The sequence below is a fragment of the Pseudomonas sp. NPDC089530 genome (assembly GCF_050280705.1).
In the GTDB taxonomy this organism is placed as follows: Bacteria; Pseudomonadota; Gammaproteobacteria; order Pseudomonadales; family Pseudomonadaceae; genus Aquipseudomonas.
Genome location: NZ_JBNNVU010000011.1, coordinates 1 through 55118, shown reverse-complemented (window position 1 = coordinate 55118; position 55118 = coordinate 1). Strand labels below are relative to the sequence as shown.

Annotated in this window: 51 protein-coding genes, 1 other RNA gene and 4 pseudogenes (1 of these 56 running past the window's edge); 26 read left to right on the top strand and 30 right to left on the bottom strand. The window is 64.3% G+C overall.

Features of this window, described 5'->3' with window-relative positions:
• A protein-coding gene (locus ACQKQA_RS06860; RefSeq protein ID WP_427554820.1) for an AraC family transcriptional regulator crosses the window boundary here: on the bottom strand, positions 1-551 show its 5' portion. 478 nt of this gene lie to the left of the window's left edge; 551 of the gene's 1029 nt are visible here — the first part of the coding sequence; the start codon lies at positions 549-551; the stop codon falls past the left edge of the window.
• A 250-nt stretch (positions 552-801) separates the two neighbouring features.
• Between ACQKQA_RS06860 and ACQKQA_RS06855 the strand changes: the two genes are divergently transcribed.
• The 4 genes from ACQKQA_RS06855 to ACQKQA_RS06840 all read left to right on the top strand — a co-directional run bounded on the left by ACQKQA_RS06855 (position 802) and on the right by ACQKQA_RS06840 (position 7034).
• Positions 802-2397, top strand: a complete 1596-nt coding sequence (locus ACQKQA_RS06855; protein ID WP_427554818.1) for an FAD-binding oxidoreductase — start codon at positions 802-804, stop codon at positions 2395-2397.
• A gap of 4 nt (positions 2398-2401) precedes the next feature.
• On the top strand, positions 2402-3991 hold the full coding sequence (locus tag ACQKQA_RS06850; protein WP_427554816.1) for an FAD-dependent oxidoreductase: 1590 nt from the start codon (positions 2402-2404) through the stop codon (positions 3989-3991).
• A gap of 20 nt (positions 3992-4011) precedes the next feature.
• Complete coding sequence (locus ACQKQA_RS06845; protein ID WP_427554814.1) at positions 4012-5574, top strand: FGGY-family carbohydrate kinase; 1563 nt, start codon at positions 4012-4014, stop codon at positions 5572-5574.
• A gap of 1055 nt (positions 5575-6629) precedes the next feature.
• Positions 6630-7034, top strand: a complete 405-nt coding sequence (locus ACQKQA_RS06840) for a DUF3077 domain-containing protein (protein ID WP_427554812.1) — start codon at positions 6630-6632, stop codon at positions 7032-7034.
• Between the two features lie 67 nt (positions 7035-7101).
• Here the strand turns inward: ACQKQA_RS06840 and ACQKQA_RS06835 are convergent, their stop codons facing one another.
• Both ACQKQA_RS06835 and ACQKQA_RS06830 read right to left on the bottom strand, forming a co-directional pair.
• Positions 7102-7806: a methyl-accepting chemotaxis protein gene (locus ACQKQA_RS06835; protein ID WP_427554905.1), complete on the bottom strand. Its 705-nt coding sequence runs from the start codon at positions 7804-7806 to the stop codon at positions 7102-7104.
• A gap of 201 nt (positions 7807-8007) precedes the next feature.
• Positions 8008-8886, bottom strand: a pseudogene (locus tag ACQKQA_RS06830) (methyl-accepting chemotaxis protein); the annotation flags it as partial.
• Between the two features lie 518 nt (positions 8887-9404).
• Between ACQKQA_RS06830 and ACQKQA_RS06825 the strand changes: the two are divergent.
• From ACQKQA_RS06825 to ACQKQA_RS06815, 3 genes are all read left to right on the top strand, one after another.
• On the top strand, positions 9405-10061 hold the full coding sequence (locus ACQKQA_RS06825; protein ID WP_427554810.1) for a histidine phosphatase family protein: 657 nt from the start codon (positions 9405-9407) through the stop codon (positions 10059-10061).
• Between the two features lie 25 nt (positions 10062-10086).
• Complete coding sequence (locus ACQKQA_RS06820; RefSeq protein WP_427554903.1) at positions 10087-10944, top strand: phosphatase PAP2 family protein; 858 nt, start codon at positions 10087-10089, stop codon at positions 10942-10944.
• Between the two features lie 162 nt (positions 10945-11106).
• Positions 11107-11442: a hypothetical protein gene (locus ACQKQA_RS06815; protein WP_427554808.1), complete on the top strand. Its 336-nt coding sequence runs from the start codon at positions 11107-11109 to the stop codon at positions 11440-11442.
• A gap of 89 nt (positions 11443-11531) precedes the next feature.
• On the opposite strand, the gene ACQKQA_RS06810 is transcribed toward ACQKQA_RS06815, so the two are convergent.
• Complete coding sequence (locus ACQKQA_RS06810) at positions 11532-12986, bottom strand: ArnT family glycosyltransferase (protein WP_427554806.1); 1455 nt, start codon at positions 12984-12986, stop codon at positions 11532-11534.
• 168 nt (positions 12987-13154) lie between these two features.
• Between ACQKQA_RS06810 and ACQKQA_RS06805 the strand changes: the two genes are divergently transcribed.
• The gene (locus ACQKQA_RS06805) at positions 13155-14180 is read left to right on the top strand and encodes a metallophosphoesterase (RefSeq protein ID WP_427554804.1); all 1026 of its coding nucleotides are present in this window, start codon (positions 13155-13157) and stop codon (positions 14178-14180) included.
• Between the two features lie 27 nt (positions 14181-14207).
• Here the strand turns inward: ACQKQA_RS06805 and ACQKQA_RS06800 are convergent, their stop codons facing one another.
• The 5 genes from ACQKQA_RS06800 to ACQKQA_RS06780 form a co-directional block, all read right to left on the bottom strand.
• A complete protein-coding gene (locus ACQKQA_RS06800; protein ID WP_427554802.1) occupies positions 14208-14975 on the bottom strand; it encodes an ABC transporter ATP-binding protein in 768 nt (255 codons plus the stop codon).
• Positions 14976-14996: 21 nt separating this feature from the next.
• A complete protein-coding gene (locus tag ACQKQA_RS06795) occupies positions 14997-15710 on the bottom strand; it encodes an ABC transporter permease (protein WP_427554799.1) in 714 nt (237 codons plus the stop codon).
• On the bottom strand, positions 15707-16396 hold the full coding sequence (locus tag ACQKQA_RS06790) for an ABC transporter permease (protein WP_427554797.1): 690 nt from the start codon (positions 16394-16396) through the stop codon (positions 15707-15709). Before ACQKQA_RS06790 ends, ACQKQA_RS06795 begins: the two co-directional genes overlap by 4 nt.
• A gap of 92 nt (positions 16397-16488) precedes the next feature.
• On the bottom strand, positions 16489-17277 hold the full coding sequence (locus tag ACQKQA_RS06785; protein WP_427554795.1) for an ABC transporter substrate-binding protein: 789 nt from the start codon (positions 17275-17277) through the stop codon (positions 16489-16491).
• Between the two features lie 62 nt (positions 17278-17339).
• Positions 17340-18509 carry a M20 aminoacylase family protein gene (locus ACQKQA_RS06780; protein ID WP_427554793.1) on the bottom strand — a complete coding sequence of 390 codons (1170 nt, stop codon included), beginning with the start codon at positions 18507-18509 and terminating at the stop codon, positions 17340-17342.
• Between the two features lie 114 nt (positions 18510-18623).
• Here ACQKQA_RS06780 and ACQKQA_RS06775 point away from each other — a divergent pair, with 114 nt between their 5' ends.
• The 3 genes from ACQKQA_RS06775 to ACQKQA_RS06765 all read left to right on the top strand — a co-directional run bounded on the left by ACQKQA_RS06775 (position 18624) and on the right by ACQKQA_RS06765 (position 20692).
• A complete protein-coding gene (locus ACQKQA_RS06775; RefSeq protein WP_427554791.1) occupies positions 18624-19613 on the top strand; it encodes a LysR substrate-binding domain-containing protein in 990 nt (329 codons plus the stop codon).
• A gap of 118 nt (positions 19614-19731) precedes the next feature.
• Positions 19732-20076: a hypothetical protein gene (locus ACQKQA_RS06770; protein ID WP_427554789.1), complete on the top strand. Its 345-nt coding sequence runs from the start codon at positions 19732-19734 to the stop codon at positions 20074-20076.
• Positions 20077-20374: 298 nt separating this feature from the next.
• Positions 20375-20692 carry a hypothetical protein gene (locus tag ACQKQA_RS06765; protein ID WP_025809993.1) on the top strand — a complete coding sequence of 106 codons (318 nt, stop codon included), beginning with the start codon at positions 20375-20377 and terminating at the stop codon, positions 20690-20692.
• A 78-nt stretch (positions 20693-20770) separates the two neighbouring features.
• Here ACQKQA_RS06765 and ACQKQA_RS06760 read toward each other — a convergent pair whose 3' ends face one another.
• Positions 20771-21376, bottom strand: coding sequence for a TetR/AcrR family transcriptional regulator (locus ACQKQA_RS06760; RefSeq protein ID WP_427554787.1), 606 nt, complete (start codon positions 21374-21376; stop codon positions 20771-20773).
• 131 nt (positions 21377-21507) lie between these two features.
• Between ACQKQA_RS06760 and ACQKQA_RS06755 the strand changes: the two genes are divergently transcribed.
• The 3 genes from ACQKQA_RS06755 (at position 21508) to ACQKQA_RS06745 (ending at position 25219) form a co-directional block, all read left to right on the top strand.
• Positions 21508-22584, top strand: coding sequence for a sugar phosphate isomerase/epimerase family protein (locus ACQKQA_RS06755; RefSeq protein ID WP_427554785.1), 1077 nt, complete (start codon positions 21508-21510; stop codon positions 22582-22584).
• A gap of 2 nt (positions 22585-22586) precedes the next feature.
• Entirely contained in the window at positions 22587-23465 is an 879-nt protein-coding gene (locus ACQKQA_RS06750) for an alpha/beta fold hydrolase (RefSeq protein ID WP_427554783.1), read from the top strand.
• Positions 23466-23581: 116 nt separating this feature from the next.
• Positions 23582-25219, top strand: coding sequence for a hypothetical protein (locus ACQKQA_RS06745; RefSeq protein ID WP_427554781.1), 1638 nt, complete (start codon positions 23582-23584; stop codon positions 25217-25219).
• A 40-nt stretch (positions 25220-25259) separates the two neighbouring features.
• Here the strand turns inward: ACQKQA_RS06745 and ACQKQA_RS06740 are convergent, their stop codons facing one another.
• The gene (locus ACQKQA_RS06740) at positions 25260-26360 is read right to left on the bottom strand and encodes a polyamine ABC transporter substrate-binding protein (protein WP_427554780.1); all 1101 of its coding nucleotides are present in this window, start codon (positions 26358-26360) and stop codon (positions 25260-25262) included.
• A 226-nt stretch (positions 26361-26586) separates the two neighbouring features.
• On the bottom strand, positions 26587-27492 hold the full coding sequence (locus ACQKQA_RS06735; RefSeq protein WP_427554778.1) for a LysR substrate-binding domain-containing protein: 906 nt from the start codon (positions 27490-27492) through the stop codon (positions 26587-26589).
• Positions 27493-27601: 109 nt separating this feature from the next.
• Here ACQKQA_RS06735 and ACQKQA_RS06730 point away from each other — a divergent pair, with 109 nt between their 5' ends.
• Positions 27602-28828 carry an SGNH/GDSL hydrolase family protein gene (locus ACQKQA_RS06730; RefSeq protein ID WP_427554776.1) on the top strand — a complete coding sequence of 409 codons (1227 nt, stop codon included), beginning with the start codon at positions 27602-27604 and terminating at the stop codon, positions 28826-28828.
• Between the two features lie 56 nt (positions 28829-28884).
• On the opposite strand, the gene ACQKQA_RS06725 is transcribed toward ACQKQA_RS06730, so the two are convergent.
• The gene (locus ACQKQA_RS06725; RefSeq protein WP_427554774.1) at positions 28885-29271 is read right to left on the bottom strand and encodes a DUF6124 family protein; all 387 of its coding nucleotides are present in this window, start codon (positions 29269-29271) and stop codon (positions 28885-28887) included.
• Positions 29272-29884: 613 nt separating this feature from the next.
• Here ACQKQA_RS06725 and ACQKQA_RS06720 point away from each other — a divergent pair.
• Together ACQKQA_RS06720 and ACQKQA_RS06715 are read left to right on the top strand one after the other, a co-directional pair.
• Positions 29885-30295 (top strand): hypothetical protein, encoded by a 411-nt coding sequence (locus ACQKQA_RS06720; RefSeq protein WP_427554900.1) that lies wholly within the window; start codon positions 29885-29887, stop codon positions 30293-30295.
• A complete protein-coding gene (locus ACQKQA_RS06715; protein ID WP_427554772.1) occupies positions 30292-30579 on the top strand; it encodes a hypothetical protein in 288 nt (95 codons plus the stop codon). The genes ACQKQA_RS06720 and ACQKQA_RS06715 overlap by 4 nt, the downstream gene beginning before the upstream one ends.
• A gap of 148 nt (positions 30580-30727) precedes the next feature.
• Here the strand turns inward: ACQKQA_RS06715 and ACQKQA_RS06710 are convergent, their stop codons facing one another.
• From ACQKQA_RS06710 to ACQKQA_RS06685, 6 genes and pseudogenes are all read right to left on the bottom strand, one after another.
• Positions 30728-30904: a DUF3606 domain-containing protein gene (locus ACQKQA_RS06710; protein WP_427554770.1), complete on the bottom strand. Its 177-nt coding sequence runs from the start codon at positions 30902-30904 to the stop codon at positions 30728-30730.
• 298 nt (positions 30905-31202) lie between these two features.
• Positions 31203-31594, bottom strand: a transfer-messenger RNA (tmRNA) gene (gene ssrA / locus ACQKQA_RS06705).
• Positions 31595-31679: 85 nt separating this feature from the next.
• Entirely contained in the window at positions 31680-31961 is a 282-nt protein-coding gene (locus tag ACQKQA_RS06700; RefSeq protein ID WP_427554768.1) for a hypothetical protein, read from the bottom strand.
• A gap of 168 nt (positions 31962-32129) precedes the next feature.
• Complete coding sequence (locus tag ACQKQA_RS06695) at positions 32130-34940, bottom strand: FAD-binding and (Fe-S)-binding domain-containing protein (protein ID WP_427554766.1); 2811 nt, start codon at positions 34938-34940, stop codon at positions 32130-32132.
• On the bottom strand, positions 34937-35608 hold the full coding sequence (locus ACQKQA_RS06690) for a LutC/YkgG family protein (protein ID WP_427554764.1): 672 nt from the start codon (positions 35606-35608) through the stop codon (positions 34937-34939). The genes ACQKQA_RS06695 and ACQKQA_RS06690 overlap by 4 nt, the downstream gene beginning before the upstream one ends.
• A pseudogene (locus ACQKQA_RS06685) lies at positions 35605-36222 on the bottom strand (lactate utilisation protein LutB domain-containing protein); the annotation flags it as partial. The pseudogene ACQKQA_RS06685 and the gene ACQKQA_RS06690, both read right to left, overlap by 4 nt.
• Here ACQKQA_RS06685 and ACQKQA_RS06680 point away from each other — a divergent pair.
• Positions 36213-36635, top strand: a pseudogene (locus ACQKQA_RS06680) (DNA-3-methyladenine glycosylase I); the annotation flags it as partial. The pseudogenes ACQKQA_RS06685 and ACQKQA_RS06680 sit on opposite strands and share 10 nt — an antisense overlap.
• A gap of 113 nt (positions 36636-36748) precedes the next feature.
• Here ACQKQA_RS06680 and ACQKQA_RS06675 read toward each other — a convergent pair.
• Genes ACQKQA_RS06675 through arsC form a run of 3 tightly spaced genes read right to left on the bottom strand, consistent with a single transcriptional unit; the run spans position 36749 to position 38122 of the window.
• Positions 36749-37174 (bottom strand): DUF2069 domain-containing protein, encoded by a 426-nt coding sequence (locus ACQKQA_RS06675; RefSeq protein WP_427554762.1) that lies wholly within the window; start codon positions 37172-37174, stop codon positions 36749-36751.
• Complete coding sequence (gene wrbA / locus ACQKQA_RS06670; RefSeq protein WP_427554760.1) at positions 37167-37772, bottom strand: NAD(P)H:quinone oxidoreductase; 606 nt, start codon at positions 37770-37772, stop codon at positions 37167-37169. The genes ACQKQA_RS06675 and wrbA overlap by 8 nt, the downstream gene beginning before the upstream one ends.
• Positions 37769-38122: an arsenate reductase (glutaredoxin) gene (arsC, locus tag ACQKQA_RS06665; protein WP_427554758.1), complete on the bottom strand. Its 354-nt coding sequence runs from the start codon at positions 38120-38122 to the stop codon at positions 37769-37771. Before arsC ends, wrbA begins: the two co-directional genes overlap by 4 nt.
• Positions 38123-38249: 127 nt before the next feature.
• Between arsC and ACQKQA_RS06660 the strand changes: the two genes are divergently transcribed.
• On the top strand, positions 38250-38714 hold the full coding sequence (locus ACQKQA_RS06660) for a redoxin domain-containing protein (protein ID WP_427554756.1): 465 nt from the start codon (positions 38250-38252) through the stop codon (positions 38712-38714).
• Positions 38715-38823: 109 nt separating this feature from the next.
• On the opposite strand, the gene ACQKQA_RS06655 is transcribed toward ACQKQA_RS06660, so the two are convergent.
• The 4 genes from ACQKQA_RS06655 to ACQKQA_RS06640 all read right to left on the bottom strand — a co-directional run bounded on the left by ACQKQA_RS06655 (position 38824) and on the right by ACQKQA_RS06640 (position 43562).
• Positions 38824-39228, bottom strand: coding sequence for an META domain-containing protein (locus tag ACQKQA_RS06655; protein WP_427554754.1), 405 nt, complete (start codon positions 39226-39228; stop codon positions 38824-38826).
• Positions 39225-39662: a hypothetical protein gene (locus ACQKQA_RS06650; protein ID WP_427554752.1), complete on the bottom strand. Its 438-nt coding sequence runs from the start codon at positions 39660-39662 to the stop codon at positions 39225-39227. The genes ACQKQA_RS06655 and ACQKQA_RS06650 overlap by 4 nt, the downstream gene beginning before the upstream one ends.
• An 89-nt stretch (positions 39663-39751) precedes the next feature.
• Positions 39752-40741, bottom strand: a complete 990-nt coding sequence (locus ACQKQA_RS06645; protein ID WP_427554750.1) for a 2-hydroxyacid dehydrogenase — start codon at positions 40739-40741, stop codon at positions 39752-39754.
• Positions 40742-40808: 67 nt separating this feature from the next.
• Complete coding sequence (locus ACQKQA_RS06640) at positions 40809-43562, bottom strand: response regulator (protein ID WP_427554748.1); 2754 nt, start codon at positions 43560-43562, stop codon at positions 40809-40811.
• Positions 43563-43775: 213 nt separating this feature from the next.
• Here ACQKQA_RS06640 and ACQKQA_RS06635 point away from each other — a divergent pair, with 213 nt between their 5' ends.
• From ACQKQA_RS06635 to ACQKQA_RS06605, 7 genes are all read left to right on the top strand, one after another.
• Positions 43776-44498, top strand: a complete 723-nt coding sequence (locus ACQKQA_RS06635; RefSeq protein ID WP_427554746.1) for a response regulator transcription factor — start codon at positions 43776-43778, stop codon at positions 44496-44498.
• Positions 44485-45864, top strand: coding sequence for a histidine kinase sensor domain-containing protein (locus ACQKQA_RS06630; protein ID WP_427554744.1), 1380 nt, complete (start codon positions 44485-44487; stop codon positions 45862-45864). The genes ACQKQA_RS06635 and ACQKQA_RS06630 overlap by 14 nt, the downstream gene beginning before the upstream one ends.
• 116 nt (positions 45865-45980) lie before the next feature.
• Positions 45981-46883, top strand: a complete 903-nt coding sequence (cysM, locus tag ACQKQA_RS06625) for a cysteine synthase CysM (RefSeq protein WP_427554742.1) — start codon at positions 45981-45983, stop codon at positions 46881-46883.
• On the top strand, positions 46883-48235 hold the full coding sequence (gene rlmD, locus ACQKQA_RS06620) for a 23S rRNA (uracil(1939)-C(5))-methyltransferase RlmD (protein WP_427554740.1): 1353 nt from the start codon (positions 46883-46885) through the stop codon (positions 48233-48235). Before cysM ends, rlmD begins: the two co-directional genes overlap by 1 nt.
• Positions 48236-48355: 120 nt before the next feature.
• The gene (gene relA, locus ACQKQA_RS06615; RefSeq protein ID WP_427554738.1) at positions 48356-50599 is read left to right on the top strand and encodes a GTP diphosphokinase; all 2244 of its coding nucleotides are present in this window, start codon (positions 48356-48358) and stop codon (positions 50597-50599) included.
• A 130-nt stretch (positions 50600-50729) separates the two neighbouring features.
• Positions 50730-51563 (top strand): nucleoside triphosphate pyrophosphohydrolase, encoded by an 834-nt coding sequence (gene mazG, locus ACQKQA_RS06610; protein WP_427554736.1) that lies wholly within the window; start codon positions 50730-50732, stop codon positions 51561-51563.
• Positions 51564-51590: 27 nt separating this feature from the next.
• A complete protein-coding gene (locus tag ACQKQA_RS06605; RefSeq protein ID WP_007927770.1) occupies positions 51591-52130 on the top strand; it encodes a DUF2058 domain-containing protein in 540 nt (179 codons plus the stop codon).
• 96 nt (positions 52131-52226) lie between these two features.
• On the opposite strand, the gene ACQKQA_RS06600 is transcribed toward ACQKQA_RS06605, so the two are convergent.
• The 4 genes and pseudogenes from ACQKQA_RS06600 to purM all read right to left on the bottom strand — a co-directional run.
• On the bottom strand, positions 52227-52415 hold the full coding sequence (locus tag ACQKQA_RS06600) for a hypothetical protein (protein ID WP_427554734.1): 189 nt from the start codon (positions 52413-52415) through the stop codon (positions 52227-52229).
• A 297-nt stretch (positions 52416-52712) separates the two neighbouring features.
• Positions 52713-53426: a DUF3108 domain-containing protein gene (locus ACQKQA_RS06595; RefSeq protein WP_427554732.1), complete on the bottom strand. Its 714-nt coding sequence runs from the start codon at positions 53424-53426 to the stop codon at positions 52713-52715.
• An 8-nt stretch (positions 53427-53434) separates the two neighbouring features.
• A complete protein-coding gene (gene purN, locus ACQKQA_RS06590; protein ID WP_427554730.1) occupies positions 53435-54085 on the bottom strand; it encodes a phosphoribosylglycinamide formyltransferase in 651 nt (216 codons plus the stop codon).
• Between the two features lie 11 nt (positions 54086-54096).
• Positions 54097-55023: pseudogene (gene purM, locus ACQKQA_RS06585) on the bottom strand (phosphoribosylformylglycinamidine cyclo-ligase); the annotation flags it as partial.
• Positions 55024-55118 lie beyond the last annotated feature (95 nt).

Below are 55118 nucleotides of genomic sequence, written 5' to 3'. Positions count from 1 at the left end.
AAAAACGCTTGGTATTGGGCCAGTTCGGCCCCGGCCGGCAGCGGGTGTTCGAACCACACCGCAATCGGGCACAGCTGGGTATCGGCGATCCACTGCGCGTACAGCAGCCAGGACGCCAGCACGTTTTCCACCATGTGCCGGCGGGTGCCGGGGCGCTGGTGGCGGCAGTTCCAGATCAGGTGCACCTGGCCGTCCACCACCTCGGCGCGGCTGGTCCCCATGTCCCCCACCAGCTTTTCGAACGGCATGATGCGGTCCATCGCGTCGCCCAGGGTCGCGCAGTTCATGGTGATGTAGCCCAGCACGCTCCACGAGTTGGGCAGCACGAAACGCGCCGCATTGAGCCCGAACAACGGGTCCCCCGAGTGCGCGCAGAAATACTCCAGCAAACGCTCGTGGGCCTCGCCGGGCAGGCGCAGGCTGTTGTCGCTCAACTGCTCGGCCTGCAAGCCCGCCGCCGCCAGCGCGGGTTCGGTGGCGATGCCCAGGTGCTCGGCATGGCGCAGGTATTTGAGCAGCGGGGGGACCGAGGTGTAGCCGAGGCTCTGCATGGCGGTTTCCTGGCGGCGGAACGGGGATGGACGCGGCCTGGAAAACCGAGGGGGAGGGGGCTCCAGCGGGCGTCTGCGCCCTGCAAGGTAATTTGAAAGCGGGGCTAAAGTAAATGGCGCGGGAGCCGCTCCCCGGCTGACTCAATTGGCTACTCGAACTGGCCCGATGCGACCGTGACAGCGGTGCGCCGCGCACTAGTATGGGGGCCTGGCAGACAACACCTTCAGGCACGGTACAAGGGGCACACGCATGCGACGCTGGAACGGTTGGGGCGAACAAGGCACGGTGGTCGAGTTGCCCGCCCAAAGCAGGGAATTTCTCAGCGCCCGGGTCGGCGCCGGGCAGGTCCTGGCGGACGCCTCGCTGGAAACCGCGCTGGCCCGGGTGCCGCCGTCGCGCCTGGCGCCCAATGGCCGCTACAGCATCGAGGCCCACGACCGGCTGCTGCATGCCCGCGGCCAGAGCCTGCCGGACTGGCTGGCCCTGCGCGAAGGCTCGCTGGAGCGTTATCCGGACGCCGTGGCCTTTCCCGAAAGCGCCGAACAGGTCCGCGAACTGCTGGCCCTGGCCGAGCGCCAGGACCTGTGCCTGATCCCCTACGGCGGCGGCACCTCGGTGGCCGGGCATATCAACCCGCCGGTTTCGGCGCGGCCGGTGCTGACTGTGTCCATGGCGCGGATGAACCGCCTGCTGGAGCTGGACGAAAGCAGCCTGATCGCCACCTTCGGCCCCGGCGCCAGCGGACCGCAGGTGGAAAGCCAGCTGCGCGCCCGGGGTTATACCCTGGGGCACTTCCCGCAATCCTGGGAGCTGTCGACCCTGGGCGGCTGGGTCGCCAGCCGCTCCAGCGGCCAGCAGTCCCTGCGCTACGGGCGCATCGAGCAGCTGTTCGCCGGCGGCACCCTGGAAACCTTCGCCGGGCCGTTGCAGATCCCGGCGTTCCCGGCGTCGGCCGCCGGCCCCGACCTGCGCGAAGTGGTGCTGGGCTGCGAGGGCCGTTTCGGGATCATTTCCACGGTCAAGGTGCGGGTCAGCCCGTTGGCCGACGACGAGCGTTTCTATGGCGTGTTCCTGCCCGACTGGCCACGGGCGCTGCAGGCCATCCGCCAACTGACCCAGGCCCGGGTGCCGCTGTCCATGCTGCGCCTGTCGAACGCGGTGGAAACCGAAACCCAGCTGGCCCTGGCCGGCCATCCCCGGCAGATCGCCTGGCTGGAAAAGTACCTGAAGCTGCGCGGCGCCGGGCCGGGCAAGTGCCTGCTGACCTTCGGCGTGACCGGCAACCGCCAGCAGAATGCCCTGTCCCTGCGCCAGGCCCGGCAGCACCTGAAGGCCTTCGGCGGGGTGTTCACCGGCACCTTGCTGGGCAAGAAATGGGCGCACAACCGCTTTCGTTTTCCCTACCTGCGGGAGAACCTGTGGCACGCCGGCTATGTGGTCGACACCCTGGAAACCGCCACCGACTGGAGCAACGTCGACAACCTGCTGCAGCGTATCGAGGCCAGCCTGCGGGACTGCCTGGCGGCCGAAGGCGAGCGGGTGCACGTGTTCACCCACCTGTCCCACGTCTACGGCGAGGGTTCGAGCATCTACACCAGCTACGTGTTTCGCCCGGCGGCGGACTACCCGGCGACCCTGGCCCGCTGGAAGGCGCTCAAGCACGCCGCCAGCCAGACCATCGTCGAGCACCACGGCACCATCAGCCACCAGCACGGCGTCGGCAAGGACCACGCGCCCTACCTGCCACGGGAAAAGGGCGAGCTGGCGATCGCCGCCCTGCGCAGCCTGGGCCGGCACTTCGACCCGGCCGGGCGGCTGAACCCCGGCACCCTGCTCGAGGAGTAAGGCCATGAGCGCGGACTGGAACGCCCAATGGCGCCAGGCACGGCTGCCGACCCTGGCGCAGCAGGACTGGGACCTGATCGTGGTCGGCGGCGGCATCAGCGGCGCCGGCATTCTGCGCGAGGCCGCGCGGCGCGGCTGGCGCTGCCTGTTGCTGGAGCAGCGCGACTTCGCCTGGGGCACCTCCAGCCGCTCCTCGAAAATGGTCCACGGCGGCTTGCGCTACATCGCCAAGGGCCAATGGCGCCTGACCCGGGATTCGGTGCACGAACGCCAGCGCCTGCTGGACGAAGCCCCCGGGCTGGTGGAGCCCATGGGTTTTCTGATGCCGCACTACCGCGGGATGTTTCCGGGGCCACGGGTGTTCGGCGGCCTGCTGACGGTGTACGACGCCCTGGCCGGCCGGCGCAGCCATCACTTCCACAACCCTGAGCAGATGGCTTACCTGGCGCCCGGGATCGAGGCGCGGGGCTTGCTGGGCGGCTCGTGTTTTCTCGACGCCCTGACCGACGACGCGCGGCTGGTGATGCGGGTGCTGGCCGAGGCCCGGGCCGACGGCGCGGAGGCGTTCAATGGCTTGCGCGTGCAGCAGTTGCTGCGCGAGCAAGGGCGGGTCTGCGGGGTACAGGTCGAGGATGTGGAAAGCGGTCAGCCGCTGACCCTGCGCTGCGCGGTGCTGGCGGTGGCGAGCGGCGCCTGGGCCGAGCGCTTCGCGCCACAGGGCGAGAGCCGTCACCTGCGGCCCCTGCGCGGCAGCCATCTGCTGCTGCCGGGCTGGCGCCTGCCAGTGGCTCAGGCGTTCAGCTTCCTGCATGGCCAGGACCGGCGCCCGGTGTTCGTCTTTCCCTGGGAGGGCGCCACGGTGGTGGGCACCACCGACCTCGATCACCACGAAGACCTCGACCAGAGCGCACGCATCAGCACCGAGGAACTGGACTACCTGCTGGCGGCCTGCACACAGCAATTTCCCGAGGCGCGGATCCAGGCCGCCGATGTGCTGTCGACCTGGTCGGGGGTGCGCCCGGTGGTCGGCGGCGCCAATGCCGCCGGCAAACCCTCGAACGAAACCCGCGAGCACGCGCTGTGGTGCGAACCGGGCTGCGTGACCCTGGCCGGCGGCAAACTGACCACCTTTCGCCCCCAGGCGATCGAGGTGTTGCAGGCCTGCGCGGCGATGCTCGGGCGCAGCCTGGAGGATACCGGCGCGGCGGTGTTCGCGCCGGTGCCGTCGCTTGCGATCGACGGCTTGAGCGCCGGCCAGTGGCGCCGCCTGGCCGGGCGCCATGGGCGCGACCTGCCGCGCCTGGCGCAGTGGCTGGAGCGCCTGGGGTGTGACCGTGTGGGCGCCACCGACACCTTGTGGGCCGAACTGGCGTTCGCCGCCCACAGCGAGATGGTCCTGCACCTGGACGACCTGCTGCTGCGGCGCACCCGGCTTGGCCTGCTGCTGGCCAACGGCGCGGCGGCCGAGCTGCCGGCGATCCGAGCGCTGTGCCAGCCCCTGCTGGGCTGGGACGACACCCGTTGGGAGCAGGAACAGCAGCGTTATTGCGACCTGTGGCAGCGTTATCACAGCCTGCCCGAGGCCGTCCTTTGAAGCCTTTTCAAGAGCCCTCCATGAACCACGACAAGCCCTATCTGCTGGCAATCGACAATGGCACCCAGAGCGTGCGGGCCCTGTTGTTCGACCTGCAGGGCAACCTGCTGGGCAAGGGCAAGGTCGAGTTGCAGGCCTACTATTCCAGCCAGCCCGGCTGGGCCGAACAGGACCCGGACTACTACTGGCGCAAGCTTGGCGAGGCCTGCCAGCTACTGTGGGAGCAGACCGGTATCGACCGCCGGCAGATCCGCGGCGTGTCCCTGACCACCCAGCGCGGCACCCTGATCAACGTCGATGCCCAGGGCCAGCCGCTGCGCCCGGCGATCCTCTGGCTCGACCAGCGCCAGACCGAGGTCGAGGGCGGCATCAAGGGCCCCTGGGGCTGGCTGTTCAAGCTGATCGGCGCCCAGGCCACGGTGGACTATTTCCGCGCCCAGGCCGAGGTCAACTGGATCGCCCGGCACCAGCCGCAGGTGTGGGCGGCCACCGACAAGCTGTTGTTGCTGTCGGGATTCCTCACCCATCGGCTGACCGGGCGCTTCGTCGACTCGGTAGGCTGTTGCGTGGCCTTCCTGCCGTTCGACTACAAGCGCCTGCGCTGGGCCGCGCCTCGGGACTGGAAGTGGCAGGCCCTGGCGGTGCGCCCCGAACAGTTGCCGACCCTGCACAAGCCCGGCGAGGTGCTGGGCCATATCAGCGCTGCCGCCAGCCAGGCCACCGGGATTCCCGAGGGTCTGCCGCTGATCGCCGCCGGGGCCGACAAGGCCTGTGAAGTGCTGGGCTCCGGGGTGCTGGACGGTTCCACCGCCTGCCTGTCCTACGGCACCACGGCGACCATCACCACCACGCGCTCGGGCTACCGGGAAATCATTCCGCTGATCCCGCCTTATCCCTCGGCGCTGCCGGACCATTACAACTGCGAAGTGATGATCTATCGCGGCTTCTGGATGGTCAGCTGGTTCAAGCAGGAGTTCGGCCTGCGGGAAATGCAGCAGGCCCGGGAGCAGGGGCTGGAGCCGGAGGTGCTGTTCGACGCTCTGGTCAATGCGGTGCCGCCCGGTTCCATGGGGCTGATGCTGCAGCCCTACTGGTCGCCGGGCATCCGCGAGCCGGGGGTCGAGGCCAAGGGGGCGATGATCGGTTTTGGCGACGTGCACACCCGGGCACATATCTACCGGGCGATTCTCGAAGGCCTGGCCTATGCCTTGCGCCAGGGCAAGGAGCGCATCGAGCGGCGTACTCGTCAGCCGATCACGCGCTTGCGGGTGGCGGGGGGGGGATCGCAGAGCGATGCGGCGATGCAACTGACCGCGGATATTTTTGGCCTGCCGGCGGAGCGGCCCCATGTGTATGAGGCCTCGGGGCTGGGGGCGGCGATTGCTTGTGCGGTGGGGTTGGGGCTGTATCCGGATTTTCCGGCGGCCATCGCCGGCATGACCCGTGTTGCCGACGTCTTCGAACCGCAGCCTGAGGCGCAGCAGGTTTATCAGCGGTTGTATCGGGAGGTGTATGTGCGGATGTATCGCCAGCTCAAGCCGTTGTATCGCAGTATTCGGGAGATTACGGGGTATCCGGCTTGAGGTTGGGGAGGCATGTTTTGCAGGCTTCTGTAGGAGCGAGCGGGCGGGGATCCGACTTGCCCGCGGTGGCGCCCTCACTGCGGATCACTTGTATCTGATGCAGTTCACCCACATGGGTAACAGAACGGTTCAAGCACATGGGTGACAGTTGACTGGTTCTACCTCTGTAGGAGCGGCCGGCCGACGCTCGATTGCCCGCGATGGGGTCCGTTCTGGCGCTGCATTTTTTGGATGGTGTACATATCCATTCCTGCGGTAACGGCCACTTAGGGTTCCGCCCTTACGGCGGGTCACTTTTTTTCAAACGCCAAAAAAAGTAACCAAAAAACGCTTGCCCCTAGCGTACGGCCTTCGCTGCGCTCAGGTTCCCTCGCTCCGGTGTCCATCAGGGGGCATCGCCTCCGGTCGGCTTCGCTTCGACCTCCTCTCGATGTGTACGGCTTCGCCGTACGGCGCTGCGCGCCTTCCCCCTGATGAACACCTCCACTCGGCCTGCCGATGGGGCGGGTAGATCAAAAGCAAGATCAAAAGCCAAGCGCGACCTACCGGTCGGCGCTAAACCCTGTAGCCGCTGCCGAGCCCTGGCGAGGCTGCGATCGACCCCGCAGGGGGCGCAGGGATCTCGAAAGCGCTGGAGGACCTTCGGTCCTATCGCAGCCTCGCCGTGGCTCGGCAGCGGCTACAGGGGGAAGGTTTTTGGCGATTGTTGCGTGGCGTTTGTGCGGTTTTTCTCTTTGATTTGTAGGGTGTTTCCGAGAGAACCGCGGGGTTACATTTCTGCGGTTTTGGCGTCTTGTGCCTGCTGAATGTTCGGGGCTAGGCTGCCCCGGTCGCTGCGAATCAGCAGACCGGGTCTGCAAGCCCGAACAGGCAAGAAGCGCCAAGCACCCACTCAAGATCACTGAGTTTTCAGTTCGATTTATGGTGGCTGCGTGCGGGAGACTTTCGGGTCTGCCGGGTTTGCTTCTTCTCCCCGGTCTTGCAGACCTGCACGTAGCCGCCACCCATCATCTGCAAGTGATGCCGGCGGTCTTCATCAAAGAAGGAGCAGCGGCATGAAAAAAATCGTCCCCGATCCCCCCATGCTCTCGCCCAGCCGCGAGCGGATCGTCCAGCTGGAAATCCCCAATCAAACTCTCCGTCAGGCGCTGGAAAGCAGCGATGGCGGTGAGCCTTTGCACCGCACTTTGCAGGAAACCGGCAGCGCCGCTTTCGGTTGCCGCGATGGCAACGGTCGGCCGCTGTTCGCGGTACGCGCCGGGGTCAGTGCCGAGGAGGCGTTGTTGCATGTGTCGTTGTTGCTCAAGTGCGCTGAGGAAACGGCGGATGAGATCACCAGTGCCAGCGGCATCGAGCGCGGCCTGATCTGGTCGATGATTCATTCGGTGGAGATGGCGCGGGCGGTGGTGGATGCGTTGCTGGATGGGGCGGGGAGGCAGGGGGTGTCGCGGGAGGGGTGAGCGGAGGATTGCGAGGTGGCCCACTTCCTTGTGGGCGCCTCGTTTTCCCGTGGCGGGAAGGCGAGGGTCAGACGCGGAAGTGGCTGACCATCATTTGCAGCTGGTTGCCCAGACGGGCCAGTTCGACGCTGGAGGCGGCGGTTTCATCGCTGGCGGCGGCGGTCTGTTCCGAGACGTCGCGTACGTTGATGATGCTGCGGCTGATTTCCTCGGCTACGGCGCTCTGCTCTTCGGCAGCGGCGGCGATCTGCTGGTTCATCGACTGGATGTTCGACACCGTGCGGGTGATGTTCTCCAGGGATGCACCGGCCTTGCGGGTCAGGTCGACGCTGCTGTCGGTCAGGCTGCGGCTGTTGTTCATCACATGGGCCACTTGCTGGGTGCCGTTCTGCAGGCCGGCCACCAGGCCTTCGATTTCCTCGGTGGACTTCTGGGTGCGTTGCGCCAGGGCGCGGACCTCGTCGGCGACCACGGCAAAACCGCGGCCGGCTTCACCGGCGCGGGCGGCTTCGATGGCGGCGTTGAGCGCCAGCAGGTTGGTCTGCTCGGCCACGGCCTTGATCACGTCCATGACGCTGCCGATCTTCTGGCTTTCCTGCTGCAGCACGGTCATGGCGTCGGTGGAGCGCACCACTTCGTTGGCCAGGCGTTCGATCTGGGCGATGGCTTCGGCCACCACCTTGTCGCCGTCCCGGGCTTCGCCGTCGGCGGCGGCCGCGGCTTGCGAGGCTTCTTCGGCGTTGCGTGCGACTTCCTGCACGGTGGCGGTCATCTCGTGCATGGCGGTGGCCACCTGGTCGGTCTCGACCTTCTGGCTGTTCACCCCGGCGCTGGTTTCTTCGGTCACCGCCGACAGCTCTTCGGCGGCGCTGGCGATCTGGGTCACGCCGTCGCGGATGCCGGTGATCAGTTCGCGCAGGGTCACGCCCATGCGGCCGATGCCTTGTTGCAGTACGCCGAGTTCGTCGCGGCGGGTGACGCGCACGTCCTGGGTCAGGTCGCCGGAGGCGATGCGTTCGACCACGGTCATGGTTTCACGCAGCGGACGGGTGATCTGGCGGGTGATGATCACCGCGGCCAGGACGCCCACCAGCAGCGCCAGCAGGGTGCTGATGGTTTGCAGGCTGCGGGCCTGGACGCTTTCTTCGTCGCGGCGGTCAAGCTGGAACTGGTACAGCTCTTCGCTCTGGTCGACGATCTTCGCGCCCTGATCGGTCATTTCCTTGCGTGCCTGGGCGGCGTCGCTGACGGCGGCCTTGAAGGTCAGCAGCGAACTGCGATAGTCGCTCAGGGCTGCCTTGAGCTGGCGCAGGGCATCGCCCTGGGTGCTGGCGAAGTAGCGGTCCAGGTCGCCCGTCGCGGCAATGGCCGCGTCCAGTTGGGCGATCGCGGTGCGCTCGGTGTCGGCATTGCTGTTGTAGATGTATTCGCGGACTTCGAAGCGCGCCAGCAGGAAGGCCTCGCGGGCCTTGGTGATGGCCTGGAACTGCTCGAAACGCTGGTCGCTCAGGGCCATTTGCTGGACGTGGGCGCTGATGGTGGTGATCAGGTTGCGCGCGGTTTCCGAGTTGCCGTTCATGGTTTGGCGGGCGGCATTGGCGCTGACGTAGGCGCCGCGCATCTTGTTCAGGGACGCCTGGTAGGCGCTGATGGTGGCGCCCTGTTCCTTGAGCAGCTTGATGTTGGCCGGGTTCTTGAAGCTGTGCTGCAGCTTCTGCTGCTGGGCCGAGAAGCCATCCAGGGCGGTCTGCACGTTCTGCGCGGCGGTTTCGTCGCCGTTGGTCAGCATGTACTGCAGGCGGGTCACGCGCAGCTTGGCCAGCCCGGCGTTCAATTGGGTGATGTCGCTCATCCAGTTGCTGCGGTCGATCAGACCGCCCAGGCTGGTCCAGCCCGTGATCGCCAGGATGGTGGTGAGGACCAGGACCAGGCCGAAACCTAGCCCCAGCTTGAGGTTGACGCTGATGTTGCCGAACCAGCTATTCATGCAATTCCTCCAGGAACGTTTGTGCTTCTTGATCGTTAGCGCTGGAAGATTGTTGTTATTGGTGGCCAGCAAGGATTTGTTCGCAGGCCTGTATCGGCGGCAAGGGCAATAGCTGAAACGATTTCGTCGGATTAGTTTTTTGCACCATTTTGGGGCTCTTTCGGGGCCTGGTTTCGCCCCTTGCAACCGCCCGGCCGATTGAGCTTTTTTTCACATTCGTTTCACTTGAGGCCCACGCCGGCCTGCCTAAAGTCCGCCCAGCGAACGGGTGCCGCGCACTCGATTTGTCATGCGTAGCGATTAGCTTGTGCTGCGCAGCTCAACTCAATGTCTGGTAGTCATATAGGGGCGGCTCGCACGTGGCGTCAGGACTCAGTCTTCCGGTGGCAAAACCCGCGCTTGGCGCGCGCCGTCTTGCCCGTTATCGCAATACCCTGGTGATCGCTCTGGTGGCCCTGCTGGTGCTGCCGCTGACGTTCTTTCTGCTTCGGCCCGCGGCGGTGCCGGACCTGGCCCACGGCAACCTGGCCGGCGCCAGGGCGCTGAGCGCGGGCTGGGCCAAGGGCCAGATGATCGTGCTGATCCGCCATGTGGAGCGTTGCGACCATTCCCGGGCCGCCTGCCTGAACGCGCCCGACGGCATCACCGACCGGGCTCGCGACGTGGCGGTGGGGGTGGGCGCGCAGTTCGAACACCTGGGGCTGGACAAGGCCGACATCTATCACAGCCCGCTGACCCGTGCGGTGCAGACTTCCGGCTACATGTTCAGCAAGGCCGGCAGCGGCGAAGACTGGCTGATCAACTGCAAACGCAACATGTTGCGCGATGCCCTGGCACACAAGGTGGCTGGGCGCAACCTGGTGCTGGTCACCCACAGCGAATGCATGGCCGAGCTGGAGAAGGAGATGAAACTGCCGTCTTCGACCCTGGGCTACGGCGCGTCCCTGTTCGTTTCCACCGACGCCCAGGGCGGGAGTCCGCACCTGCTCGGCGTCATCGAAGCCAGCGACTGGCGTTCCGTTGCCTTCAATCGTCCCTGACCATCCCTTGCCCGAGACCCTGACTATGCCGGCGCTTTCCCGTTCGCGCTTTTACCTGCGCAGCTTTTATCTATGGAACCTGGGCCTGCCGCTGCTGCTGGCGGGGCTGGTGTTCCTGATGTTCGACATGACCAAGATCGACATCGCCTTCAGCAACCTGTTCTTCGACCCGGTGAGCCAGACCTTCCCCCTGGATCAGTCCCATCTGTTCGAGAAGATCACCCACAAATGGGCGCGGATCATCCCTAACTGGACCGCCGAACTGGCGCTGATCGGGCTGCTGCTGTCCTGTGTCTGGCCGCTGTTCAAGGGGCAGAGATTCCCCCGCGGCAAGGCCCTGCTGGAGAAGATCCGCCTGGCGCCGCTGCTGCGGTTTACTGCGCGCCATCGCCGGGACCTGCTGTTCGTGGTGGTGGCTTTTGCCCTGTGCACCGGGGCGATTCATTACCTCAAGAGCCACACCAGCGTGTACTGCCCGGTGGAAACCACCCAGTACGCCGGCAAGATCGAGCACAAGGAGTGGTACCAGAACTTCGAACTGCTCAAGACCGCCGGTGAAGGCCGCTGCTGGCCGGGCGGCCATGCCTCGGGCGGTTTCACCATGCTCGCGCTGTACTTCGTGGCCCGGCGTTATCGCTGGCGTTATTCCAAGGCGGTGCTGCATGGCTCGCTGCTGCTGGGCTTCGTCTATGGCACCACCCGGGTGCTGCAGGGTTGGCACTATATGTCCCACACCTTCTGGGCGGGCATCGTGGTGTGGCTGACCTGCCTGCTGACAGCGCTGCTGTTTTACGGCCGCGCCCGCCTGGAACAGCCGGTGCTGGCGCGCACCGAACCGGGGCCCGACCAGTCCGCAGCGCTGACCGCAGTGGCGGACCGATAACCTTGCCTCAGTCGCTGACGAAATCGTCGGCGTGATGCGCCTGGCGGGAGAGGGCCAAGGGGCAATTTTTGCTGCTTGCCGATGTTTTTTTGCTGACCAGAACTGTTAGGGTGCGCGCCCCGGAGAAAAGAGTTCCCGGGTCCCTGGTATATGGAGTGATGCATGAAACATTTGAGCAAAGTCGCCGCCTCTGCGCTGGTTGTCCTGGCCCTGGCTGGCTGCACCGGCACTGCGATGAAAACTCAGCAACTTGATAGCAGCCAATACACCGTGATCGGTCACAGCGAAGCATCGGCTACCGGCATCATGCTGTTCGGGTTCATCCCAATCCAGCAGAACAGCCGCTTCGTCCGCGCCCAGACCGCGGCCATCCAGGCCAAGGGCGGTGACGCCATGATCAACACCCAGGTCCAGGAAAACTGGTTCTGGGCCTGGGTACTGAACGGTTACACCACCAAGGTCTCCGGCGACGTGGTCAAGCTGAAGAAAGCTCAGTGAGCCATGACGGCGCCGGCGCGAAAGCCTGGCGGCGAGAGTGAAAAAGGCACCCATGAGGGTGCCTTTTTTATGGGCGCTCACTGTGCCGGTCATTGGCCGACAAAGTAGTAGTCCTGGCGGCTGATCGTGACCTTCTTCAGGACCTTGAGCGGTGGCTTGGGGGCTTCCTGCAGGGCCATAACCGCAACGTTGTGCGGCGAGGTGCCGAGAAACTCATGCAGTTGGGCTTCGGTCTGCACGTCCTTGAGCAGGCTCTGGGTGTAGAACACGCTGGCGCCGCCGGTGCGCTCGTTGGCCTGGTACAGCGCCACCTGCTGGCCGGCGGCCTGCCGCGTCTGGATCTCGGTGATCAGCGGCACGAAGGACAGCTTGCGATCGGCCCGGGGCAAGGCCCATTGCGCGGCGGCGAGATAACTGCACACCACCAGCGCCAGCATGCCCATGGCCAGGCCCCGGCGCTGGCGCCCCACGGCCCCCCAGAAACCATCCCCCGCGGCCCGCAGGCGCAGACGCTCGTACAGCACCGCGCCGTACTCGGCCGCCAGCACCGCGGCGGCCGGGGTCAGCGACATCAGGTACACCGTGCGCTTGCTCGATGCCAGGCACAGCAGGGTGAATTGCGCCAGCAGCCACAGGCTGAAAAACAGCAGGTAGCGGTTCTGCACCAGGCGTTTGCGGAAGTGCCACAGGCCCAGGTAGACCAGGATGTTCCACGGCAGGAAGGCTTGGGGCAGTTTGGCCAGGTAGTAATAGAAGGGCTCGTAGTGCCCGGCTTCTTCGAAGGAGCCGTCGAAGCGCCCGACGCTGTTGGTCCACAGCACTTCACCCAGGGCCTGCAGGCCGCCGCGCTGGTACAGCAGGTAGAGCCAGATCAGCAGCGGCACCAGGCCGAGGGCGGTGAACAGGGCGGGCTTGAGCCAGTGGCCGAGGGCCAGGCGTTTTTCGATCAGGCTGTCGGCCAGCAGGTAGGCGAAGATCACCACGCCGGGCATCGCCAGGCCCAGCACGCCCTTGCTCAGGGTGGCGATGCCGATGCCGAGGGCGAACAGCAGCCAGCTCGGGCCGGCCGGCTGGCGTTCGGCATGGCGCCGGTGCGCCTGGTAGAAGGCCAGCAGCGCCAGGGTCACGCCGAGGCTGAGCAGGGCGTCTTCGCCGACCCCGCGCACGTTGCTCCAGTAACTGGCCATGGTCGCCAACATGGCGCCGGCGACCCAGGCCACGGTCGTCGGCCGGCCGAAGCGGCGCAGCATGGCGTACAGCAACAGCACGCTGAACAGACCGGCGAAGGCCGAGGCCAGGCGCACCGCCCAGGGCGTGCCACCGAATACACGAATGGCACTGGCGTCGAGCCACAGGCTCAGCGGCGGTTTTTCCAGGAAGGGCTGGCCGAACAGGCGCGGTGTCACCCAGTCATTGTCCAGGTGCATCTGCATGGCGATCCCGGCCACCCGGGCTTCGGTGGAACCCTGTAACTGGTGGTTACCCAGGGCGAAGAAGAACAGTAGAGCGGCAAGCAGGAGCAACAACGGGGCGGGTCGCGACATGAGCTGAGAACTACCGGGTGAGGGAAAGGGGCCGAAACGGCATGGGCCTGGAAAAAAAGTATACGGGGCGATTTCTTAACAAATCGTGAACAAGCGCTGTGCTCTAGTGGTGGTGTCGTCCGACGCCGCTGTTCGGCGTCCTGCCCGCCGTTCGCCGAGTATCCGTTCTTGAACCGTATCCTAGACGTAAAACGAAACCTGCGCCGGATCGGCGCGACCCTGGCCTTGCTGTCGTTGCTGGCGCTGGCCGCCGGGTACTGGCTGCTGACACCGCCTGAGCCCTATGTGCCGCTGACCGGCCTGGACCCTTCCAACCTGTCGCTGATCGCCCTGGGCGACCAGGGCAGCGGCCGCCTGCAACAATGGCGGGTGGCCCAGTCCATGGAGCAGGTGGCCGACCGGGACGGGCGCCTGGACCTGGTGGTGCTGCTGGGGGACAACTTCTACGGCAAGTCCCTGACCGGCACCGCGGACCGCAACTGGGAGATGAAATTCGAGCGGGTCTACTGGGGGCGCTGGCTCAGCCACGTGCCGTTCTACGCGGTGCTGGGCAACCACGATTACCCGGTGTCCCAGGCGGTGGAACTCGACTACAGCCGGCAGCATGCCGGTTCGGGGCGCTGGCAGATGCCGGCGCACGACTATGTGAAGGACTTCGGCTGGGTCGATGGCCGTCCGCTGCTGCGGATGGTGTTCCTCGACACCGCGGCGCCACGGGATGGTCTGGCGCAACAGGCTGCGTTGATCGAGCAAGCCTTCCAGCAGCCGGGGCCGGAACCGGTCTGGCGTGTGGTTGCGGCCCACCATCCACTGCGCAACGAGGGGCTGCACGGCGACGATGAGGTGCTGCTGGGGGCGTTGTTGCCGGCCTTGCAGCGCAGCAAGGTCGATCTGTTCCTGGCCGGGCATGACCACAACCAGCAACTGATCCTGCGCCCCGGCGAGCCGGCCTGGGTGATCTCCGGTGCGGGCGGGCAGAAGCTCTATACGCTGGGAGCGCCCCGGGAGGACACGCGTTTCTCCGCCTCGCGGGCCGGGTTCGCCAAGCTCGATTTCAGCGCCGCCCGCTTGCGCCTGAGCTACTACGACGAGAGCAGCCACCTGGAGCAGCGTTACCAGTGGGCGCGCAGTTGCCAGTGGCTGGCCAACGGCTGCCTGCTGCCCGAGGCGCAGGCTGCCGTGGCTCGGCCGTGAGCCGCTGCCGGGCATGCAGGTCTCCGGTTACTTGAGGCTGCCGGCCAGAAACTGTTTCAGGCGTTCGCTGCCGGGTTGTTCGAACACCCGGGCGGGCGGCCCTTCCTCTTCCACCCGGCCTTGGTGCAGGAACATGACGTGGTTGGAGACTTCCCGGGCGAAGGCCATTTCGTGGGTGACCACCACCATGGTCCGGCCTTCTTCGGCCAGCTGCTGCATGACCCGCAGCACCTCCGACACCAGCTCCGGGTCCAGTGCCGAGGTCGGCTCGTCGAACAGCATCACCTGCGGCTCCATGGCCAGCGCCCGGGCGATGGCCACGCGCTGCTGTTGGCCGCCGGACAGGTAGGAGGGGTACTGGCTTTCGACCTTGGCCGGCAGGCCGACCTTGTCCAGGTACTTGCGGGCCCGTTCGATGGCTTGGTCGCGCGGGATGCCCAGCACGTTCATCGGGCATTCGATGAGGTTGTCCAGCACGGTCATGTGGCTCCACAGGTTGAAGTGCTGGAACACCATCGCCAGTTTGCTGCGCATCGCCTGCAACTGTTTCGGGTCGGCCGCGCACAGCTCGCCCAGGCGGTTCTTGCGGGTGCGCAGCTCCTCGGCGTTGACCGTGATGCGGCCGCTGCTGGGTTGTTCCAGGTAATTGATGCAGCGCAGGAAGGTGCTTTTGCCGGAGCCGGAGGAACCGATGATGCTGATCACATCGCCGGCCCTGGCCTTGAGCGAGATGCCCTTGAGCACCTGGTGGCTACCGTAGTTCTTGTGCAGGTCTTCGACGATCAACTTGTACATGCGAGCCTCGCCCGTAAGGGGTCAGTGAGTCTGTGGCTTGAGGTAGGCCAGCCAGCGCAGTTCGGCGCGGCGAAACAGCCAGATCAGGAAAAAAGCGCTGCAGGCGTAGAGCGCGCCGGCAATGCCGAAGGCGCTGAAGGACGCGTAGGTGGCCGAGTTGACGTCACGGGCGATCTTCAGCAAATCCGGCACCGTGGCGGTGAAGGCCACCGAGGTGGAGTGCAGCATCAGGATCACTTCGTTGCTGAACGACGGCAGCGCCCGGCGCAGCGCCGACGGCAGGAGGATGCGCCGGTAGAAGGTGAAGCGGCTCATGCCGTAAGCCTTGGCCGCCTCCACCTCGCCATGGGCGATGGAGCGGATCGAGCCGGCGAAGATCTCGGTCATGTAGGCGCAGGTGTTGAGCCCGAACGCCAGCACCGTGCAGTTGAAGCCGTCGCGAAAGAAGGCGTCGAGAAAGTCCTGGGCCCGGACCACGCTCAGGCTGTAGACCCCGGCGTAGAAGAACAGCAGCTGGATGTACAGCGGCGTGCCGCGAAACACGTAGGTGTAGAGCCACACCGGGGCGCTCAGCAGCGGGTTGCGGCTGACCCGGGCCAGGGCCAGCGGCACCGCCAGGGTGAAGCCGATCAGCACCGACAGCACCAGCAGCCACAGGGTCATGGCCAGCCCGGACAGTTGCGCGGCGTCGCTCCACAGGTAGGCCTGCCAGTAGTCCTTAAGAATCTCGCTCATAGCGCGGCCCTCTTCACGCCGACCGAATAGCGCTGGCTCAGCCAGATCAGCAGCAGGTGGGAAACGCTGGTGATGGCCAGGTAGATCAGGCCGCCGACCAGGGTGAAGTAAAAGAACTGCATCGAGCCCTTGCCGGCGTCCTGGGTGGCCTTGACCACGTCGCTCAGGCCGATGATCGACACCAGCGCGGTGGACTTGATCAACACCAGCCAGTTGTTGCCGATGCCCGGCAGGGCATGGCGCAGCATCTGTGGGAACAGCACTTTGCGGAAGGTCTGGGCGCGGCTCATGCCGTAGGCCCGGGCCGCTTCCAGCTGGCCCTTGGGCACCGCCTGGAAGGCGCCGCGAAAGGTCTCGGTGAAGTACGCGCCGTAGATGAAGGCCAGGGTCAGCACCCCGGCCAGGAACGGGTCGATGTCGATCTGCGCCAGGTCCAGCCGGTCGGTGAGCTGGTTGAGCAGCATCTGCAGGCTGAAGAACAACAGCAGCATGATCACCAGGTCCGGCATGCTGCGGATCAGCGTGGTGTAGCCGCTGGCGAGCGCCTGCAGGACGCGGTTGCCGGAGGACTTGGCGCTGGCGCCGAGCAGGCCCAGCAGCACGGCCAGCAGTAGGGATAACAGTGCCAGTTTGAGGGTGGTCAGGGTGCCCTGCAGAATCTGCGGGCCAAAACCTTCCAGAAGCATTTCGCGCCCCTTGTTGTTATTAGAGTGAGCTGAAAAGGCCGCAACGCCGCCGCACTTGCGGCGGGTGTCGCGCCTGGGGGCCGGCGCCGCGGTCAGGGCGCGCCGTAGATGTCGAAGTCGAAGTACTTCTGGTTGATCTTGGCGTAGGTGCCGTTGGCCAGGATGGTCGCCAGCGCCTTGTTCAGGTCTTCGCGCAATTCCACATCGTCCTTGCGCAGGCCGATGCCGTCGCCCACGCCGAAAAATTCCGGGTCGCCGAGGGTCGCGCCGGCGAACTCGAAATCCTTGCCGATGGGTTTGGTCAGGAAGCCGTAGCTGGCCTGGATCGACGACTGCAACGAAGCGTCGAGGCGGCCGACGATCAGGTCGGCGTACACCTGGTCCTGGCTCTGATAGGACAGGATCTGCACCCCTTGGGCGCCCCACTTGGCCTTGGCGTAGGCCTCCTGGGCCGAGCCTTGTTCGACGCCGACCCGCTTGCCCTTGAGCGAGTCGAGGGTCGGTTCCAGGCCCGCGCCGCGCCTGGCGATCAGCCGTGCGGGGGCGTTGGAGATCTTGTCGGTGAAGGCGATGCGGGTCATGCGTTTGGGGGTGACGGTCATCGACGAGGCGATGGCGTCGAACTTGCGTGCCAGCAGGGCGGGGATCATCCCGTCCCAGCTGCTTTCGACCCACACGCAGCGGGCCTTCAGCTCGGCGCAGAGGGCTTCGGCGATATCGATGCCGAAGCCGCTGAGCTTGCCGTCGGGGTCCTTGTATTCCAGGGGCGGATAGGTCGGGTCCACGCCCAGCTTCAACACCTTGCCCGACCAGTCGGCCGCACCGGCGCTCGCGGACAGCGCCAACAGAACCCATGAAACCGCAGCGATCGTTTTTCTCATTGTTTTATCCTCGGTTAATCGCCTATCTACATCGGTGGTGCCGCTGGCACCGCACCGCCGTCTCAGCCGAGAAAACGCTCGGCCAGCTTGACCCAGTAGGTCGCGCCGATGGGCAGGCAGTGGTCGTTGAAGTCGTAACCCGGGTGGTGCAGCAGGCAGCTGCCTTCGCCCTGGCCGTTGCCGATCACCAGGTAGCTGCCGGGGCAGCGTTCCAGCATGAAGGCGAAATCCTCGCTGGCGGTGAACGGCTTGAGGTCGTGGATCAGCTGTTCCTCGCCCAGCCACTCGCGGGCCACGTCCCGGGCCAGGGCGGTTTCGGCCGCGTGGTTGATCAGCACCGGGTGGCAGTGCTGGTAGTCGATCTGCGCCTGGGCGCCAAAGCTTGCGGCCTGGCCGTGTACCAGCTCGGTGATGCGGCGTTCGAGCAACTGCCGGACCTCGGGGGTCAGGGCGCGCACGCTGATGCTCATGTCGGCCGAGGCCGGGATCACATTCGACACGGTCCCGGAATGGATCGCGCCGACGCTGACGATGGCGGTGTCCAGGGGGTCGATATTACGCGCGACGATGCTTTGCAGGGCGACCACGATCGAGGCGCACACCAGCACCGGGTCGACCGCCTTGTGCGGCACCGCGCCGTGGCCGCCGTGGCCGAGGATCTTCACCGTCACCGTATCGGCCGAGGCCATGAACGGGCCGCTGTAGAAGCCCAGGTGGCCGGTGGGATGGCCGGGAACGTTGTGCATCGCGAACACCGCGTCGCAGGGAAAACGCTCGAACAGGCCGTCGTCGAGCATGGCCCTGGCGCCGCCCAGACCCTCTTCGGCGGGCTGGAAAATCAGTTGCAGGGTGCCTTTGAAGTGGCGCGTGCGCGCCAGGTGTTGCGCCGCCGCCAGCAGGGTCGCGGTGTGTCCGTCGTGGCCGCAGGCATGCATCACCCCGTCGATCCGACTGGCGTGGGGCACGCCGCTGGTTTCCTGAATCGGCAGGGCGTCCATGTCGGCCCGCAGGCCGAGGGAGCGGCCTGCGCCGTTTTTCAGGGTGGCGACCACGCCGGTGCGGCCGACGCCGGTACTGACCTCATAACCCCATTCGCGCAATTGTCCGGCCACCAGCTCGCTGGTGACGAACTCGGCGAAACCCAGTTCGGGATGCGCGTGGATCTGGCGGCGCAGGGCGATCATGGCGCTCTGTTGCTCGGCAATCTCGGGTAGCACGTAGCGGGGGTTCATGGTGGGGCTCCTCGGTCAGGTCCTTGCCTGCTCGGACCCGTCGGGCGAATCGTTGAGGCGCTGTCGGGTCGATCTTAGGCATCGCTCGCGCTGCCGGGGAGGCTCAGTTTGGTTATGATGACAACCCGAAGTTGTCACCTGGGCACGCAGATGAAACTGCATCAACTCCAAGCCTTGATCGCCAGCGCCGAGACCGGCAGCATCCGCGGCGCCGCGCGCTCGCTGAACCTGTCCCAGGCAGCGGTGACCAAGGCGCTGCGCGAGCTGGAAACCGCGCAGCAACTGCCGCTGTTCGTGCGCACCCCCAGCGGCCTGAACTTCACCGAATACGGCAAGGTACTGCTGACCCACGCCCGGCTGGTGCTCAAGCAACTGGAGCATGCCCAGGCCGAGCTGGATCAGCTGCGCGGCCAGAACAGCGGCCGGCTGTGTGTCGGGGTCACGCCCTGGATCGCCCTGACCCTGTTGCCCGAAGTGGTGCTGGAGTTTCGCCAGCGCATGCCCCAGGTGCGCCTGGAGTTGTTCGAAAGCCTGATGGCGGTGGCCCAGCCGCTGCTGCGCGACGGCAGCATGGACTTCGCCATCGGCCAGTTGCACCCGTCCCAGGCGCCCCAGGACTTTGCCTGCGAGACCCTGCTGGACTATCAGACCTCGGTGCTGGTGCGCCAGGGGCATCCCCGGCAGGACGCCCGTTCGATCCATGAGCTGCTCGACCAGGACTGGACCCTGAACTACGCGCCGGACGGCCACGACGCACTGATGCAGGACCTGTTCTGGCGCCACGGCGCGCAGATCGACGAGCGCCGCATCGTCCAGGCGCATTCCCTGGCGATCCTGCAAATGCTGGTGGAACGCGCGGACATGTGTACCTGGGGCCCGACCATCCTGAGCACCGCGCCGCCGTTTCTCGGGCGCCTGGTGTCCTTGCCCCTGGAAGAGCGGTTCGAACCCCGGCACCTGAGCATCGTCACCCGCGGCAACGTCGCCCTCAGCCCCCCGGCGCAGTGTTTTACCGATTGCCTGCTGCAGGTGATCCGCCGCCATGCGCGTTCGGCGCGCAAAGAGGACCGGGCGCTGTTCGAGACCATACGCCTGCGGGTCTGACGCCGTTGGCGGGGCGGCAGGCGCTCGGGCGCAATCGTCACTACGCTGGAAGGTGCGCTCGCAGGCCTCAGGCCCCCGGGGCGCCTTTCTTCCCAGTGGCTGAGCAGGTGCCGCGGACATGCGCAAACTATGGCAAAAGTATCTGGAACTGCTGGACGGCGACCTGATCATGCGGGTCTTCGACAACGTCAAGAACCTGCTGGTCTGCGCCTTGCTGTTCGCCGCGGGGACCAACGCACTGCACGGCGACCATCAGCTGTTCATGGGGCTGTTGGGTTCCAGCCTGACCGGCTGGGGGCTGATCGCGGTGTCGGCGCTGCTGATGCTGCTCAATGTCTGCGACGGCCTGCACCGGCTGGCCAAGCTGCGTTATCACAGGGTGCTACAGATCGGCTTGTTCCTGGTGTACCTGATCCTCGCGGTGCGCGTGGTGGAGATCGTCTGGAACTTCAGGGCCGATTAGCCGCCTTCCTGGCAACACCAATGCCTTACAAAAAACGGCTATCGGCCGCCGCGCCAATGCCCTATACAGAGAACGGCTGCCATCGCTCGCGGCGATACCGGCACCCGCCACCCACTAAGCAGGAGATGGACATGTTCAGGTTCCTCACGGTCACAGAGTTGGAGCACACCCCTCGGCATCGTCATGGCGGCTCCGTCAGCGGAGCCATTGCTGCCTGGGAGCTGCGAAATCTGGCTCTCAATACCAAGGGGTTTGTCACATGTCCAAAGAATTACTCGGAGTTTCTGCTGTAGGGCTGATGGTGCTGGGCGAGTTCTGCGCGATCTACAGCGAAGTGGTCGCCGCCCGCCTGGCGCATACCGGCAACACGTCGTGGCCGGAGCTGGCGTTGCCTGTGCTGATCATGTGTTTCGCCGGCATCTGCCTGATCGGCGCCTATTGGCTGGGGTACCTGGCGGTGGGCGATATCTGGATGATCACGGTGGTGTCGGTGACCTCGCTGTTGCTGCTCGAGCCGCTGGTGATCTGGTCGGTGTTCCGTGAGCTACCGGGGCGCGGCACTTTGATCGGCTGCTGCCTGGGGGCGCTGGGCATGCTCTCGGCGGTGTTTCTGTAAAGCGCGCAATGACTCGAAGACGGCCTGGCGGTGCTCCCGCTAGGCCGTTTTTTTGTTCGTGTCGATGGTTCGGTGAGGCTAAGGGGCGGCTGCGGTTTGTGCATCGAAGGCCGCCATGGCCATGGGAATCATCGCCAATAGCCGCGACTTGCCGATTCCGTCCCGGGCCTGCACCGATAACCCATGCAGCAGCGTGGCATAGCAGTCCCCGAGGGACATCACGTCGGTGCGCCCGGGCAGTTCGCCAGAACGCACGGCCTGTTCCAGGCGCTCGATGATGGAGCGGGTCCTGTCGCGGCGATGTTCGGCCAGCCACTCTCTGATGCCGTCGTTGCCCGCCGAGCAATTGGTGGCGGCAGACACCACCATGCAGCCCAGCGGACCGTCAGGCTGGGTGTAGAGCTCGATGGCTTCCCTGAGCATGCGCTCGATGGCATCGCGCGCACTGATGTCGTCGCCCAGGGCGGCATCGGCAAAGGCGCCGTCGCCTGACTCATAGAGTTCGATGGCTTCGCGAAACAACGCTTCCTTGGAGTCGAAGGCCGCATAGATGCGCGCCGAGGCAATGCCCAGCGCGTCCACCAGGTCGGACATCGAGGTGGCCTCGAAGCCGCGTTGCCAGAACACATCGCGCGCCTTGTACAGGGCCTGCTTTCGGTCGAATTCGCGGGGTCTGCCAGCCATGGTCCATCTCTTGATTCAGGGGGATTGGCGCCAATTATTGGTCGATCGACAAAAAAATCAAGCCGTCGTCTTGACGGCGTATCACGGGCGCTCCTATTGTTTGTCGGTCGACAAACAACAGGAGTTGGACGATGAAAACCCTCAAGGGACCGAGCCTGCACCTGGCTCAATTCAGTGATGCGGCACCGCCATTCAATACCCTGCCCGCCATTGCCGCCTGGGCGGCGGGGCTGGGGTTCAAGGCGCTGCAACTACCGGCCTGGGATGAGCGCCTGTTCGACCTGCGCCTGGCAGCCGCCAGCCAGGATTATTGCGATGAGGTCAGTGGCACCCTGGCCGAACATGGCCTGGTGATCAGCGAACTGACCACCCACCTGTTCGGCCAGTTGGTGGCCGTCCATCCCGCCTACGACACCTTGTGCGACAGCTTCGCCCCACCGGCTCTGCGGGGCGACAGTGGGGCCAAGACCCAATGGGCCCTCGAACAGCTGCAACTGTCCGCCAAGGCTTCGCGCCGGCTGGGCCTTTGCGACATGGGGACTTTCTCCGGTTCTTTCGCCTGGCCCTATTTCTTTCCGTTTCCGCAACGCCCGCAGGGCCTGGTCGACTCGGCGTTCAAGGAGCTGGCCAGGCGCTGGTTGCCGATTCTCGATGCCTGTGACGAGGAGGGGGTGAACCTGTGCTACGAGATCCATCCGGGCGAGGACCTGCATGACGGCGTGACGTTCGAGATGTTTCTGGAGCAGGTCGGCAATCACGAGCGTTGCAAGATGCTCTTCGACCCCAGCCACTTCGTCCTGCAGCAGCTCGACTACCTGGCATACCTGGACATCTACCACGAGTTCATTCGCATGTTTCATGTGAAGGATGCCGAGTTCAATCCCACCGGCCGCCAGGGCATCTACGGCGGTTATCAGCCCTGGGTCGACCGGGCCGGGCGGTTTCGTTCCCTGGGCGACGGCCAGGTGGATTTCAAGGGGATCTTCTCCAAGCTGGCGCGCTATGACTATGCCGGCTGGGCGACCCTGGAGTGGGAGTGCTGCCTGAAAGACCAGGAGCAGGGCGCGCGGGAAGGCGTGGCCTTTATCAACCAGCACATCATCCAGGTGACGGACAAAGTCTTCGACGACTTCGCCGGCGCCCCGCTGGACCAGGCCCGGATCGACCGACTGCTGGGCATTGCCCAGCCCTCCCATCAAGGACGCTGAGCATGGACCTTTTCGAACAGCAGGCTTTTGCCGGGCGCGACTACCGCCATGGCTACGTACCGGTGGACGGCGGGCGCATGCACTATGTCAGTGAGGGGCTGGGCCGGCCTGTGCTGTTGATCCCCGGCTGGCCGCAAACCTGGTTTACCTGGCGCCACGTCATGCAGGCGCTGGCGGGGCAGGGGTTCCGGGCGATCGCGGTCGATCTCCCTGGCATGGGAATGTCCGACAGACCCGAGCAGGGCTACGACACCGGCGCCACGGCGGCTCGCCTGCATGCCTTGATGGCGGCACTGGGTTACAGCCAATACTCGGTGGTGGGGCATGACGTCGGCATGTGGGTGGCCTACGCCCTGGCCAGCGACTACCCGCAAGCGGTGGAGAAACTGGTGCTGACCGAGGCGGTGATTCCCGGTCTGGCCGAGGCGCCGACGATCTTCGCGCCTGCGGGGCAGAACATCTTTCTCTGGCACTTCATGTTCAATCAGTTGCAGGACCTGCCGGAGCTGCTGATTTCAGGGCGTGAGGCGCAATACCTGGCTTACATGTTCGAGAAGTGGTCGGTCCACCGGGAGCGGGTCGCGGTCCAGACCTATGTCAACGCCTATTCGGTACCCGGTGGGCTGCGGGGTGGGTTCGCCTATTACCGGGCCATTCCCGAGAGCATCAGGCAGAACCGTGAGCGCGCCCGCCGCCCGCTGGAAATGCCGGTCCTGGCCATTGGCGCCGAACAGGCCACCAACGATGCGCCGTTGCTGACGATGCAGGGCAATGCGCTGAATCTTCAGGGGGCCATAGTGCCCGGGTGCGGTCACTTCATTACCGAGGAGGCGCCCGAGGCATTCGTCGCCCATCTGCTGCCGTTCATCGGACAGGGCTGAGCCACGGCGCCAGCCTGCCTTTTTGCGGCCTGTTCAGGGATGGTTCAGGACCTGTCCCTGCAACATGGCGGCCCGCAAGCCCAGCCCCGGGGCAGCAATCATCCGACGGATCAACCATGGATCACCACCGCATTCGTATCCAGACGCTGGGCGTCTTTCTGCTGGCCCTGTTCCTGTTTTCCTTTGGCATCTGGGACCAGCCGGCGCAAGGTTTCGACGGGCGCTGGTGGTTGTTTTTGCAGGAGATGTTCCGCCACGGCGCCAGCCTGTTTCCCACCACCTACGGCGAGCCTTACCCGGACTATCCGGGCACCGCCACCCTGTTCAGCTATGGCTTCGCCCAGCTGTTCGGCGCGCCCAACCAGTTGGCCAATATCCTGCCCACGGCGCTGGCCTCGGCCGGTGTATTGGCGCTGCTGTACCGACTGCTGGCACCCTTCGACCGCAGTTGGGCGCTGTTGGCCGTGCTACTGACGGCGCTGACTGCGCAACTGCTGGAGAAGTCCCGTTCGGTGTGCCTGGACCAGATGGTTTCGTTGCTCTGCCTGGGCTGTTTCTACCTGCTGCACCGTGGCGAGCAATTGGCTTCGAGATGGCGCCAGTACGCGGTCTTCCCGTTGTTCGTGATCGCCTTCGCCATTCGCGGCCCCCTGGGGCTGATCGAGGTCTGTGGCGTGGCCTGTACCTATTGGGCATTCGGGAGCGTCCGTCGGCCAGGCGATGGCTGGCGGCTGGTGAGAAAGGTGCTCGTCCATGGCCTGATCGGCCTGCTCCTGCTGGCGGCCTGCTGGTGGGCGCTGATGCAGCTGGCGCAGTTCAGCGGCGGCGAAGCCTTTGCCCGGCAGGTCTACCAGATGCAGGTGAGCGGGCGCCTCGATGAGAGCGGCGAGCCGTTCTACTTCTACTTCCAGCTCAGCCTGTACCGTTACTTCCCGGTGGTGCCGATGGCGCTGGCGACTCTGTATGTGCTGCGCCGGCAATGGGCCACGCGGCACACCGACGCCGACGCATTGTTGCTGGTACGCCTGGGGGCTTGCGGCCTGATGCTCCTGCTGGGCTTGTCGGTGCCGCACTTCAAGCGCGCCTATTACATCCTGCCCATGGTGCCGCTGTTCGCGGCGGTGGCGGCGTACGGCCTGCTCAAACCGCAGCGTTGGTTGTTCCGGGTGCGCGAGTTTTACCTTGGCCTGGTGGCGGTGTTGCCGGGGCTGTGCGTAGTGGTGCTGCTGGTCTGTCGGCACAGTTGGCAGAAGCACGGTTACTGGCCGGCGCTGTCATTGCCGCTGATGATCGCGGTGTTTTTTGGCTTGCAGGTACTGGCGCTGCATGTCTGGAAAATCACCCGCAATGCACCGGCGCGGCGCCTGGTGCTGCTCAGCCTGTTGGCCCTGGCGGCGCAGTGGTGGTTGCTGGTGAAGCTGATCGAGCCGGCCAAGGACCTGCAATTCGCCACCCGGGGTTTTGTCGAGCAGGTGGAGGGGCTGCGGGCGGAGGAGCGCGGGCCCCTGGTGTTTCTCAACCTGGGCAAGGACACCTGGGCGGTGCGCTACATGATGAACCTGGACCACGACGAGCAGCCGCTGTTTGTCAGCCAGGACGACCTGTCACCGCTGGCGGCGTTACCGCGCCCGGCCTGGGTGATCCTGGCGCGCAAGGATCGGGCGCTGCTGGCGGGCACCGTGCTGGAACAGGCGACGCCGGTCTACGAAGGGCGGCTGAACGACAATCCCTGCCTGGTGTTCGCGCTGAAGTGAAGCGCGGACAGCCCTTGGCAAGGCTGTCCGCGGACGGGGCTCATTTGTCCGACTTGATGCTGGTCCAGACCCGGGTCCGCACCCGCTCCAGCTTTTGCGGCAGCGGCTGCACCACATAGAGTTTCTTCAGGGCCTCGCTTGTCGGCGTCAGGTCGGGGTTGCCGGTGATTGCCTTGTCGATCAGCGCCAGTGAGTCCTTGTTGGCGTTGGGGTAACCGAGGAAGTCGCTGATGGGCGCGATGACTTTCGGGTCCAGCAGGTTATTCAGGAACTCATGGGCCTCGGCGACATTCTTCGCGCTCTTGGGAATGGCGAAGGTGTCGAACCAGATCGGCGCGCCCTCTTTCGGCAGGCGCCAGTCCACCACCACGCCGTTGCCGGCCTCTTTGGCGCGGTTGCCGAACTGGTAGAAGCTGCCGGAGTAACCGATGGCCACGCAGATGTCGCCGTTGGCGATGTCGGTCATGTACTTGGCCGAGTTGAAGTAGGTGACGTAGGGGCGGACCTTGAGCATCAGGTCCTTGGCTTTTTCATAGTCCTGGGGGTTCTGGCTGTTGGGGTCCAGGCCCAGGTAGTGCAGGGCAAGCGGCAGGATTTCCGACGGCGAGTCGAGCATGGCCACGCCGCAGGACTTGAGCTTCTCCATGTTCTCCGGCTTGAACACCAGGTCCCAGCTGTCCACCGGTGCGTTGTCGCCCAGGGCCGCCTTGACCAAAGCCTTGTTGAAGCCGATCAGCACCGTGCCGTACATGTAGGGCACGCCGTACTGGTTGCCCGGGTCGTTGCTGTCCAGCAGCTTGAGCAGCGCCGGGTCCTGGTGGCTCCAGTTGGGCAGCTTGGACTTGTCGAGCTTCTGGAACACCCCGGCCTTGATCTGGGTATCGAGGAACTGGTTCGACGGCACCACCAGGTCGTAGCCCGAGTTGCCGGTGAGCAGCTTGGCTTCCAGGGATTCGTTGGTGTCGAAGGTGTCCCAGGTGACCTTGATCCCGCTGTTCCTGGCGAAGTCCTTGGGCACCGACGGCAGGATGTAGTCGGCCCAGTTGTACACCCGCAGCTCGCGCGGTTCGGCCTGCGCCGCGCCGGTCAGCAGCGTCAGCCCACAAGCGGCGGCACCCAGTATGCGTTTTATCGTGGCCATGAATTCTTCCCCAGCGTGGCGATGGTTTTTATGTTCTGTACACGGCAGGCGGTCCCTTGAAAGGGCAAGGGAGAAGGGTGGTTCTGCTGAACCTGCAGGTCGCTGAGCCAGCGTTCCGGGCTTGATTCTTGCCGAGGGCCCCGGCGCTGCACAGCACGGGGTTGGCCAAAAGGGGATCGTAATGGCCATTGATCGTGGCCGGGGCGGGTACTGATGCCTATTGGGGTCAGGCAATGAAGCCCGGTATCTGCGGCACCCGTTCGGCCAGGTATTCCATGAGCAAACGCACGCGCAGGGGCCGGTAGCGGCGCTCGGGATAGATCAGGAACGCCTCGTTCGGCGGGCCGCTCCAGTCGGGCAGGACCCGCACCAACCGCCCGCTTTCCAGCAGGTCGCTGACCAGCCAGGCCGGAGTGATGCACAGGCCGGCGCCCTGCAGCACGCCGTCGCGGATGGCCAGCGAGCTGTTGGTTCGATAGCGCCCTTGGGCGGTGACGCTGACCTTTTCTCCCTGGGGGCCGCTCAGCTCCAGGCGATCCCCCGCGGCCAGCCAGGCGAAGCGCAGGAAGTCATGGGCGCCCAGATCGGCCGGGCTGTTCAAGGGCGCATGCTGGCGCAGGTATTGCGGCGCGGCCACCAGGTAGCGCGGCGACGTGGCGATGCGCCGGGCGATGGCGTTGGGCGGCAAGTCGCCGCCCAGGCGCAGGGCCAGGTCGACGTTTTCCTCGGTGAGGTCGACGAAGCGATCGTTGAGGATCAGCTCCACCTCGATCTCCGGGTATTGCGCCATGAACCCCAGCAACAGCCCATTCAGGTGCAACACCCCGAGGCTCACCGGCACATTGACCCGCACCAGCCCCGCGGGGCGCTCGGTCAGCCCGCGCACCTCGGCCACGGCCTCGCCGTATTCCTCCAGCACGGCCTTGGCCCGTTCGTAGAAACGCTTGCCCTGTTCGGTCGGGGCCAGCCCGCTGGTGCCCCGGGTGAGCAGGCGGGTGCCCAGCTGTTTTTCCAGAGCGGCGACCAGCTTGCTGACGGTGGGCTGAGTGCTGTCCAGCTCGCGGGCGGCCGCCGACAGGCTGCCAAGCTCGACGGCGCGGACGAAGCAGTGCATGGCTTTGAGGCTGTCCATGGGTATTCGATATCGGAATGGGCGGTATGGAGTTATGCCTTCTATCATGGCTATTTCGCATGGAGCAATCTGGCCGCCTCAGCCTGACGGCTTCAAGGAGATGCCTGGAATGAAAACCCTGCACTTTTGCCTGCCCCTGGCGTTGACGGCGCTGCTGGCCGCCGGCTCGGCCCTGGCCCAGGAACACTGGATCACCACCTGGATGGCCAGCCCGCAGCCCACCTGGAGCAACGAATTGCCGCTGCCGACGCGGATTCCCGAGGCGCTGACCGATAGCACCGTCCACCAGCGGCTGCGGATCAGTGTCGGTGGCAGCCAGATACGTGTGGTGCTTTCCAACGAGTACGGCAAGCAGCCGCTGCTGATCGGGGCGACGCGGGTCGCGGCCATGCCCGAGTCCGTCCATACCGGCCCCGGGCAAATCCTGACGTTTGGCGGCCAGCAGCAGGTCAGCATCGCGCCGGGCGAGACCCGAACCAGCGATCCCCTGGCGCTGACCGTGCCGGACCTCAGCGATCTACGGGTCTCGCTGTACCTGCCCCAACGCACGCCACTGACCACCTTCCATTGGGATGGCAAGCAAACCGCCTTTATCACCCCGGGCAACCAGGTCGATACGCCGCGACTGGAAGGCAAGGAGCAGGTGGAAGCGCGGCTGTTCCTCAGCGACATCCTGGTAGACGCCCCACCCGACAGCCGAGCCCTGGTAGTGCTCGGCGATTCCATCACCGACGGTAATGGCTCGACCCTGGACCACAACCGGCGCTGGCCGGACTTCCTCGCCCAGCGCCTGGCCAAAGATAAAGTCGCCGTGCTCAACGGCGGCATATCCGGCGCACGCCTGCTCGAAGACGGCATGGGCTCCAGCGCGCTGAAGCGTTTCGAGCGCGACGTGCTGGGCAAACCCGGGGTGAAAAGCGTGGTGCTGATGCTGGGTATCAACGACATCAGCTGGCCCGGCACCGCTTTCGCGCCAAACGCGCCATTACCTTCGTTGGACGGGTTGATCGCCGGTTATCAACAATTGATCGATCAGGCCCATCGCCACAACATCCGCATCATCGGCACCACGCTGCTGCCCTTCGAAGGTGCCCTGGAGGGCAGCGTCATCGAGCACTATCACAGCCCGCGGAAGGAACAGTTGCGCCAGGCGCTCAATCAGTGGATGCGTAGCAGCCAGGCGTTTGATGCGGTGATTGACTTCGATCAGATGACCCGTGATCCGCAGCATCCAACGCGGTTGTTGCCGAGGATCGATTCGGGGGATCACCTGCACCCGGGGGATGAGGGGAATAGGGTGATGGCGGAGGGGGTGGGGTTGGAGGGGCTTTTTTGAGTGTTTAGTAGATGCGCGGCAGGTCGTGCTGCCGCGCCGTGCTTTCGCGGGGTGTTCTACTTCAGCGATGGCGTGTGGCGACTGCCATCAATCAAGGCATCCACCACAGCTCGCGCCATCTCCACCGAGTGCACCAGGGACCAGATCAAACCGCGCTCGATGCCACTGCCGCGCTCGGTAATTTCATCGGAAACCTCCTCGGCGCTTTTCAGCAGCAGGGAGACGTGGAGCAGGGCTTCTTCGGCGTTGATGCCTTCTCGAACCGAGAACAAAGAATCGCGACTCACCGGGATACTGATGGTTTTCTTCAGTGACTGAATCAGAGACGCATCAGCAGGCTGAACTGACAGTTTCTGCCGGATCTGCTGATTGGCCAGATCGTGTTCGAGGTTTCTGACGCGGTGGGTAGCAGTGCGGGGCGGATCGGGAACGAGCTTTTTCATGGTGTAACTCCTAATCGATGGTAGGAGCCTTCACCGTCGCTGCTAAACGATAGGGTGGCGGCCGTTCGCAGGTTAGCAGTACCGGTCGACTAGGAACCCGGCGCACCTGAAGGTGCCCTGCGCACGGCCGCCATAAAACGGAGCCCAAAAAACGCCACGTAGACGGCGGCGTTGTGCGCCTAATCGATTGCGAGCTGCTAAACCCGATCACTGGATTTGCAGTGACGAATCGAGGCTAGCCAGTGCGGGGCGGTAGGCGCAAGTGGCTGGGAGTTTCTAGGAAAATTCGCACAATAGAAAGAGACTTAACGCTGCTTCGGGGGAACGCATGCTCGGTCTGCAATTGATCTGCTATTGCGGGGAGCGGGACATGGTAATGGTGATGTTGGAACGCTGAGGCCAGAGCCAACAAAGCCCGCACAAGGAGGGCTTTGTTGGTGCTTCGTTTGGGCGGGGTCGAGGCCCGGTGTATAAGGGGGCTTGCTTCAACTGGGCATACACGCTGCCTGTTGCTGCGTTTGCTTCGGATTGGTGAGCTCCCTTAGCATCTGAACCGCTACAAGAACCGTAAGCTCCCCATTTTTGTTACCTCGCAGCAGATGATTTTGATGACATTGGCTACCACTACGGGATTGACTGCACTGGGCAGATATTCGAAGGGCGAGACATCCGCCTGCAAGGCTCAAGCGTTTTGAAATTCAACACTGGCCTGATCGGCATCGTCCTGTTGGAAAACCTGACAACGCCGGAAGAGGGCGGCGACTGGGTTGCTAAAGGCCGCATAGCCCTTGACCACCTCGGCTACAGCACAACAAACGTGATACCAGCCGTCCAAATTGATGCGTTGATGCATTTGATCGAGGCTCTGAAAAGCGTCTTCGTCCTCAAGAACTTTGGCGGTCACAGGGAGTACCCTGGACAAGCCTTGGAAGGAAAAATCTGTCCCGGAAATATCGGGATGGAATTGGTCAGAAACATCAGAGCCAAAACAAAACTGATGCCTCCACCGGCGCCGAAAGAATGAAAAAACTATTGATCGCAGCAGCGCTGGCGTTATGGGCCGTGCTCTATATCGGCTACTACGAAGCACTGGAGGATGGTGACATTGAGACGATTCTATTCATCAAGAAGCATCCGACCTTTCAGGTGAAGTTTTACAACATCCACGCCAATGATGGAGAGATCAGGCAAGTCGAACGCCTCACGGAGGAGGAACGAAAGTGGATCATCGACTACTGCAGATATCGGCTCGGTATCGAAACTGAACTGAAAACCCAGAACGACGTTGAGATGTGTAGAAAGAAGTAGCAGTCTGCTGGACCAGTAAAAAAGTACAGGCCTTGGAAAAATGGCTGGTAGAGCGCAGGTTTGGATCGGCTATGAGCGCGAGTTGTTTTCCATTACGGCTATTTATCGATGAAATGGCGGAAGGCCTGACGACCCTCCGCTCGGGTAATCATTTACCTAAATGTGCTTTTACTTTGTTGGCCATGACACCAACTACCCTGACTGCATCCTTGATCTTCTCCTTTGATACACCGAAGTGATCAGACCAGTAATTCAACTCATAGGGTTCATGTACGTTGATTTTTGATGAGTCCTGGGGCCGGCGTTTGGTGAGATCATCTGGCATTTTGTTTCTCCTTGTGTGGGTTGGTGCTGAACAAGGAGGCTAGCAGTGCGGTTCATTGTTGCGGGGTGGAGCTGAGCAAAACCGATGATCGGCATCGTAGATGCCGGCGACCAAGGAGTGATCGTGTTGGTGGCATGTCAGGCGTATGTCAGGGAGGTGGCGCAGCAAGTATGGCTGTTTGACTTCTCTTTCAGTGGATATTCGACCTATCGAGATATCCGAAGAATCCCATTCCTTCAAAGGAGGAGTGGCCAGAAACGACAAAGCCCGCACAAGGCGGGCTTTGTTTTGCTTCGTTTGGTGGAGCCGGGGGGATTTGAACCCCCGTCCGCCAGTACTCCGCTGTCGGTACTACATGCTTAGCCGTGTCTATTGAGTTAACCCTCAGCGACCCGACGGGCAGGGTGCTTTGGGCGAGTTGTGTAAGTTTTAGCCGCTTCGTCCACAACGTACTGCACGGCGATTCTGTTCTGTATGACAATCATTTCGGGTTTACAGACATCCCCTGATGATTGCTGGACCCGAAGGTACCAGAAGGAAGGCTAGCGCCGCTTACGCAGCGAGAGCGTATTCCCCGTAGGTTTCGTCATTGGCAACTATAGGAAGTTGCAACAGTGGATTTACGAGTTCTGTTACCAACTCGGCATGCACCTAAAGTTTCGCAACCGGCGTCGAATCCTAAACGGCCCCGAACCTGCTGTGCATTACCAGCAGGTTTGTGCAGTCTACGCCAAAATGGCTCGCAAGGCCATCCCGAAGGCGGGTTGTCTGTGGATCAGTAGCCGCTCTGGCCGCCGCTCTGGATGGCTTGAATCGCCCGGGTGGTCAGGGCGATGCATTCCTTGGTGCCTTCTTCGGTGTTTTTTGCCTGGGCCGCCCTGGCCTGTTGCTCGGTGGCCTCGATGTTCGCTCGCAGGTCTGCGGACTGGAGGCTGGCCTTGCTGCTGTCGATGGTCTGCAGGTTCATCTGGCACAAGTCTTCCTGGCTCCCGGCGAAACCGGGGGAGGTCAGCACCGAGGCGATGACGAACAGGCCCGATACTACTGCGCGTTTCATAGGTGTCTCCTTGAGCGAAGGGCCAGGCGTCGCTGGCATCGGCATGCATTGCTGGTTTGTCTTGCTCAATGGACTGCATGACAGGGCCTGGGTTCTATTTTTCCGCCGGACGTCTCAGCAGCCGAACGCACCAGCAGGCCAGGGGGCGTCCCTGGCCTACCGGGCCGCTCAGCCTTGCCGAGCCCGGGTCACCCGGTCCACCAGGTACACCAGCCCGTGGTAATCGATGCCGCCATGCTGGCTCAGGCCGATCTCGCAGGTGCGGCTGGTGGAGAGGCCTTCGCTGCAGTGCTGCACCGCGTCCTTGAGGCTGCGCAGGGCGTGGGCGTTGAGCTGCGGCGTGGTGAAGCCCTTGTCGCCGGCGAAGCCGCAGCAATGGATGCCTTCCGGGATGACCACGTTGGTGCTGCAACGCCGCGCCAGGTCGATCAGCGCCTGGCTCTCACCCAGATGCTGGGTGCTGCAGGTGACGTGTACCGCCACTGGCGCTTCCTGGGGAGTGAACTCGAGCTTGTCCATCAGGTGGGTGCGGATGAAACGCACCGGGTCGTACAGATCCAGGCGTACCTCGCCCAGATCCTGCACCAGGCGCAGGGTGCAGGGGCTGGTGTCGCAGTAGATCGGGTCGAGGCCGCCCCGGCTGGCATGGAGCAGGGCGCCGATCAGTTCCTGGCGCTTGTGCTCGGCCTGTTCCGCATAGCCCTTGGAGGCGAACGGCTGGCCGCAGCAGAGGTTCTCCACATGCTCCGGAATCACCACCTGATAACCGGCCTTTTCCAGCAGGTTGCGGGTCTTGTCGTAGAGCGAACTCTGCTCTTTGTCCCCGGCTGCCGGGCCCATGACCCGCGAAACGCAAGCCGCCAGATAGACCACCCGCGGCCGCCGGTCGCCGATCGGCGGGCTGAAGCGAATGGCCCGTTCCGGCTGCGGCATGGCGTTGGTCCACTGCGGCACCTGGCCCTTGGACAGCCGGGTCAAGGTCGCCGAGACCCTGGCCAGCCGCGGAGCTCCCAGCAGCCGGCGCGCGCCGTTGGCCACATATAAAGTGAAGCGTGCGCCTTGCAGGGTGGTGGCGAAGTGGGTTCCTAGCCACTCGGCGGCCCCGGTGTGGGTCGCACCTTGGCCGCGCAGCTTTTTCACCAGCTCGCCGGTGTTGATGCCCACCGGGCAGCGCTGGGCGCACAGGCCGGTGGCGGCGCAGGTGTCGAGGCCCTGGTACTGATAGGCCGCTTCCAGTTCCGTGGTGTCGATGCCGGCACGTTTGCGGGCCTGGATATCGCGCCAGATCACGATGCGCTGGCGCGGGCTCAGGGTCAGCCCCTTGGACGGGCACACCGGCTCGCAGAAGCCGCACTCGATGCACTTATCCACAATCTCGTCGGCCGCCGGCAGCGGCTTGAGGTGCTTGAGGTGGATCTGCGGGTCCTCGCTGAGCACCACGTCCGGGTTGAGAATGCCGTTAGGGTCGAGCAGGCGCTTGAGTTGCCACATCAGCTGGTAGGCGTCGCTGCCCCATTCCAGCTCGACGAAGGGCGCCATATTGCGCCCGGTGCCGTGTTCGGCCTTGAGCGAGCCGCCGAATTCCACGGCCACCAGTTGCGCCACGTCGTCCATGAAGGCCTGGTAGCGCGCCACTTCCTTGGCGCTGTTGAAGCCCTGGGTGAAGACGAAGTGCAGGTTACCCTCCAGCGCATGGCCGAACAGGATCGCCTCGTCGTAGCGGTGCTTGTCGAACAGCGCGATCAGGCGATTGACACCGATGGCCAGCTGCTCCACCGGGAAGGTCACGTCTTCGATGATCACCGTGGTGCCGGTCTTGCGCACCGCGCCGACGGCGGGGAAGGTGTCCTTGCGGATCGCCCAGAGCTTGGCGTTTTCCTTCGGGTCTTCGGTGAAGTCGACCTGTTTTTCCACCGGGAAGGCGGCCAGGGACGTCATGATCTGCGCCAGTTGTTCCTGCAGCAGGGCTGAGGACGCGGCGCGGGACTCGATCAGCAGTGCGCAGGCATTGGCCGACAGCTGCCGGACGAACGCCGGCATCCCCGGTTTGTCCTGCACCGAGCGCAGGCTGCGGCGGTCCAGCAGTTCCACGGCGGACACCGGCTGGCTTTTCAGCACGCTCACCGCGTTGCAGCAGGTCTCCACATCGGGGAAGACGATCAACGCCGAGGCCTTGTGCGGATGATCGAGCACCGTGTCGTAAGTCACCGCGCTGATAAAGCCCAGGGTGCCTTCGGAGCCCACCAGCAGGTGGCTGAGGATCTCCAGCGGCTCGTCGAAATCCACCAGGGCGTTGAGGGACAGGCCGGTGGTGTTTTTCAGTCGGTACTTGTGGCGGATCTTTGTCGCCAGCTCGCTGTTGGCCCGGGTCTCGCGGCCCAGGGTGGCCAGACGTTCCAGTAGTTCACCGTGGCTGGCGCGAAAGGCCGCGACGCTGGCCGCGTCTTCGGTGTCCAGGCGAGTGCCGTCGGCCAGCACCAGGCGCAGGCCGGCCAGGGTGTGGTAGGTGTTTTGCGCGGTGCCGCAGCACATGCCGCTGGCGTTGTTGGCGACTATGCCGCCGATCTTGCAGGCGTTGATCGAGGCCGGGTCGGGGCCGATCTTGCGCCCGAACGGTGCCAGCCAGGCGTTGGCCTGGGCGCCGATCACCCCCGGTTGCAGGCGGATCTGCTGGCCCTGGTCGCGGATCTCGCGGCCGTTCCAGTTATCCCCAAGGACGATCAATACCGAGTCGCTGATGGCCTGCCCGGACAGGCTGGTGCCGGCGGCGCGGAAGGTCACCGGCACGCGGTCGCGTTGGGCCAGCTGGAGCAGGGCCACCACTTCGTCTTCGGACTCGACGCGGATCACCAGTTGCGGAATCAGCCGATAAAAACTCGCGTCGGTACCGAAGGCCAGTGTGGAGAGCGGATCGTCGAAACGCCGCTCCTGGGGAATCAGTCGTTGTGCATCACGCAGAAAAGCCGCTGGTAGACTCATTGGTCCTCCAGAATCAGCACCACCAGGTCTTTCGGGCCGTGGGCGCCGTAGGCCAGGACTTGTTCGATATCGGCGGTCTTCGACGGACCGGACACCAACAGCGCGTTGGTCGGCATGCCCTGGGCCCAGGCGTATTCCTGCTGCACCTGATAGAAGTTGTCGCGGATCTCGCTGGCCTTGAGCAGGGCGAAATGCACCGGTGGCACCAGGCTCATCAGCCGCGGCTCTTCGCGGGTCGGCCAGAGGATCAGGCTGCCGGTGGCGGCGATGGCGCCGAGGGTGGTGGTGAGGCTGGCCGGGGTGTCGTTGAACAGCTCGGCTTTCCATTCCTCGACGGGCCGGTCGTAGGCCTTGAGCGTCGGCAGGCCGGGATGCTCGGCCCAGTATTCGGTCACGCGTTGGCCGTGGGGCGTGCTCGGGGCGATCAGCAGGCTCGGCAACTGGCGCTCGCCCAGCAGGCGAGCGAGCAGCGCCGGCCAGTCCTGGCCGCTGGTCAGGTGGATTTCGGTGTGCACCGCTTCCATCTGTTTACGCAGTTGCGGGATGCGTTGTTCCGGGGTGTAGGTATAAGGCTCCGTGACCAGCGCCTCGTCGAAGTTATCCACAATCGGCGTGGTGCCGGCGAGGCTGTTGTGCAGTTTGCCGAGGATGTTCTGTTTAGCGCTCATCGACGTTCTCCCTGTTTGGCCAGATGCTCGCGGGCCAGGTCGTGCAGCGACCGGGCGGCAGGTTTTGGCGCGCTGTGGTTCTGGGTCCAGGGGCCGACATTGTTCGGAGTCAGTGCGCGCAGGCGGGTGGCCGCCAGGCTGAACAGACGATACAGGGTCGGCGAGCTGTTGAGCCGGGCCCAGGCGTTCCAGATGAAACGTTCCTTGCGCGAATACTTGCTGCCCTGGCCGCGCATCACTTGATGCGGGCTGTCCGGGGCCTTGACGTTCTCTTCGCGCAGGCGCCGCAGCAGGGCCGGGATCGGGATCTTCACCGGGCACACTTCGCCACAGGCGCCGCACAGCGACGAGGCGCTCGGATGGTCCGGCACCTTGGCCAGGCCGACCATGTGTGGGGTGATGATCTTGCCGATGGGGCCGGGGTAGACCTCGCCATAGCTGTGGCCGCCGATGCGGGTGTAGACCGGGCAATGGTTCATGCAGGCGCCGCAGCGGATGCAGTTCAGGGTCTGGCGCAATTCGCTGTCGGCGAAGGCCTGGCTGCGGCCGTTGTCCAGCAGCACCAGGTGCACTTGTTGTGGGCCATCGAGTTCATGTTCCTGGCGCGGGCCGGCTCGAGCGACTGATGCAGGACGAGCGCATCATTCGCCACCTGGGCAAGCTCAAGAGCGTGCCGCGTAACGCGCAGATGGTGCTGGACGTGGCAAAGGAAAAGGGCAGCTTCGGCGCCTTGATCGCCGACTGGCCGGTGACCGATATCGTCGGTTTGTGGAAGTACCTGGCCAAGCATGGCCATCAGTTGGGCGGCCTGTCGGCCCCGCGCTTTTTACGGATGGTCGGCAAGGACACCTTCGTGCCCACCAACGATGTGGTGGCGGCGCTGAATGCGCAGCAGATCATCGACAAGGTGCCCAGCAGCCTCAAGGACCTGGCCACGGTGCAGGGCGCCTTCAACCAGTGGCACGCCGAAAGCGGCCGGCCGCTGTGCCAGATCTCGATGATGCTGGCGTATACCGTCAACCACTGATCTGAGTGTGCTCTCTGGAGTGCCGCGTTATCGTTCATCGCGGTCAAGCCTCGCTCCTACAGAAGCAGCATGCGGTTCCCGTAGGAGCGAGGCTTGCCCGCGATGCGCCGCCGTCAGGCGGCGCTGATTTCGCCTTCGCCTGCGAGCTTGCGGTTGAGCTGGAAGCGCCAGCGCACGTAGAGCAGGGCCGAACAGAACACCGCCAGGCTGGCGAGCATCTCCAGCAGGCCGAACAGTTGTCGGTTCGGATCGTAGGCGGCCAGCGCACCCTTGATGAAATACAGGTTCACCACAAAGCACATCCAGGAATGCCCGCGCGGGCTGCCCATCAGCATGCCCGGCGCCATCAGCAGCAGCGGCACCAGTTCGATCAGCAGGATCACCCAGGGGCGGGCGCCGTGCAGGTCGGCGACGAACAGGTAGTAGCCGCACAGCAGGCCGACCAGGCCGAAAAAGCAGATCAGGCTCAGCACCCGGGCGATGCGCACCCGGGGTTCCAGCCATTCGATGGCCGGCAGGATCTTCGGCTTTTTAGCCACGGCCGCTCTCCAGTTGCTGGGCGGTCCTGGCCAGGCGCAGGCCCAGGGCGCGGCACAGAGCGATTTCGTGCTCGTTCAGCGGGCTCTTGCCATCGGCGCCGGCGTGGTGGCTGGCGCCGTAGGGCGTGCCGCCGCCACGGGTGTCCAGCAGGGCCGATTCGCTGTAGGGCAGGCCGGTGATCAGCATGCCGTGGTGCAGCAGCGGCAGCATCATCGACAGCAGGGTGGTTTCCTGGCCGCCGTGCAGGCTGGCGGTGGAGGTGAACACCCCGGCGGGTTTGCCCACCAGGGCACCGGTCAGCCACAGGTTGCTGGTGCCATCGAGGAAATACTTCAGCGGCGCGGCCATGTTGCCGAAGCGGGTCGGGCTGCCCAGGGCCAGGCCGGAGCAGTGCTTGAGGTCATCGAGGCTGGCGTACAGCGCGCCGTCTTCCGGAATGCTCGGGGCCACGGCTTCGCACTCGGTGGAGATCGCCGGCACGGTGCGCAGGCGTGCTTCCAGGCCGCCTTGCTCGATGCCCCGGGCGATCTGCCGGGCCATCTCGTTGGTCGAACCGTTGCGGCTGTAGTAGAGGACCAGGATGTACGGCGTGCTCAAGGCAGGATCTCCAGCACATTCTCCGGCGGCCGGCCGATGATGGCCTTGTCGCCGACTTCGAGGATCGGCCGCTCCATGAGCTTCGGATGGGCGGCGATGGCAGCGATCAGCTGGGCTTCGCTCAGGCTGGCGTCGGCCAGGTTCAGGGTCTTGTACTCGTCTTCGCCGGTGCGCAGCAGCTGGCGAGCGCCGATCCCGAGCTTGCCCAGCAGGCTGTGCAACTGGGCGGCATCGAGCGGGGTTTCCAGGTAGCGGACCACGGTCGGGGTCAGGCCACGGGCTTCCAGCAGTTCCAGAGCGCCGCGGGATTTCGAGCAGCGCGGATTGTGATAAAGCGTCAGATCGGTCATGGGCGGGTCGCATCTTGCGTAAGGTGGCGGCTATTCTACCTGTGCGACGGGCAGTCCTGAACCTTGCGAGGCGATGGGTCGCAGAAAAGCGGGTTTGACTGATTTTTTTCAAGACAAGGAACAAGGCATGGCAAGGCAACTGGCAGCGGCACTGGCGATTATCGGCACCTTGTTGCTGAGCGGCTGCGGCAACGATTACGGCGTCGACCAATATGGCCAGAAAGTCGCTGCCGAGCGCGTGGACAAGCAGTGGCTGGTGCTCAATTACTGGGCGGAGTGGTGTGGGCCATGCCGTACCGAGATTCCCGAACTCAATGCCTTGGCCGAAGGCCTCAAGGGGCAGCCGGTGAGCGTGCTGGGGGTCAACTTCGATAACGTCCAGGGCGAAGAACTCAAGAGCGCCAGCGAAAAACTGGGCATCAAGTTCACCGTGCTGGCGCAGAACCCGGCCGAACTCTTCGACCTGCCGCGCAGCGAGGGGTTGCCGGTGACCTACATCATCGACGACAAGGGCAAGGTGCGTGAGCAACTGATGGGCGAACAGACCGCGGCAGGCGTGCTGGAGAAACTGAAGGCTCTGCGCGGAAATTGATCTGTAGCCGCTGCCGTCGGCTGCGATAAGGCCCGCAGGGCCTTCAGCGATCTTGAGATCGCAACGGCCTTTCAGGCCGATCGCAACCTGCGGCAGCGGCTACAGTGGCTCAACCTTCCTCGAGCCACCAGCGCAGCGGCTTGCCTTCGGCCGGCCAGAAGCGCACTTGATCGATGGGCGAGATGTCCCAGCGCTGGACATTCTCCAGCGCCTGGAGGAAGCGTTTTTCCTGCTCCATCAACGCTGGCGCGCACAGCTTGCGGGTGCTGCCAATCTTGCCGAAGCTGAGTTTGTCGCCGTCCAGGGTGTAGGGCGCGAACCAGTGGTTGCAGCCGCCGTTACCGTAGGCACGACCGTCTTCGCCCAGGGTGATGGTCAGGTGGCTGTAGTCGATCAGCGGACGCTCGCCGATCCATTCGAGAATGTAGCTGCGATCCTGCTGCAGTTTCACCGGTTCCGCCGCACATCCCAGCAGGCCGGCGCCAAAGGCGGCGGTCAATGCCAGGCGTTTCATTGGGGGGCTCGCTGGCATTTCGGGCACCGGTGTTTTTCCCCTTCGCTGATCCAGCCCAGCTCGGCGATCCGCGTGCTGGCCGCCGGCTTTTGCGCCGGGCTGCCCAGCTTGGCATCCACCGCGAACTCGAAGCTCAGCTCGGTGGCGCAGCTGTCGCAGTTGACCTGCCACTGATGGATCGCCAACTCGCCGAACACCGGGCCGCGGGCCACGGCGACCCACTGGCCGACCGGGTTGATCAGGTGCCGCACGGTTTCCACCGTCAGGCGCATCGACAGGTCCTTGCTGCCCTTGAGGGTGACGATCAGCACGTCGTCGTTGCGGATGGAGCCACCGTTGCCGGTGACCTGATAGCGGCCGGGCACCAGGGCGCGGCATTCGATCAGGGTGTGTTGCGGGTTCATCAGGCTGTAGCGGAAATCGTGTTCGACCATGGGTCCTCCAAATCTGGCGCGTATGCTAGCACGCACCCCGATCCCTCAGGTTGCAGGCAGATGACCTTCGCTTACCGCCGGTCGTCGCTTCAGCTTTCCACCTGGTTGCAGGGCGAGCCGGCGGCCCAGGCGGCGATGTTGTGCAAGGTGGTCTCGGCGATCGCCGCCAGGGCCTCACGGGTGAGGAAGGCCTGGTGGGCGGTGACGATCACGTTGGGAAAGGTCAGCAGGCGCGCCAGCACGTCGTCCTGTAGCGGCAGGTCGGAGCGGTCCTCGAAGAACAGCTGGGCTTCCTCCTCATAGACATCCAGCCCCAGGTAACCCAACTGGCCGCTCTTGAGGGCCTCGATCAGCGCCGGGGTATCCACCAGGCCGCCACGCCCGGTGTTGATCAGCATCGCCCCCGGTTGCATCCGGGCCAGGCTCTGGCGGTTGATCAGGTGCTTGCTGTCGGCGGTGAGCGGGCAGTGCAGGCTGACGATCTGCGCCTGGGCCAGCAGCTCCGGCAGGCTCAGGTAGCGCGCGCCCAGGGCCTCGACCTCGGGGTTGGGAAAGGGGTCATGGGCCAGCAACTGGCAGCCGAAGCCGGCCATGATCCGGGCAAAGGTGGCGCCGATCTGCCCGGTGCCGACGATGCCGACGGTTTTACCCACCAGGTCGAAACCGGTCAGACCGTGCAGGCTGAAGTCGCCTTCGCGGGTGCGGTTGTAGGCACGGTGCAGGCGGCGGTTCAGCGCCAGGATCAGGGCCACGGCATGTTCGGCCACGGCATGGGGCGAGTAGGCCGGCACCCGGACCACACTCAAGCCCAGGCGCTTGGCGGCCGCCAGATCGACATGGTTGTAGCCCGCCGAGCGCAACGCGATCAGGCGCGTGCCACCGGCGGCCAGCAGTTCCAGCACCGGGGCGCTCAGGTCGTCGTTGATAAAGGCACAGACCACCTCGTGGTGCTCCGCCAGGGCTGCGGTGTCCAGGCTCAGGCGCGCGGCCTGGAACTGCAGCTCGATGCCCGGCGGCAGTGGTGCGCCGAGGAAACTGTCGCGGTCATAGTTCTGGCTGCTGAAGAGAATCGTGCGCATGGCGGCGTCCTTGTGGGAGGTTGCCCCACAGGATGAACCTTCGGGGCAAGCGTGTCGTTGCCCTGAGTCAGGCGTTGATACGGGCCTCCGTGGCCAGTCGGTTGATGGCCCGCTCGAGTTCGTCGAGGGCGGCGAAGGCCTTGCTGTCTTCCTGCTTGAGCAGGGTTTCGCTGCGCTGGCAGGCGGCGCGCAGTTGCGGCACCCCGCAGTAGCGAGTGGCGCCGTGCAGACGGTGCACCCGTTCGATCAGCGCAGTGTGATCGTTGGCCGCGCGGGCCGCGCGAATGGCTTCCCGATCGGCCTCCAGCGAGGCCAGGAGCATCGCCAGCATGTCGGCGGCCAGATCCGCCTTGCCGGCGGCCAGGCGCAAGCCTTCGTCGTGGTCCAGCACCTGCAGTTCGAGGCCGTTGGCGGACGGTTCGCCGGTGCGTTCCGGGCCCTGGTTGCGCAGGGCCAGGCCGGTCCACTTGAGCACGACCTGGGCCAGCTGGCGTTCGCTGATGGGCTTGGTCAGGTAATCGTCCATGCCGCTTTGCAGCAGGGCGCGTTTTTCGTTGGCCATGGCGTGGGCAGTGAGGGCGATCACCGGCAGTGGCGTGCCGTTGCGCTCGCTTTCCCACTGGCGAATCGCCTCGGTGCTCTGGCGACCGTCCATGCCGGGCATCTGCACGTCCATCATCACCAGGTCGAAGGGTTCGTTCTGCACCGCCTTGACCGCCGCGTAACCGCTGTCGACCGCGAGCACCTTGGCGCCCATGTCTTCGAGCAGGGTCTGCACCAGCAGCAGGTTGGCCGGGTTGTCATCGACACAGAGCACCCGCGGCGGGCGACTGGCGATCGGTTCGCTCGGCTCGCTGCGCAGCACCTTGGGATTGACCAGGTCGGCCAATGCCCGCCGCAGTTTGCGCGTGCACGCCGGCTTGGCCTGCAACTGGCTGTGGGGATTGGGCACCGACAGATGGAACACCGTCTGCTCGGTGGTCGGGCACAGCACCAGCACTTTGCAGCCCAGGTGTTCGAGGTCCCAGATGTGCTGGTTGAGGCGTTCGGGCGGCATGTCGTTGGTGGTGATGCCGAGGACCGCCAGGTCGATCGCCTGTTCGGTCTGGTGCACGCCGGTCACCCCGTTGGTCAGGGCTTCCAGGGTATTGAACGGCGTGACTTCCAGGCCGCAATCCTCGAGCTGATGCTGCAGGGCCTGGCGCGCCAGCTCATGGTTCTCCAGGACCGCGACCCGCCGCCCGAGCAACGGTGGGGCGGGCAGGTCTTCGGCGTCGTCGCGGGTTTTCGGCAGGCGCAGGCTGATCCAGAACTCCGAACCTTCGCCCGGGGTGCTGTCGACGCCGATTTCGCCGCCCATCTGTTCGATCAGGCGCTTGGAAATCACCAGCCCCAGGCCAGTACCGCCGGGTTGCCGCGACAGCGAGTTGTCGGCCTGGCTGAATGCCTGGAACAGGGCGCGCACATCCTGGCTCGACAGGCCGATGCCGGTGTCCTGAATGCTGATGCGCAGTTGCACGCTGTCTTCGTGCTCTTCTTCGAGCATGGCGCGGGCGACGATGGTGCCTTCGCGGGTGAACTTGATGGCGTTGCTCACCAGGTTGGTGAGGATCTGCTTGAGCCGCAGCGGGTCGCCCACCAGCGACAGCGGCGTATCGCGGTACACCAGGCTGACCAGTTCCAACTGCTTGGCGTGGGCGGCCGGGGCGAGGATGGTCAGGGTGTCCTGCAACAGATCGCGCAGGTTGAACGGAATGCTGTCGAGTACCAGCTTGCCGGCTTCGATTTTCGAGAAGTCGAGAATCTCGTTGATGATCCCCAGCAGGCTGTCGGCGGACTTTTCGATGGTGCCCAGGTAATCCAGCTGGCGCGGGGTCAGCTCGCTTTTCTGCAACAGGTGGGTGAAGCCGAGGATGCCATTGAGCGGCGTGCGGATTTCATGGCTCATGTTGGCCAGGAATTCGGACTTGATCCGGCTGGCCTCCAGGGCTTCCTTGCGCGCCAGATCCAGCTCGATGTTCTGGATCTCGATGGTCTCCAGGTTTTGCCGGACGTCTTCGGTGGCCTGGTCGATGCTGTGCTGCAGTTCTTCCTGGGCATTCTGCAGGGTGCCGGCCATGCGATTGATGCCCGAGGCCAGTTCGTCCAGTTCCTGGCTGCCGAGCAGGGGCAGGCGGGTTTCCAGGTTGCCGTCCTTGAGTTGGGTGACAGCCTGCTTGATCTGGTTCAGCGGGTTGTTGATGGTGCGCCCCAAGCGCACCGCCAGCAGGCCGGTGCCGATCAGCCTGGCGCAGATCAGCAGCAGGCTGGCGAACAGACTGCGGTAGCCGCGCAACAGCATGCTGTTATGGGACAGCTCCAGCTCGACCCAGCCGAGCAGGCGGTCGGACTCGTCGGGAATCAGGTCGCCGGCAAGGTTGCGATGGCGGCCGAACACCGGCAGCAGGTAACGGGTGGCGTCGCTGCCGGTGCGTTGCAGCATCTGGCTGCCGTTGCCGGTCGGCGCCTGGTTGAGCATGCTCGGCCCGGCATGGGCCAGCGATGTGCGGTCGGGCGCGAGGAAGGTCACTGCGCGCACGTCCTGCTGTTCCAGGGATTGGGTGGCGATGCGCTCCAGCAGCGTGGTGTTCTTGTGGGCCAGGGCGGGGGCGACCAAAGGCGCCAGTTGTTCGGCGATCATTTCGCCCCGTTGCAGCAGCTGGGTGTGCAGATCCGATTGCTGCATCCAGGTGAAATAACCGCCCAGCACCAACGCCATCAGGCTGGTCGGCAGCAAGGTCAGCAACAGCACGCGGCCTTTGATCCCCAGTTTCTTAAGCACGCAACTCTCCTGCTACCACGCTGTTTTGAATGGACCCTGCGCACATCCGGTGCGCAACACCTGCGCAGTGTAGCCATTTGCCGGGCGGCAATCTTCGCAAATTAACCGCGGATCGGTGACGGGGGCTAGCGCGCCTTTTGTCGATCGGCTTCGGTTGCCCAGGCGCGGACAATCTTGAATAATCGCTCAACTGAGAATTACTTGCGCAAGCTAATGAATCCCATATCTGTCGGTCAGCCCCGGATCCTGAGCATCGAAGACGATCTGGTGCTCGGCGCCTATGTGCACGAGCAATTGGAGCGTTGCGGTTTTGCGGTCACCTGGTGCCAGAACGGTCAGGAAGGGCTGACCCTGGCCCGCCAGCAGCCTTTCGATGTGGTGTTGATGGATATCCTGCTGCCGGGCATGGACGGCCTGTCGGTGCTCACGCATTTTCGCCAGAGCCATTCCACGCCGGTGCTGCTGATGTCGGCGCTGGGGGCCGAGGCCGATCGCATCAGCGGTTTTCGCCTGGGGGCCGACGACTATCTGCCCAAGCCCTTCAGCATGGCCGAGCTGCGGGTGCGGATCGAAGCCATCCTGCGGCGGGTGGCCCTGGACCGCCGGCCGGCTCCGGCGCCGCTCCGGCAGGAAGCCCAGGGGCTGCGTTTCGACGACGAGCTGTGCGATGTCCAGTTCGACCAGCAATGGGCTGGGCTGACCCGTAGCGAGTATCGCCTGCTGGAGACGCTCAATCGCAACGGCGACGAGGTCCTGAGCAAACCCTTCCTTTATCAGCATGTGCTGCAGCGCGGTTACGCCCCCCATGACCGCAGCCTGGACATGCACATCAGCCAGATCCGTCGCAAGCTCAAGGCCGTCGGTTATGTCGCGCGGGAAGTGCGTACGGTCTGGGGCAAGGGTTATGTGCTGAGTGCCGTCGATGAAATGGCCTGAGCTGCCCGGCCGGCATTCGCTGTTCTGGAAACTTGCCTGTCTGCTGGTTGCCTTCTGCCTGCTGATGATCTGGCTGAGCTGGTCCTGGGGCCGCTACATGGAACAGCAGAACCTGTTCCTGTCCGATGAGGCCCGCGGCACGCTGACCGGCTACGCCGCCGAAGCCGAGCAGGCCTGGAACCAGGGGCAGAACTCCGGGGTCGATGCCTGGCTGCAGGCCATGGCCGGGCGCGAGCAGCATTGGATCGGCGTCATCGGCCGCGACCTGCAATCCCTGAGCAGCTACCCGCTGAGCGAAGCCGAGAGCCAGCGCCTGACCTTCCTGCGCGGCCTGGATTGGCCGGTCAGCCGGCATGCCCGCGGCTTGCCCTGGCTGAAGATTCCGTTTCCCGGCGACCCGTCGGCCGGCAGCCTGGTGATCGAACTGCCCCAGCGCTTCATGCCCGGGCGCTACCGGGTGTTCTGGCGGGTGCTCACCAACGGGGTGATTCCCGGCCTGTTCACCCTGTTGCTGTGCGTCGGGCTGTATCGCTTGCTGGTGGTGCCGCTGAACCAGTTGCGCGAGCAAGCCAACGCCTGGCGTGCCGATCAGTTGAATGCGCGGCTGTCGAGCCAGACCACCAGCCGCCAGGACGAGCTGGGCGAACTGGGGCGGGCCTTCGACCAGATGTCCGAACGCCTGCAGGGCACCGTGGCTTTGCAGCAGCAATTGCTGCGCGATCTTTCCCATGAATTGCGTACGCCCTTGAGTCGCCTGCGGGTGGCCTGTGACGGCGAGCAGAGCCTGCCGGCCCTGCGCGAACGGTTGGCGCGGGAGGTCGATGGCATGCAGCGGCTGGTGGACGACACCCTGCAACTGGCCTGGCTCGACACCGAACGGGCGCCGCTGGCCGAGGAAGACATCCAGGTCCAGGCCCTGTGGGAAATGCTCACGGAAAACGCCTGCTTTGAAAGCGCCTGGTCCGCCGCGCAACTGCATTGCGCGCTGGACGCTTCGTGCTGGGTGCGGGGCAACCTCGATACCCTGGCCCAGGCCCTGGAGAACATCCTGCGCAATGCCATCCGTCATTCTCCCGTGGGTGGTCGTGTGCGGTTGGACGGCCGGCGCCAAGGCGAGCATTGGCTGCTGTGGTTGGAGGATGAAGGGCCGGGGGTGGCCGATAGCGATCTGCGGCGGATCTTCGACCCTTTTACCCGGCTCGACGGCTCGCGCCCGGGCAATGGCGGTTTTGGCCTGGGGCTGAGCATCGCGCGCAACGCGGTACAGCGCCAGGGGGGGCGGCTGTGGGCGGAAAACGCCGGGCGCGGGCTGCGTCTGAACATGCTCCTGCGGGCTGCGGTGGTGGGTGAGCCGACCGCCGATTGACGCCGATTTTCTGGCTTATGCCCTTAAGCCATAAGACCCTCACTTTGCGTGATATGGCCTGCGAACGTTTGCCGGTATGATAGGCACCCCCCGCAGTCCGGATTGCGAATACGCCCATGACTCTGCAGTACCCCACCATCGCCGATTGCGTCGGCAATACCCCGCTGGTCCGCTTGCAGCGCCTGCCTGGCGCCACCAGCAATACCTTGCTGCTCAAGCTCGAAGGCAATAACCCGGCGGGTTCGGTCAAGGACCGCCCGGCGCTGTCGATGATCACGCGCGCCGAGTTGCGTGGGCAGATCCATCCCGGCGATACGCTGATCGAAGCGACCTCGGGCAATACCGGGATCGCCCTGGCCATGGCGGCGGCGATCAAGGGTTACAAGATGGTCCTGATCATGCCCGGCAACTCCAGTGCCGAGCGCAAGGCGGCGATGACCGCCTATGGCGCCGAGCTGATCCTGGTCACCCAGGAAGAGGGCATGGAAGGCGCGCGCGATCTGGCCGAGCGGATGCAGGCCGAAGGTCGCGGCAAGGTGCTCGACCAGTTCGGCAACGTGGATAACCCGGAAGCGCACTACACCGGCACCGGCCCGGAAATCTGGCGCCAGACCGCGGGCACCATCACCCATTTCGTCAGCTCCATGGGCACCACCGGCACCATCATGGGTACCTCGCGGTACCTGAAGGAACAGAACCCGAACGTACAGATCATCGGCCTGCAACCGATGGAGGGCTCGGCCATCCCCGGCATTCGCCGCTGGCCGCAGGAATACCTGCCGAAGATCTACCAGGCCAGCCGCGTCGATCGCATCGTCGACATGACGCAAAGCGAAGCCGAAGACGTGACCCGGCGCCTGGCCCGGGAGGAAGGCATCTTCTGCGGCGTGTCCTCGGGCGGCGCGGTGGCGGCGATGTTGCGCCTGTCCCGGGAAGTCGAAAACGCGGTCATTGTCGCGATCATCTGTGACCGTGGCGACCGTTACCTGTCGACCGGCATTTTCGATGCGCCCAACTGATGGCTAAGTCAGTCAAAGGCCTGCGCTTCCAGCCGTCGGGCGGGAGCCGGGCCGCGCAGATCCCGGTCGGAAAAAAACAGCGCCTGACCATCGAACGCCTGGCCAATGACGGTCGCGGCATCGCGTTTCTCGAAGGCCGTACCTGGTTTGTCGCTGGCGCGCTGGCGGGCGAAGAGGTCGAGGCCCGGGTGCTGGGTGCCCACGGTAAAGTGGTGGAGGCCCGTACCGAGCGTGTATTCGGCGCCAGCGAACTGCGTCGGCCGGCGCCTTGCGCCCATGCCGGCCGTTGCGGCGGCTGCAGCGTGCAGCATCTGCCCCATGACGAACAGCTTGCCCTGAAACAGCGCATGCTCGCCGAGCAGTTGTCGCGGGTCGCGGGGGTCGAGCCGCAGGAGTGGGCTGCCCCCTTGAGCGGTCCGGAATTCGGTTACCGGCGTCGGGCGCGGGTTGCGGTTCGCTGGGACGCCAAGGCGAAAAAACTCGAAGTGGGTTTTCGTGCGGCGGGCAGCCAGGACATAGTCGCCATCGACGAGTGCCCAGTGCTGGTACAACCCTTGCAACCGATCATGAGCCGCTTGCCGGCCATGCTGCAGCGCTTGAGCAAACCCCAGGCGCTGGGGCATGTGGAATTGTTCTACGGCTCGGCGATTGCCGTGCTGTTGCGCCACATGGCGCCGTTGTCCGCGGCCGACCTGGAGATTCTCCAGGCATTCTGTACGTTCCATGAGGCCCAGCTGTGGCTGCATGGCGAAGGCGAGCCGCAGCCGGTGGATCCGGAGCAGGCCCTGGGCTATCGTCTGGAGCCCTGGAACCTGCAGCTGGCCTATCGGCCGGGAGACTTTGTCCAGGTCAATGCCGGGGTCAACGAAGCGATGGTGGCCCAGGCCCTGGAATGGTTGGCGCCGCAGGCCGACGAGCGCGTGCTGGACCTGTTTTGCGGCCTGGGCAACTTTGCCTTGCCGCTGGCGCAGAACGTTCGGGAGGTGGTGGCGGTCGAAGGGGTGGCGACCATGGTCGCCCGTGCCGCGGAGAATGCTGCTAGCAACAATTTGCATAACACCCGGTTTTTTCAGGCCGATTTATCGCAGCCCCTGGGCGCTGCCGAATGGGCCCGCGAAGGCTTTTCTGCGGTACTCTTGGACCCACCTCGGGACGGTGCTTTCGAGGTGGTCCGCAAGCTTGCGAGCCTGGGCGCGAAACGTCTGGTTTATGTGTCATGCAACCCTGCCACGCTGGCACGGGACACAGTCGAACTGGTCAAGCAGGGCTACCGGTTAAAACGTGCCGGGATCCTCGATATGTTTCCTCAGACGGCACATGTCGAGGCCATGGCGTTATTTGAAGCGAGCTAGGATGGTTCGTCCAGTCCGTTGGCCCGTCAGGTAGCACTCGCCGGCCCAGCGAGGAAATACTGGCAGTGAAGGCCAGCGATTTGACGCATTGAAGGTGCGTCGTAGGGAAGGTAAAGCAAGATGGTACAGGTGAGAGCGCACCAGCCGATCAACACCGACGGCAGTATCAATCTCGAGGCGTGGCTCGATCATGCGGTCAGCGTCGATATGGCACTGGACCGTGAAGCCTTGAAAGAAGCCTGCGAGTTCGCTCGTGAGGCAGAACAGCAATACATTGCGGCGAAGAATCTCGGCGCCGACGACTCGTCGAGTTTCAGCACGGGCCTGGAGATCGCCGAGATCCTCGCCGACCTCAAGCTGGACCAGGATTCGCTGGTGGCTGCGGTGCTGTACCGCTGCGTACGCGAAGGCCAGGTCCCGCTGCCGACGGTCAGCCAGCGCTTCGGCCCGGTGGTGGCCAAGCTGATCGATGGCGTGCAGCGCATGGCGGCGATCAGCGCCAGCCTCAGCCCCCGCCAATCCCTCGTACTCGGCACCCAGGCCCAGGTGGAAAACCTGCGCAAGATGCTGGTGGCGATGGTCGATGACGTGCGCGTGGCGCTGATCAAGCTGGCCGAGCGGACCTGCGCGATCCGCGCGGTGAAGACCGCCGACGACGAGAAGCGCCACCGGGTCGCCCGGGAAGTCTTCGACATCTATGCACCGCTGGCCCATCGCCTCGGTATCGGCCATATCAAGTGGGAACTGGAGGACCTGTCCTTCCGCTACCTGGAGCCTGAGCAGTACAAGCAGATCGCCAAGTTGCTGCATGAGCGGCGTCTGGATCGCGAGCGCTTCATCAGCGACGTGATGAACCAGTTGCAGAACGAACTGCAGGCCACCGGCGTCGATGCCGACATCAGCGGCCGGGCCAAACACATCTATTCGATCTGGCGCAAAATGCAGCGCAAGGGCCTGGAGTTCAGCCAGATCTACGACGTGCGCGCGGTGCGCGTGCTGGTGCCGGAAATGCGCGACTGCTACACCGCGCTGGGCATCGTCCACACGCTGTGGCGGCACATCCCGAAAGAATTCGACGACTACATCGCCAACCCCAAGGAGAACGGTTATCGCTCGTTGCACACGGCGGTCATCGGCCCAGAAGGCAAGGTGCTGGAAGTGCAGATCCGTACCCACGCGATGCACGAAGAGGCCGAACTGGGGGTTTGCGCGCACTGGCGCTACAAGGGTACCGACGTCAAATCCGGTTCCAACCACTACGAAGAGAAAATTTCCTGGCTGCGGCAGGTGCTCGAGTGGCATGAGGAGCTGGGGGATATCGGTGGCCTGGCCGAGCAACTGCGGGTGGATATCGAGCCGGACCGGGTCTACATCTTCACCCCCGACGGCCACGCCATCGACTTGCCGAAAGGCGCGACCCCGCTGGACTTCGCCTACCGCGTGCACACCGAGATCGGTCACAACTGCCGTGGCGCGAAGATCAACGGGCGCATCGTGCCGCTCAACTACAGCCTGCAGACCGGCGAGCAGGTGGAGATCATCACCAGCAAGCACGGCACCCCGAGCCGCGACTGGCTGAACCCGAACCTGGGTTACGTCACCACCTCGCGGGCGCGGGCGAAGATCGTCCACTGGTTCAAGCTGCAGGCGCGGGATCAGAACGTGGCGGCGGGCAAGACCCTGCTCGAGCGCGAGCTCAACCGCCTCGACCTGCCGCAGGTGGATTTCGAGAAGCTGGCCGACAAGGCCAACATGAAAACCGCCGAGGACATGTTCGCCGCCCTGGGCGCGGGCGACCTGCGCCTGGCGCAACTGGTCAACCTGGCGCAGCAACTGGTGGAGCCGGAGCGCGGCAACGAACAGCTGGAACTGATCCCGCGCAAGGCCACCGGCTACAAGCCGGGCAAGCGCGGCGACATTCAGATCCAGGGCGTGGGCAACCTGCTGACCCAGATGGCCGGCTGCTGCCAGCCGCTGCCGGGGGATGCGATCGTCGGTTACATCACCCAGGGTCGTGGGGTGAGCATTCACCGCCAGGACTGTGCTTCGGTGTTGCAACTGGCCGGCCGCGAGCCGGAGCGGATCATTCAGGTCAGCTGGGGGCCGGTGCCGGTGCAGACCTACCCGGTGGACATCATCATTCGCGCCTACGACCGTTCCGGCCTGCTGCGTGACGTGTCCCAGGTGTTGCTCAACGAGCGGATCAACGTGCTGGCGGTCAACACCCGCTCGAACAAGGAGGACAACACGGCGCTGATGTCCCTGACCATCGAGATTCCGGGGCTGGACGCGCTGGGACGGTTGCTGGGGCGTATTTCCCAGTTGCCGAACATCATCGAGACCCGCCGTAACCGTACCCTGTGACCCGTGTAGCCGCTGCTGCAGGCTGCGATAAGGCCCGAAGGGCCTTCCCGACCTCAAGGGCATGCCCTCTTCGAGGTCGATCGCAGCCTGCGGCAGCGGCTACAGAGTCCTGCATGAAATGGATGAATTGATGTACAGCCTTGAAGACCTGTTGCACCTGATGGCCCGCCTGCGTGACCCGCAGTACGGTTGCCCCTGGGACATCAAGCAGACCTACGCCAGTATCGTTCCCCACACCCTGGAAGAAGCCTACGAGGTGGCCGACGCCATCGAGCGGGGCGACTTCGATCACTTGCAGGGCGAGCTGGGCGACCTGCTGTTCCAGGTGGTGTATTACAGCCAGCTGGCGCGGGAGGAGGGGCGTTTCGAATTCGACGGCGTGGTCGACAGCATCACCCGCAAGCTGATCCGTCGTCATCCCCATGTATTCCCTACCGGGGACCTGTACGCGCCGCTGGATACTCCACGGCTGGACGAAGAGCAGGTCAAGCAGCGCTGGGAAGAGATCAAGGCTGAGGAGCGGGCCGAGAAGGCTGTGGAGCCTTTGCAGCTGTCCTTGCTCGACGACGTGCCCACAGCGTTGCCGGCCCTGTCCCGCTCGGCCAAGTTGCAAAAGCGCGCGGCCCAGGTCGGTTTCGACTGGCCGGATGCCTTGCCGGTGGTGGACAAGATCCGTGAGGAGCTCGATGAAGTGCTCGAGGCCATGTCCGAGAACGACCCGGAAGCAATCGCCGACGAGGTGGGCGACCTGCTGTTTGCCGTGGTCAACCTGGCCCGGCACCTCAAGGTCGACCCGGAAGCCGGCTTGCGCGGCGCCAATGCCAAGTTCGAGCGGCGCTTCCGATTTATCGAGCAGGCATTGCGCGACACCCTCCGTCCCATGGAAGATTGCACCCTCGAAGAGTTGGACGCCTTGTGGGGCGAAGCCAAACGTCAGGAAAAGAATTTGCCCAGCTGTGGCTGAGGCTGTTGCCTAAGTGAGTAAGCACCAATGAGCCTTTCCCTTCGCGACCAGTTGCTCAAAGCAGGGCTGGTCAACCAAAAGCAGGCCAAGCAGGTCAGCAAAGAGAAACAGAAGCAGCAACGCCTGGTCCATAAAGGCCAGGTCGAGGCCGACGATACCCAGGCGCGCCTGGCCCAGGAGGCGCAGGCCGAGAAGGTCAAGCGCGACCAGGAGCTCAACCGCCAGCAGCAGGAAAAGGCCGAGCAGAAGGCCCGTGCCGCGCAGATCAAGCAACTGATCGAAGTGTCCCGCCTGCCGAAGCTGACCACCGAGGACTACTACAACTTCGTCGACGACAAGAAGGTCAAGCGCCTGTCGGTGAACACCCTGATGCGCAACAAGCTGAGCAGCGGCTCGCTGGCCATCGTGCACCATGCCGGCGGCTATGAAGTCATCCCGCGTGAGGCGGCGCTGAAGATCCAGGAGCGCGATCCACGGCGCATCGTTCAGCTCAACACGCCGACCGAGGCACCGGACGAGGACGATCCATACGCGGCCTATCAGATTCCTGACGATCTGATGTGGTAAGCCCGCCAAGACAACAAACCCCGCCTCGAGCGGGGTTTGTTGTTTCTGAAGCACCTGCCGATGCGTGGCGGCAGGTGCGGCAGTCGTTGCTCGAAATCAGGAGCCCTGCATAGAGCGATTCAGCTCCAGCTTCTCCAGTTCGGCCTTGTAATTATGGGCATCGCTCTCGGAGTGGAACATGCCCACCAGCATGTCTTGTTGATGCACGTCCCAGATCCGGATACCCGCGGCTACGCCTTCATGGGACATGTGTGAATCGTCGCGTTCAGTTACTTTTACAGTCATCTGCTAGCTCCAATCTCTATTGATCTGCAGCAAGGCGTGTGCAGGACTCCGTTATATATTTTGTTAGCTGGCTAAGTAAATTACCGGCAATTGCAATAATCCTTTGCAGAATCTGGAACAGTCCCGCAGGCCGCGGAAACTGCGGCATCCGGTCGCAGCGGTCGGTATTTCATGACAAAAGTTTCATGTTGGGCTGGGCATCCTGGCTTGTGGAAAAGGCCCTGCCAGAGCGGCGGAACACAATCATCAGGCGAAAAAAAGCCCCGCATTGGCGGGGCTTTTTCAGGGGCGTGCGGCTTAGCTGCCTTTGACCGTCTTACCGTTGACGGTGCCGTTCAGGAGCATGATGTTGTACTCCTTGCCGTCGGTCTCGACCTGTTGCAGGCGCACCAGCAGGTAATCCCAGTCCTTGGCGAACCACATGACGGTAATACGCTTGCTTTGTGTCGGGTCGCGCACGCGCTCGACCTTGATCGCATCGATCTGGCCGGCCTTGGTATCGACTTTTTCCGAGCCCAGGACGCGGAAGTCGTAGGTATCGACCTCGCCATCGTCGACAACCTGATAGCTCATGCTTTTCTTGCCGGCGGCGACATCGTGCTGCAGGGCGAGCTGATAGGTGGATTTGTCGACCATGCCGCGATTGAGCGGGATCTTGACCGCATCACCGCGATCGGTGCCGGTGACCATCTTGGCGTTCCAGTCGAAGTCCAGGTCGGCCTTCTTGGCTTTGCCAAGGCCGCCGCGCTCGAAGTGATAGGACTGCGGCAGCAGGGTGTCCTTGTCGAACGTCAGGGTGCTTTCTTCGGTCAGGCTGGCGATCATCATGGAAGCCTTGAAGCTCAGCTTCCAGGTGCCATTGGCACTCTTCTCCAGGCTGCGTTCGGCAGTACCGCTCATTGGCAGCTGTTTCCAGTCGGCGGTATAGCTGGCGGAGAAGGGTTGAAGGTCCGTTGCCTGCGCGAAGGGCAGGGCGAGCAGAGCACAAGCGAAGAGCAGGGCGCGACGCATAAAATCTCCTAATTACGAATCAAGTGGCCGCTGGCAGGCAGTAGCTGACCATCCAGTAAAGCACCCTGTTCGCCGAGTGTGAGTCGACCTTCGGCAAACCAGTGTACGGCCATCGGATAAATCCGGTGTTCCTGGACATGGACCCGCTGCGCCAGGCTTTGCGGCGAGTCGTGCAACTCTACCGGGATCACTGCCTGTACGACCAGTGGTCCGCCATCGAGTTCCTCCGTCACGAAGTGCACGCTACAGCCATGCTCAGTGTCTCCGGCCTCCAGCGCTCGCTGATGAGTGTGTAACCCTTTGTATTTGGGCAGCAGCGAAGGATGGATATTGAGCAGGCGCCCCTGATAGTGACGCACGAAGTCCGCGCTGAGAATGCGCATGAATCCGGCAAGCACCACGAGTTTGGGCTGGAAGGCGTCAATCAGTTCGATCAGGGCGGTATCGAAGGCCTCGCGGCCTTCGAACGCCTTGTGATCGAGGACGCGGGTATCGATACCCGCGTCCTGGGCCCGTTGCAGGCCGTAGGCATCGGCGCGGTTGGAAATCACCGCGCGGATGCGTGCCGGGCTGGCGTCGGCCCGCGTACTGTCGATCAGGGCCTGCAAGTTGCTGCCGGTACCGGACAACAGCACCACGACATCACAGGTTGCTGGCATCGGCGTTTGCATCAATGTGCCTTGAGGTTTTTCAGCTCGACCTGGGCGGCGCCTTCGGCGGCGCTAGCGATCTGACCGATGACCCAAGGCTGCTCGCCGGCTTCGCGCAGGACGTTCAGGGCCGCTTCGACGTGCTCCTGGGCCACGCAGATCACCATGCCCACGCCGCAGTTCAGCACACGGTGCATTTCGTGTTCTTCGACGTTGCCTTTCTCTTGCAGCCAGTCGAACACCGCCGGACGCTGCCAGCTGGCCACGTCGACCACGGCCTGGGCGCCTTTTGGCAGTACGCGCGGGATGTTGTCCAGCAGGCCGCCACCGGTGATGTGGGCCATGGCCTTGACCGCGCCAGTGTCCTTGATCAGCTTGAGCAGTGGCTTGACGTAGATGCGGGTCGGCGCCATCAGCAGTTCGGTCAGCGGCTTGCCGTCGAGCTGGACGCTTTCGATGTCGGCGCCGGAGACTTCGATGATCTTGCGGATCAGCGAGTAGCCGTTGGAGTGCGGGCCGGACGATGGCAGGGCGAGCAGGGCGTCGCCGGTGGCAACCTTGGAGCCGTCGATGATGTCGGCCTTTTCCACCACGCCGACGCAGAAGCCGGCCAGGTCGTAGTCTTCGCCTTCGTACATGCCTGGCATTTCAGCGGTTTCACCGCCGACCAGGGAGCAGCCGGCCAGTTCGCAACCGGCACCGATGCCGGTGACCACGGTGGCGGCGACGTCGACATTCAGTTTACCGGTGGCGTAGTAGTCGAGGAAGAACAGCGGCTCGGCACCGCAGACCACCAGGTCGTTCACGCACATGGCGACCAGGTCCTGGCCGATGCTGTCGTGTTTGTTCAGGTTCAGCGCCAGGCGCAGCTTGGTGCCCACGCCGTCGGTGCCGGACACCAGCACTGGCTGCTTGTAGCCGGCCGGGATTTCGCAGAGGGCGCCGAAACAGGTGCCCCCTGGCCTGGCAAATGGTATTGGATCAGCGGCGTCAGAGGTTTTGCACTAGTTTTTTTGCACTAGTTTCTGCACTACCTCAGAAC

Excerpts from the sequence above, each read along its gene's own strand:
- ACQKQA_RS06855 (WP_427554818.1), top strand. The coding sequence starts at position 802 with ATGCGACGCTGGAACGGTTGGGGCGAACAAGGCACGGTGGTCGAGTTG.
- ACQKQA_RS06850 (WP_427554816.1), top strand. The coding sequence starts at position 2,402 with ATGAGCGCGGACTGGAACGCCCAATGGCGCCAGGCACGGCTGCCGACC.
- ACQKQA_RS06845 (WP_427554814.1), top strand. The coding sequence starts at position 4,012 with ATGAACCACGACAAGCCCTATCTGCTGGCAATCGACAATGGCACCCAG.
- ACQKQA_RS06840 (WP_427554812.1), top strand. The coding sequence starts at position 6,630 with ATGAAAAAAATCGTCCCCGATCCCCCCATGCTCTCGCCCAGCCGCGAG.
- ACQKQA_RS06835 (WP_427554905.1), bottom strand. The coding sequence starts at position 7,806 with ATGACCGCCACCGTGCAGGAAGTCGCACGCAACGCCGAAGAAGCCTCG.
- ACQKQA_RS06820 (WP_427554903.1), top strand. The coding sequence starts at position 10,087 with ATGCCGGCGCTTTCCCGTTCGCGCTTTTACCTGCGCAGCTTTTATCTA.
- ACQKQA_RS06815 (WP_427554808.1), top strand. The coding sequence starts at position 11,107 with ATGAAACATTTGAGCAAAGTCGCCGCCTCTGCGCTGGTTGTCCTGGCC.
- ACQKQA_RS06810 (WP_427554806.1), bottom strand. The coding sequence starts at position 12,986 with ATGTCGCGACCCGCCCCGTTGTTGCTCCTGCTTGCCGCTCTACTGTTC.
- ACQKQA_RS06800 (WP_427554802.1), bottom strand. The coding sequence starts at position 14,975 with ATGTACAAGTTGATCGTCGAAGACCTGCACAAGAACTACGGTAGCCAC.
- ACQKQA_RS06795 (WP_427554799.1), bottom strand. The coding sequence starts at position 15,710 with ATGAGCGAGATTCTTAAGGACTACTGGCAGGCCTACCTGTGGAGCGAC.
- ACQKQA_RS06790 (WP_427554797.1), bottom strand. The coding sequence starts at position 16,396 with ATGCTTCTGGAAGGTTTTGGCCCGCAGATTCTGCAGGGCACCCTGACC.
- ACQKQA_RS06785 (WP_427554795.1), bottom strand. The coding sequence starts at position 17,277 with ATGAGAAAAACGATCGCTGCGGTTTCATGGGTTCTGTTGGCGCTGTCC.
- ACQKQA_RS06780 (WP_427554793.1), bottom strand. The coding sequence starts at position 18,509 with ATGAACCCCCGCTACGTGCTACCCGAGATTGCCGAGCAACAGAGCGCC.
- ACQKQA_RS06775 (WP_427554791.1), top strand. The coding sequence starts at position 18,624 with ATGATGACAACCCGAAGTTGTCACCTGGGCACGCAGATGAAACTGCAT.
- ACQKQA_RS06770 (WP_427554789.1), top strand. The coding sequence starts at position 19,732 with ATGCGCAAACTATGGCAAAAGTATCTGGAACTGCTGGACGGCGACCTG.
- ACQKQA_RS06765 (WP_025809993.1), top strand. The coding sequence starts at position 20,375 with ATGGTGCTGGGCGAGTTCTGCGCGATCTACAGCGAAGTGGTCGCCGCC.
- ACQKQA_RS06760 (WP_427554787.1), bottom strand. The coding sequence starts at position 21,376 with ATGGCTGGCAGACCCCGCGAATTCGACCGAAAGCAGGCCCTGTACAAG.
- ACQKQA_RS06755 (WP_427554785.1), top strand. The coding sequence starts at position 21,508 with ATGAAAACCCTCAAGGGACCGAGCCTGCACCTGGCTCAATTCAGTGAT.
- ACQKQA_RS06750 (WP_427554783.1), top strand. The coding sequence starts at position 22,587 with ATGGACCTTTTCGAACAGCAGGCTTTTGCCGGGCGCGACTACCGCCAT.
- ACQKQA_RS06745 (WP_427554781.1), top strand. The coding sequence starts at position 23,582 with ATGGATCACCACCGCATTCGTATCCAGACGCTGGGCGTCTTTCTGCTG.
- ACQKQA_RS06740 (WP_427554780.1), bottom strand. The coding sequence starts at position 26,360 with ATGGCCACGATAAAACGCATACTGGGTGCCGCCGCTTGTGGGCTGACG.
- ACQKQA_RS06735 (WP_427554778.1), bottom strand. The coding sequence starts at position 27,492 with ATGGACAGCCTCAAAGCCATGCACTGCTTCGTCCGCGCCGTCGAGCTT.
- ACQKQA_RS06730 (WP_427554776.1), top strand. The coding sequence starts at position 27,602 with ATGAAAACCCTGCACTTTTGCCTGCCCCTGGCGTTGACGGCGCTGCTG.
- ACQKQA_RS06725 (WP_427554774.1), bottom strand. The coding sequence starts at position 29,271 with ATGAAAAAGCTCGTTCCCGATCCGCCCCGCACTGCTACCCACCGCGTC.
- ACQKQA_RS06715 (WP_427554772.1), top strand. The coding sequence starts at position 30,292 with ATGAAAAAACTATTGATCGCAGCAGCGCTGGCGTTATGGGCCGTGCTC.
- ACQKQA_RS06710 (WP_427554770.1), bottom strand. The coding sequence starts at position 30,904 with ATGCCAGATGATCTCACCAAACGCCGGCCCCAGGACTCATCAAAAATC.
- ACQKQA_RS06700 (WP_427554768.1), bottom strand. The coding sequence starts at position 31,961 with ATGAAACGCGCAGTAGTATCGGGCCTGTTCGTCATCGCCTCGGTGCTG.
- ACQKQA_RS06695 (WP_427554766.1), bottom strand. The coding sequence starts at position 34,940 with ATGAGTCTACCAGCGGCTTTTCTGCGTGATGCACAACGACTGATTCCC.
- ACQKQA_RS06690 (WP_427554764.1), bottom strand. The coding sequence starts at position 35,608 with ATGAGCGCTAAACAGAACATCCTCGGCAAACTGCACAACAGCCTCGCC.
- arsC (WP_427554758.1), bottom strand. The coding sequence starts at position 38,122 with ATGACCGATCTGACGCTTTATCACAATCCGCGCTGCTCGAAATCCCGC.
- ACQKQA_RS06660 (WP_427554756.1), top strand. The coding sequence starts at position 38,250 with ATGGCAAGGCAACTGGCAGCGGCACTGGCGATTATCGGCACCTTGTTG.
- ACQKQA_RS06655 (WP_427554754.1), bottom strand. The coding sequence starts at position 39,228 with ATGAAACGCCTGGCATTGACCGCCGCCTTTGGCGCCGGCCTGCTGGGA.
- ACQKQA_RS06650 (WP_427554752.1), bottom strand. The coding sequence starts at position 39,662 with ATGGTCGAACACGATTTCCGCTACAGCCTGATGAACCCGCAACACACC.
- ACQKQA_RS06645 (WP_427554750.1), bottom strand. The coding sequence starts at position 40,741 with ATGCGCACGATTCTCTTCAGCAGCCAGAACTATGACCGCGACAGTTTC.
- ACQKQA_RS06635 (WP_427554746.1), top strand. The coding sequence starts at position 43,776 with ATGAATCCCATATCTGTCGGTCAGCCCCGGATCCTGAGCATCGAAGAC.
- ACQKQA_RS06630 (WP_427554744.1), top strand. The coding sequence starts at position 44,485 with ATGAAATGGCCTGAGCTGCCCGGCCGGCATTCGCTGTTCTGGAAACTT.
- cysM (WP_427554742.1), top strand. The coding sequence starts at position 45,981 with ATGACTCTGCAGTACCCCACCATCGCCGATTGCGTCGGCAATACCCCG.
- rlmD (WP_427554740.1), top strand. The coding sequence starts at position 46,883 with ATGGCTAAGTCAGTCAAAGGCCTGCGCTTCCAGCCGTCGGGCGGGAGC.
- relA (WP_427554738.1), top strand. The coding sequence starts at position 48,356 with ATGGTACAGGTGAGAGCGCACCAGCCGATCAACACCGACGGCAGTATC.
- mazG (WP_427554736.1), top strand. The coding sequence starts at position 50,730 with ATGTACAGCCTTGAAGACCTGTTGCACCTGATGGCCCGCCTGCGTGAC.
- ACQKQA_RS06605 (WP_007927770.1), top strand. The coding sequence starts at position 51,591 with ATGAGCCTTTCCCTTCGCGACCAGTTGCTCAAAGCAGGGCTGGTCAAC.
- ACQKQA_RS06600 (WP_427554734.1), bottom strand. The coding sequence starts at position 52,415 with ATGACTGTAAAAGTAACTGAACGCGACGATTCACACATGTCCCATGAA.
- ACQKQA_RS06595 (WP_427554732.1), bottom strand. The coding sequence starts at position 53,426 with ATGCGTCGCGCCCTGCTCTTCGCTTGTGCTCTGCTCGCCCTGCCCTTC.
- purN (WP_427554730.1), bottom strand. The coding sequence starts at position 54,085 with ATGCCAGCAACCTGTGATGTCGTGGTGCTGTTGTCCGGTACCGGCAGC.